This is a genomic window from Desulfoferrobacter suflitae, assembly GCF_022603395.1.
GTDB lineage: Bacteria > Desulfobacterota > Syntrophobacteria > Syntrophobacterales > Syntrophobacteraceae > Desulfoferrobacter > Desulfoferrobacter suflitae.
In genome coordinates, this window is record NZ_JAIBKA010000017.1 from 1 (window position 1) to 52,335 (window position 52,335).

The 52,335-nt window shown below is 52.6% G+C and carries 51 protein-coding genes and 1 pseudogene; 33 read left to right on the forward strand and 19 right to left on the reverse strand.

The genetic code is table 11. From position 1 onward, the window contains the following. Window positions 1-284: 284 nt before the first annotated feature. The 11 genes from K1V27_RS20975 to K1V27_RS21025 form a co-directional block, all read right to left on the reverse strand. Window positions 285-1,109 carry a GTPase gene (locus tag K1V27_RS20975; RefSeq protein ID WP_258932207.1) on the reverse strand — a complete coding sequence of 275 codons (825 nt, stop codon included), beginning with the start codon at window positions 1,107-1,109 and terminating at the stop codon, window positions 285-287. Between the two features lie 784 nt (window positions 1,110-1,893). Then, a complete protein-coding gene (alaS, locus tag K1V27_RS20980) occupies window positions 1,894-4,554 on the reverse strand; it encodes an alanine--tRNA ligase (RefSeq protein WP_258932208.1) in 2,661 nt (886 codons plus the stop codon). A 36-nt stretch (window positions 4,555-4,590) separates the two neighbouring features. Continuing rightward, entirely contained in the window at window positions 4,591-5,625 is a 1,035-nt protein-coding gene (gene recA / locus K1V27_RS20985) for a recombinase RecA (RefSeq protein WP_258932209.1), read from the reverse strand. A gap of 428 nt (window positions 5,626-6,053) precedes the next feature. Continuing rightward, window positions 6,054-6,305 carry a helix-turn-helix domain-containing protein gene (locus tag K1V27_RS20990; protein WP_258932210.1) on the reverse strand — a complete coding sequence of 84 codons (252 nt, stop codon included), beginning with the start codon at window positions 6,303-6,305 and terminating at the stop codon, window positions 6,054-6,056. Next, window positions 6,302-8,638 (reverse strand): HRDC domain-containing protein, encoded by a 2,337-nt coding sequence (locus K1V27_RS20995; RefSeq protein ID WP_258932211.1) that lies wholly within the window; start codon window positions 8,636-8,638, stop codon window positions 6,302-6,304. Before K1V27_RS20995 ends, K1V27_RS20990 begins: the two co-directional genes overlap by 4 nt. 953 nt (window positions 8,639-9,591) lie before the next feature. Continuing rightward, window positions 9,592-10,581 carry a hypothetical protein gene (locus K1V27_RS21000; RefSeq protein ID WP_258932212.1) on the reverse strand — a complete coding sequence of 330 codons (990 nt, stop codon included), beginning with the start codon at window positions 10,579-10,581 and terminating at the stop codon, window positions 9,592-9,594. Next, window positions 10,578-11,627, reverse strand: a complete 1,050-nt coding sequence (locus K1V27_RS21005) for a tetratricopeptide repeat protein (RefSeq protein WP_258932213.1) — start codon at window positions 11,625-11,627, stop codon at window positions 10,578-10,580. The genes K1V27_RS21000 and K1V27_RS21005 overlap by 4 nt, the downstream gene beginning before the upstream one ends. An 85-nt stretch (window positions 11,628-11,712) precedes the next feature. After that, complete coding sequence (locus K1V27_RS21010) at window positions 11,713-12,531, reverse strand: hypothetical protein (RefSeq protein WP_258932214.1); 819 nt, start codon at window positions 12,529-12,531, stop codon at window positions 11,713-11,715. Then, complete coding sequence (locus tag K1V27_RS21015; protein ID WP_258932215.1) at window positions 12,503-13,123, reverse strand: glycogen-binding domain-containing protein; 621 nt, start codon at window positions 13,121-13,123, stop codon at window positions 12,503-12,505. The genes K1V27_RS21010 and K1V27_RS21015 overlap by 29 nt, the downstream gene beginning before the upstream one ends. Continuing rightward, window positions 13,107-13,673 carry an RNA polymerase sigma factor gene (locus K1V27_RS21020; protein ID WP_258932217.1) on the reverse strand — a complete coding sequence of 189 codons (567 nt, stop codon included), beginning with the start codon at window positions 13,671-13,673 and terminating at the stop codon, window positions 13,107-13,109. The genes K1V27_RS21015 and K1V27_RS21020 overlap by 17 nt, the downstream gene beginning before the upstream one ends. A 309-nt stretch (window positions 13,674-13,982) precedes the next feature. Then, the gene (locus K1V27_RS21025; RefSeq protein ID WP_258932219.1) at window positions 13,983-15,128 is read right to left on the reverse strand and encodes an IS701 family transposase; all 1,146 of its coding nucleotides are present in this window, start codon (window positions 15,126-15,128) and stop codon (window positions 13,983-13,985) included. Window positions 15,129-16,598: 1,470 nt separating this feature from the next. Here K1V27_RS21025 and K1V27_RS21030 point away from each other — a divergent pair. From K1V27_RS21030 to K1V27_RS21065, 8 genes are all read left to right on the forward strand, one after another. After that, window positions 16,599-16,955 carry an SHOCT domain-containing protein gene (locus tag K1V27_RS21030; RefSeq protein WP_258932220.1) on the forward strand — a complete coding sequence of 119 codons (357 nt, stop codon included), beginning with the start codon at window positions 16,599-16,601 and terminating at the stop codon, window positions 16,953-16,955. Between the two features lie 104 nt (window positions 16,956-17,059). After that, window positions 17,060-17,368 (forward strand): hypothetical protein, encoded by a 309-nt coding sequence (locus K1V27_RS21035; RefSeq protein WP_258932221.1) that lies wholly within the window; start codon window positions 17,060-17,062, stop codon window positions 17,366-17,368. 175 nt (window positions 17,369-17,543) lie between these two features. Continuing rightward, complete coding sequence (locus tag K1V27_RS21040; protein ID WP_258932222.1) at window positions 17,544-19,463, forward strand: bifunctional serine/threonine-protein kinase/formylglycine-generating enzyme family protein; 1,920 nt, start codon at window positions 17,544-17,546, stop codon at window positions 19,461-19,463. A 160-nt stretch (window positions 19,464-19,623) separates the two neighbouring features. Further along, window positions 19,624-19,893 carry a hypothetical protein gene (locus tag K1V27_RS21045; protein ID WP_258932223.1) on the forward strand — a complete coding sequence of 90 codons (270 nt, stop codon included), beginning with the start codon at window positions 19,624-19,626 and terminating at the stop codon, window positions 19,891-19,893. A gap of 147 nt (window positions 19,894-20,040) precedes the next feature. Beyond that, complete coding sequence (locus K1V27_RS21050) at window positions 20,041-22,398, forward strand: heavy metal translocating P-type ATPase (RefSeq protein ID WP_258932224.1); 2,358 nt, start codon at window positions 20,041-20,043, stop codon at window positions 22,396-22,398. A 349-nt stretch (window positions 22,399-22,747) separates the two neighbouring features. Further along, window positions 22,748-23,911 carry a lytic transglycosylase domain-containing protein gene (locus K1V27_RS21055; RefSeq protein WP_258932225.1) on the forward strand — a complete coding sequence of 388 codons (1,164 nt, stop codon included), beginning with the start codon at window positions 22,748-22,750 and terminating at the stop codon, window positions 23,909-23,911. Window positions 23,912-23,965: 54 nt separating this feature from the next. Beyond that, window positions 23,966-25,153 (forward strand): thioredoxin domain-containing protein, encoded by a 1,188-nt coding sequence (locus K1V27_RS21060; RefSeq protein ID WP_258932226.1) that lies wholly within the window; start codon window positions 23,966-23,968, stop codon window positions 25,151-25,153. Continuing rightward, on the forward strand, window positions 25,140-25,451 hold the full coding sequence (locus K1V27_RS21065; RefSeq protein WP_258932227.1) for a DsbA family protein: 312 nt from the start codon (window positions 25,140-25,142) through the stop codon (window positions 25,449-25,451). The genes K1V27_RS21060 and K1V27_RS21065 overlap by 14 nt, the downstream gene beginning before the upstream one ends. Here the strand turns inward: K1V27_RS21065 and K1V27_RS21070 are convergent. Beyond that, window positions 25,448-25,789 (reverse strand): YnfA family protein, encoded by a 342-nt coding sequence (locus K1V27_RS21070; RefSeq protein WP_258932228.1) that lies wholly within the window; start codon window positions 25,787-25,789, stop codon window positions 25,448-25,450. The two genes, K1V27_RS21065 and K1V27_RS21070, sit on opposite strands and share 4 nt — an antisense overlap. A 394-nt stretch (window positions 25,790-26,183) precedes the next feature. On the opposite strand from K1V27_RS21070, the gene K1V27_RS21075 reads away from it, so the two are divergent. The 6 genes from K1V27_RS21075 (at window position 26,184) to merA (ending at window position 29,524) form a co-directional block, all read left to right on the forward strand. Next, entirely contained in the window at window positions 26,184-26,621 is a 438-nt protein-coding gene (locus K1V27_RS21075; protein WP_258932229.1) for a heavy metal-responsive transcriptional regulator, read from the forward strand. A 2-nt stretch (window positions 26,622-26,623) separates the two neighbouring features. After that, a complete protein-coding gene (locus K1V27_RS21080; RefSeq protein WP_258932230.1) occupies window positions 26,624-26,890 on the forward strand; it encodes a thioredoxin family protein in 267 nt (88 codons plus the stop codon). Between the two features lie 386 nt (window positions 26,891-27,276). After that, complete coding sequence (locus tag K1V27_RS21085; RefSeq protein ID WP_258932231.1) at window positions 27,277-27,498, forward strand: MerR family DNA-binding transcriptional regulator; 222 nt, start codon at window positions 27,277-27,279, stop codon at window positions 27,496-27,498. Beyond that, window positions 27,488-27,682 carry a MerR family DNA-binding protein gene (locus K1V27_RS21090; RefSeq protein ID WP_258932232.1) on the forward strand — a complete coding sequence of 65 codons (195 nt, stop codon included), beginning with the start codon at window positions 27,488-27,490 and terminating at the stop codon, window positions 27,680-27,682. Before K1V27_RS21085 ends, K1V27_RS21090 begins: the two co-directional genes overlap by 11 nt. Before the next feature lie 21 nt (window positions 27,683-27,703). Continuing rightward, window positions 27,704-28,072, forward strand: a complete 369-nt coding sequence (locus K1V27_RS21095) for a MerC domain-containing protein (protein ID WP_258932233.1) — start codon at window positions 27,704-27,706, stop codon at window positions 28,070-28,072. Window positions 28,073-28,090: 18 nt separating this feature from the next. After that, entirely contained in the window at window positions 28,091-29,524 is a 1,434-nt protein-coding gene (gene merA, locus K1V27_RS21100; protein ID WP_258932234.1) for a mercury(II) reductase, read from the forward strand. Between the two features lie 230 nt (window positions 29,525-29,754). Here merA and K1V27_RS21105 read toward each other — a convergent pair whose 3' ends face one another. Next, the gene (locus K1V27_RS21105; protein ID WP_258932235.1) at window positions 29,755-30,126 is read right to left on the reverse strand and encodes a response regulator; all 372 of its coding nucleotides are present in this window, start codon (window positions 30,124-30,126) and stop codon (window positions 29,755-29,757) included. After that, window positions 30,086-31,870, reverse strand: coding sequence for an ATP-binding protein (locus K1V27_RS21110; RefSeq protein ID WP_258932236.1), 1,785 nt, complete (start codon window positions 31,868-31,870; stop codon window positions 30,086-30,088). The genes K1V27_RS21105 and K1V27_RS21110 overlap by 41 nt, the downstream gene beginning before the upstream one ends. Before the next feature lie 398 nt (window positions 31,871-32,268). Between K1V27_RS21110 and K1V27_RS21115 the strand changes: the two genes are divergently transcribed. From K1V27_RS21115 to K1V27_RS21160, 10 genes are all read left to right on the forward strand, one after another. Next, window positions 32,269-32,613, forward strand: a complete 345-nt coding sequence (locus K1V27_RS21115; RefSeq protein ID WP_258932237.1) for a hypothetical protein — start codon at window positions 32,269-32,271, stop codon at window positions 32,611-32,613. A gap of 181 nt (window positions 32,614-32,794) precedes the next feature. Next, complete coding sequence (locus tag K1V27_RS21120) at window positions 32,795-33,223, forward strand: hypothetical protein (RefSeq protein WP_258932239.1); 429 nt, start codon at window positions 32,795-32,797, stop codon at window positions 33,221-33,223. A 156-nt stretch (window positions 33,224-33,379) separates the two neighbouring features. After that, window positions 33,380-33,733: an SHOCT domain-containing protein gene (locus K1V27_RS21125; RefSeq protein WP_258932240.1), complete on the forward strand. Its 354-nt coding sequence runs from the start codon at window positions 33,380-33,382 to the stop codon at window positions 33,731-33,733. Between the two features lie 67 nt (window positions 33,734-33,800). After that, window positions 33,801-34,235: a hypothetical protein gene (locus K1V27_RS21130; protein WP_258932241.1), complete on the forward strand. Its 435-nt coding sequence runs from the start codon at window positions 33,801-33,803 to the stop codon at window positions 34,233-34,235. Window positions 34,236-34,770: 535 nt separating this feature from the next. Next, window positions 34,771-36,759 (forward strand): bifunctional serine/threonine-protein kinase/formylglycine-generating enzyme family protein, encoded by a 1,989-nt coding sequence (locus tag K1V27_RS21135; protein WP_258932242.1) that lies wholly within the window; start codon window positions 34,771-34,773, stop codon window positions 36,757-36,759. 58 nt (window positions 36,760-36,817) lie between these two features. Then, window positions 36,818-37,123 carry a hypothetical protein gene (locus tag K1V27_RS21140; RefSeq protein WP_258932244.1) on the forward strand — a complete coding sequence of 102 codons (306 nt, stop codon included), beginning with the start codon at window positions 36,818-36,820 and terminating at the stop codon, window positions 37,121-37,123. Window positions 37,124-37,145: 22 nt separating this feature from the next. Then, window positions 37,146-37,880, forward strand: coding sequence for a PP2C family protein-serine/threonine phosphatase (locus K1V27_RS21145; protein WP_258932245.1), 735 nt, complete (start codon window positions 37,146-37,148; stop codon window positions 37,878-37,880). A 315-nt stretch (window positions 37,881-38,195) separates the two neighbouring features. Then, window positions 38,196-38,591: a hypothetical protein gene (locus tag K1V27_RS21150; RefSeq protein WP_258932246.1), complete on the forward strand. Its 396-nt coding sequence runs from the start codon at window positions 38,196-38,198 to the stop codon at window positions 38,589-38,591. Beyond that, a complete protein-coding gene (locus K1V27_RS21155; protein WP_258932247.1) occupies window positions 38,588-39,745 on the forward strand; it encodes an ABC transporter permease in 1,158 nt (385 codons plus the stop codon). Before K1V27_RS21150 ends, K1V27_RS21155 begins: the two co-directional genes overlap by 4 nt. After that, on the forward strand, window positions 39,738-40,412 hold the full coding sequence (locus tag K1V27_RS21160; protein ID WP_258932248.1) for an ABC transporter ATP-binding protein: 675 nt from the start codon (window positions 39,738-39,740) through the stop codon (window positions 40,410-40,412). The genes K1V27_RS21155 and K1V27_RS21160 overlap by 8 nt, the downstream gene beginning before the upstream one ends. Window positions 40,413-40,440: 28 nt before the next feature. Here the strand turns inward: K1V27_RS21160 and K1V27_RS21165 are convergent, their stop codons facing one another. From K1V27_RS21165 to K1V27_RS21180, 4 genes are all read right to left on the reverse strand, one after another. Continuing rightward, window positions 40,441-41,403: a universal stress protein gene (locus K1V27_RS21165; RefSeq protein ID WP_258932249.1), complete on the reverse strand. Its 963-nt coding sequence runs from the start codon at window positions 41,401-41,403 to the stop codon at window positions 40,441-40,443. Window positions 41,404-41,584: 181 nt separating this feature from the next. Further along, a complete protein-coding gene (locus K1V27_RS21170) occupies window positions 41,585-42,067 on the reverse strand; it encodes an ATP-binding protein (protein ID WP_258932251.1) in 483 nt (160 codons plus the stop codon). Between the two features lie 35 nt (window positions 42,068-42,102). Further along, a complete protein-coding gene (locus K1V27_RS21175; RefSeq protein ID WP_258932252.1) occupies window positions 42,103-42,279 on the reverse strand; it encodes a hypothetical protein in 177 nt (58 codons plus the stop codon). Window positions 42,280-42,771: 492 nt separating this feature from the next. Next, on the reverse strand, window positions 42,772-44,070 hold the full coding sequence (locus K1V27_RS21180) for a hypothetical protein (RefSeq protein ID WP_258932253.1): 1,299 nt from the start codon (window positions 44,068-44,070) through the stop codon (window positions 42,772-42,774). A 69-nt stretch (window positions 44,071-44,139) separates the two neighbouring features. On the opposite strand from K1V27_RS21180, the gene K1V27_RS21185 reads away from it, so the two are divergent. From K1V27_RS21185 to K1V27_RS21220, 9 genes and pseudogenes are all read left to right on the forward strand, one after another. Further along, the gene (locus K1V27_RS21185; protein ID WP_258932173.1) at window positions 44,140-44,535 is read left to right on the forward strand and encodes a hypothetical protein; all 396 of its coding nucleotides are present in this window, start codon (window positions 44,140-44,142) and stop codon (window positions 44,533-44,535) included. Then, window positions 44,532-44,867: an IS66 family insertion sequence element accessory protein TnpB gene (gene tnpB, locus K1V27_RS21190; protein WP_258932172.1), complete on the forward strand. Its 336-nt coding sequence runs from the start codon at window positions 44,532-44,534 to the stop codon at window positions 44,865-44,867. The genes K1V27_RS21185 and tnpB overlap by 4 nt, the downstream gene beginning before the upstream one ends. Before the next feature lie 51 nt (window positions 44,868-44,918). Next, window positions 44,919-45,806 (forward strand): DUF4338 domain-containing protein, encoded by an 888-nt coding sequence (locus tag K1V27_RS21195; protein WP_258932171.1) that lies wholly within the window; start codon window positions 44,919-44,921, stop codon window positions 45,804-45,806. Beyond that, entirely contained in the window at window positions 45,782-47,350 is a 1,569-nt protein-coding gene (gene tnpC / locus K1V27_RS21200) for an IS66 family transposase (protein WP_258932170.1), read from the forward strand. The genes K1V27_RS21195 and tnpC overlap by 25 nt, the downstream gene beginning before the upstream one ends. 318 nt (window positions 47,351-47,668) lie before the next feature. Then, on the forward strand, window positions 47,669-48,298 hold the full coding sequence (locus tag K1V27_RS21205; RefSeq protein ID WP_258932254.1) for an AAA family ATPase: 630 nt from the start codon (window positions 47,669-47,671) through the stop codon (window positions 48,296-48,298). Beyond that, window positions 48,285-48,548, forward strand: a pseudogene (locus K1V27_RS23055) (CHC2 zinc finger domain-containing protein); the annotation flags it as partial. The gene K1V27_RS21205 and the pseudogene K1V27_RS23055, both read left to right, overlap by 14 nt. A 198-nt stretch (window positions 48,549-48,746) precedes the next feature. Continuing rightward, a complete protein-coding gene (locus K1V27_RS21210) occupies window positions 48,747-49,229 on the forward strand; it encodes a toprim domain-containing protein (RefSeq protein ID WP_258932255.1) in 483 nt (160 codons plus the stop codon). A gap of 69 nt (window positions 49,230-49,298) precedes the next feature. Next, the gene (locus tag K1V27_RS21215) at window positions 49,299-49,685 is read left to right on the forward strand and encodes a hypothetical protein (protein ID WP_258932256.1); all 387 of its coding nucleotides are present in this window, start codon (window positions 49,299-49,301) and stop codon (window positions 49,683-49,685) included. Between the two features lie 11 nt (window positions 49,686-49,696). Further along, a complete protein-coding gene (locus tag K1V27_RS21220) occupies window positions 49,697-49,984 on the forward strand; it encodes a CHC2 zinc finger domain-containing protein (protein WP_258927472.1) in 288 nt (95 codons plus the stop codon). 625 nt (window positions 49,985-50,609) lie between these two features. Here the strand turns inward: K1V27_RS21220 and K1V27_RS21225 are convergent. Beyond that, window positions 50,610-51,896 (reverse strand): multiheme c-type cytochrome, encoded by a 1,287-nt coding sequence (locus K1V27_RS21225; RefSeq protein WP_258932257.1) that lies wholly within the window; start codon window positions 51,894-51,896, stop codon window positions 50,610-50,612. Window positions 51,897-52,335: the final 439 nt, after the last annotated feature.

Genomic DNA, 52,335 nt, shown 5'->3' on the forward strand with positions numbered 1-52,335 from the left:
CCCCGGCTTTTCTTATTCGCAATCCCCCCCGGCCGGTTTCTCCCGCAAACCTCCACCAACCCGGCGCAACAGCCTCACGCACAACAGACATCCAACCCCTCACGACGACGCTCCGGCCGCCCCTGCCCGGCCCGATCCCAGCCGCCGGATGGTGAGCCATATGACGATCATGCTCTTTCCAAACATCGATCTCTCAATTCAGGTTGGGTTGCCTCACGCGGTTCGCGTGACGAACCCCAGCCTACTTGGAAGCCAGAACCTTTTTTCAAACACTATGCACGCTGTCAAAGGTGAATTTCCACCACATCCCCATCATGTAAAACGTAGTCGCGGTGCACCATTTGTCCATCATGAACCCCTTGGCCCCACACTTTGGCATATTTTAAATGGGCCGCGAAGTCCTTGTGAATTTTGGCTGCAAGATTTTCCAATGTACTTTGTTGAGGGAGAACAAAAGGGACGCCCCGGTCTGAGGATTTGCTGCCGGGTGCCTTGGTATAAATGCGGATGATGTCGGACAGCTCATAGATTTTTCGGGGTAGGGCCGGCAGGTTTCGACCGGTGGAGGCTGAGAGGCCTATGGCCGGCAGGGTGATTTCAGATAATTCCAAAAATACCGCAAAATCTTCTTCATCGTCAGCTGTGTCCATCTTATTGACTACGATTAAGAGTTTCTTAAAGAATGGGGTTTTCGTGAGGCCATCAGGCACGGGGCTGCCCTCGGCATATATCCTCAGTTCCTGCAGAATTGCAAGGGAGTCGTCCAGTTGTTGCAATGTTCCGCAATGGAGATCGACAACAACCATCAACATGTCTGCGCGCCGCAGCAGATCAATCATCCAGGAATCGACAAAATCTTTGCTGATCGGCGGGGTGTCCACCAGCTGAAACTGAATATTTTCAAAGACCATCATCCCAGGTGTTGGCTTCCATGTAGAATGAGGGAAATCTGCGATTTCCGGCTGAGCATTGGTGAGCGATGCAACCAGTGAAGATTTGCCCACATTGGGAGCCCCAACCAAAACCACCTGGCCCGCCCCTTCCCTCTCGACTGAATATTCACTCTCGCGCTTGGATGTGCCTTTTTTTGTTGGGATTGAGCTTTGCATTTAGCGATACGGCGACGCAGGTCGGCTCGCAGCTTGTCTGTGCCCTTGTGCTTGGGCATGATGGTGAGCATTTCTTCGAGTGCATCAAGCTTTTCTTCCGGGGTCCTTGCTTCCCGGTACCGTTTCTCCGCCTCATAGTAAGGAGGGGGAAGGTTGGCCGGCATATGCTTTTCTCCTGTCAGATTGCATGATGTGGCGGTCCAGCTGTATAATCGACCCAGTAGAGTTGCGTTAGTGATTTGCTTCACACGTAATTCTCACTGAGGGGAGTTGTCAGCAGACAGCAAATCCTTTAAGTAATAGCTCCGGTGTCCGGCGCATCTGTGTCAACGCAGAGGCCTAAATTGAGTTCTTTGTTGAGCAAAACCACGATCATCAATTGGGCAAACGCCGGAAGCTGGAGGGTCAGCATCACCCGCTCGCCCACTGGATGCCTGCCGCTGTGGCGGTATTGCGGCGGCATGCCAAGGGGGTTATGGGACGGATCGCTAAGTTTAGGAACCAGTAAAATAATCTATCTAATAAGGAGAAACCCTGTGGAATGTCCCCACTGTAACGAACAGCTGAGCATGATTCGAGCCTGAGGTCAGATATATTGGCGCTGCCGGGGATGCGGCGCATGCTTCCCGCTTTCCGAGCTCCCTGAACTGCTCACGGATGAACTGGAAGACGTACTTTCTGCTTGCAGGATAGATCGACTGTGAGAGCAATCAATAACTTGGGACGAGCAAGCTTTTCCTGGCCATCATCAGTCAGAGTCGACCGATGGGCAGGGGAAGCTTCGTCACTGGAGCTTTTCCCTCAAGAGTTTTCCAGCCAGACCGAGAGCGTGCTCCAATTTTTCGGGCTGGTTTCCTCCAGCTTGAGCCATGTCCGGGCGGCCCCCTCCAGAACCTCCCACTGCCCCTGCTATTTCTTTAATTAAATCACCGGCGTGAACGCGCGTTGTTAGGTCAGCGGAGACTCCAACCAGCAAAAACACTTTTCCATCATGGGCAGCCCCCAACACGACCACACCGCTAGACACCCTTTCTTTGAATCGATCATTGATTTCTCGCAGTACCTTGGGGTTATCGGCCTCCACTTGAGTCACCAGGATCTTTACTCCGTTAACATCTTTGGCGTCTGCAAGCAGGTCCGAAGATCGCTGACTCGTCAGCGAAGCCTTTAACGATTCAAGTTCTTTTTCCAGGTGTCTCTGGTAGGTGATCAGTTTTTCCACCCGTTCCGCAACATCACCTGGACTGGTTTTCAGAAGAGCGGCCGTCTGGCGCAGGATGTCTTGTTGGGTCTCCAGGTATTTCAGGGCTTGACGTCCTGCGAGTGCCTCTATTCGCCTGACCCCGGCAGCAATTCCGGTTTCCTGCAGGATCACAAACACTCCGATATCACCCGTTCTGTGCGTGTGCGTTCCTCCACAGAGCTCGCGGCTGAAACCGGGAATTTCCACCATTCGAACCCGATCTCCATATTTTTCCTCGAACAGAGCCATGGCTCCAGTCCTGAGTGCTTCTTCGAGATCCATCACCCTGACCTGCAGGTCGTCATTTCTGCGGATAGCTTCATTCACCAGCCGCTCGATTTCGCGCAATTCATCATTGTTGAGTGCCGTGAAGTGGGTGAAGTCAAATCTCAATCGATCCGGTCCTACCAGGGAGCCTGCTTGTTTTACGTGATCGCCCAAAATCTTGCGGAGCACGGCGTGCAGGATATGAGTGGCCGTATGGTGGAGCTCGGTGTCTCTTCGCAAGCCGGCATCGACTCTCAGCTGAGCACTCTCTCCAACTCGAACTGTTCCCTCCTCCACTTGGCCGATATGAACAATCAGATCGCCGGGTAGCCGCAAAGTATTGGTGACGGCAATTCTGCCGGAATCCGTTAGGATTTCACCTCGATCGCCCACCTGCCCTCCCGCTTCTCCATAAAACGGTGTACGTTCGGTGATTATTTCCACAACATTTCCACTCTTGGCCTCTTGCAGACTCTCCCCTTCCTGAATGATGGCAACAATTGGCGCATGGGCTTGCAGGGTTTCGTATCCCAAAAATTCAGTCGAAACACCTCTTGCCGAAAGTTGCCGATGAGCTTCCGAGATCTCTCGTTCACCGCTGCCTTTCCAATGCAACCGGGACTGCTCTCTTTGTTTTTCCATGAGCCGTTCGAAGCCGGCCTCATCGGCCTGGAAAGAAAGCCCTCGCGCCAGGTCGGTCACAATGTCTATGGGGAAGCCGTAGGTGTCATAGAGCTTAAAAATCAGTTCGCCGGGGATGATGGAAGCCTTTTCATCCTGCAGCCTTCTGATTTCGCTCTGCAGAAGACGCAATCCGTGGTCCAGAGTCTCGTTGAAACGTTCTTCCTCGGCCACAATCACGCGGGAGATGTAATTCTTGTTTTCCAGGAGCTCCGGATAAGCATCGTGCATCGATTGCATCACGGCAACGGCCGTATCATGTAAAAATGGCTCATCCAGTCCGAGGAATCTGCCATGCCGGAGTGCTCTTCGGATGACCCGCCGCAGCACATAACCTCTTCCTTCGTTGCTGGGCAGAATTCCATCGCCTATGAGAAAGGAGGCCGCCCGGCTATGATCCGCGATAACCTTGACCGAGACGTCTTTTTCACCGTCGGTTCCATAATGGTAGCCGGTGAGTTCAGCGATCCGTGACATCATCGGGGCAAACAGGTCCGTATCGTAATTTGACGGAACTTTTTGGATAACGGCAGCAATTCGTTCCAAACCCATGCCGGTATCAATGCTGGGCTTGGGAAGCTTTTCAAGAGTTCCGTCATCCCTGCGGTTGAATTGCATGAACACAAGGTTCCAGAGCTCCAGATAGCGGTCACAATCACAACCGGGTCGGCAATCCGCCGCTCCGCAGCCGACCCCTGCGCCCTGATCGATAATGATTTCTGAACATGGACCACAGGGTCCGGTATCGCCCATTGCCCAGAAATTGTCTTTGGTCGGAAACGTCAGGATGCGCTCTTGCGGCAGGTATTTGGCCCAATACTTCCTGGCCTCTTCGTCCGGGCCCAGATTCATTTGCCCATCGCCCTCATGAATGGTTGCATACAGCTTGTCCTTTGGAAGTCCCATTTCCTCAGTTAGAAAAACCCAGGCGAATTCCACCGCATGTTCTTTAAAATAGTCGCCAAACGAGAAATTCCCAAGCATTTCAAAAAAGGTATGATGTCTGGCGGTGCGCCCAACGTTTTCCAGGTCATTGTGCTTGCCGCCGGCCCGCATGCATTTTTGACTGGTGGTCGCTCGCGAGTATGGCCGCCGGTCTTCTCCCAGAAAGCACCTTTTAAACTGAACCATGCCCGCATTGGTAAAAAGCAAGGTCGGATCGTCGTGAGGAATGAGCGACGAGCTCTTGACTATAGAGTGGTCTCTTTGTCGAAAAAATTCCAGAAATGCCTTCCGAATTTCGCTGGCTTTCATGAAGGGAGTCTCCTTGTTGGGTCTGCAACGCTCTGCCTACTCTGCAGTTACTGCTTCTGCCGCATTTTCGAGTATACTCGGGTCGTGAATTTGGCGTACTTTCTCTTCGATCTCCGCAAGCAGCTCGGGATGGTCGCGCAGGAAGTTCTTTACGTTTTCGCGACCCTGCCCCAGCCTCTCACCGTTATAGGAATACCAGGTTCCCGCCTTATCGATGACGTTTGCCAACACTGCAAGATCCAGCACATCGCCTTCGCGGGAAATCCCGCGACCGTATATGATGTCAAATTCGACTTCCTTAAAAGGCGGTGCAATCTTGTTCTTGACGATTTTGACGCGGGTGCGATTGCCTATGATATCCTGACCTTCCTTGATGGGTCCGATTCTTCGAATGTCCAGTCGCATAGTCGCGTAAAATTTTAGCGCATTGCCCCCGGTGGTGGTTTCCGGCGATCCGTATAACGTACCGATCTTCATTCGGATCTGATTGATGAAGATGACGCATGTCTTGGATTTGCTGATAGCTGAAACCAGCTTACGCAACGCCTGGCTCATCAGTCTCGCCTGGAGACCGACATGGGGATCTCCCATCTCTCCTTCGATTTCTGCCTTGGGGACCAAGGCTGCCACCGAGTCGATCACGATCACATCTATGGCATTACTGCGCACCAAAATTTCCGCGATTTCAAGTGCTTGTTCGCCATAATCGGGCTGACTGACCAGTAAATCTTCTACTTTGACGCCCAGTTTGCGCGCATAGTGAATATCCAGGGCATGCTCGGCATCGATGAAGCTGGCCAGACCTCCCAGCTTCTGCGCTTGTGCGAGAATGTGCAAGGCGAGAGTGGTTTTTCCCGAGGATTCCGGCCCGAAAATTTCGACAATGCGACCACGTGCCACGCCTCCGATTCCCAGTGCCAAATCGAGTGACAGGCAGCCGGTCGAAATGACTGGCACCTTAGCATCTTGGGAGCCCTCACCCAAACGCATTATGGAACCTTTTCCACAAAGGCGTTCAATCTGTGACATGGCCATATCAATGGCCCTTTGGCGATCATCTGTTGACCCCATGAATCGGGTCCTCCTCTGTTGCAAAAAGTGGTCTTACTTTTTGACGCTTCATGTACTCTGCCCGAAATTAGGCAATCCCTGCCGCACGGATGAGCAAGCGCCATTCGGCCAAAAGACCCAATCCAGGTGGCAGGAAGAACCCTCTGGATGCGCGTCGCCCTGGCGGTATTTCCTCGGCATAATGCTCACTTATAAACCGAATCGCTCAATTCAGGTATTCACGAACCGACGATAGGACTGTAAATAGGTTTATACAATACAAGTTCAGTGAGGTCAAAAGCTTACCCGCTAACGTCCTTCCGGCGCAATTCCGTCATGTCCACGGGGGGTTGGAAACTCCCCAAAACTCAGCATTCCGGCGTTCGCCTTAATCATGTACTAACGAAGTTTGATGCATTTTGCGATCGTTACCAGAGGATTCACAGGTTTTATTTCTGCGCCTGGTGTTTGCGGTGGGCCAGCACGAGCCTGATTTCGCCATAGGAATAGCCGTCTCCCAGGGCGTGCTTGATTTGGCTGAGAGAATTGGCGGTACCCAACTGCTTTTCGATGACGCGTTGCTTTTCGGCGGTCAACACTTTGCTGATATCCAATTGACCCCTTTCCACAAAAAAACACAGATGCCCTTCGATGGTGGATAGGGCCAGGCCCCTTTCCTGTGCGATGTGATCGATCGTCATGCCTTTGTTGAACAGGTCGAAGCTGATTTGTTTGCTGTCCGAAACCGCTGGATTTTGTCTGTCCGCGAATCTTGCTTCGATCCCGACCCGGGCGTTGCCGGGGTCACCCGCTGGATGCCGTGTTTATTGCGGTAGGCCGCCGTCAGCGAAATCAGTTCCTGGCCGTACTTGGCGATGGTTTTTTTCCCGATCCCCTTGATTGCTCCGAGGTCGGCTGTGTTGTTGGGCAAAAAATCTGCGATTTGAATCAGTACCCGTTGATGCACTATGTGAAAGGGAGCGACCCCTTCCTCTCTCGCCTTGCGCGTTCGCCAGTTCTTGAGGTCTTGGAAAAGCTCGGGATGCTCGATGCCTTTCGCAGTATAGTCCTGAGAAGTCCGACGTTTGCTTGGCTTACCAGCCATGACATCCATTGCGGCAGTGGCTACGGCGCGCAGATAACCTGCCGGAGAAAAACCGTTCTCACAGGCTCTTATGCCCGCCAACTTGACAGCAATTTCGTTTTGTAGATCCTCTATGGCATTCTTCACTTTCCTGAGGAGTTCGCGGTTGTCCGTTTCCACGGGTAGGTTTCCCGCCAAGTCTTCGAACAGCAGTTTAAACTGCTCCTGAAACCAGGCCGAAGCCTTGACGATCCGTTCCAATACGTAGGCATCCGTTTCCGGCAGGGTGCCTTCAGGAAAACTGGCGTGCAGCTGGCGTTTGAATTTTTCACCCACAGCCAGGATTGTCTGTTCGCAAGTCTGCCGCAATCGGGCGATATCGACGGGACCGCCCATGCGGACCACACGGGTATGACTCAGCAATAGTCCGGTCAGTCGGTTGAGACGGCTTTGCAGCCGCTCAAAATCAAAACAATCTAATAACAACCGCTGCTGATAATTTATTTTGGCCGCCGACAAACAACTTTCGGATGGTGGGTTTTGACCGGTTTGGGAATCAAAGTGGAGGATGGCTTCATCGGTTTGCACGCCATGGGTTGGGACAGGGGTGGTCAGCACCAGGCCGTCAAGAGTGCGGCAGCGGCTCAAAGCCACATACACCTGGCCGTGGGCGAAGGCGGCCTGGACGTCGATTACGGCCTTGTCGAAGGTCAGTCCCTGACTCTTGTGAATGGTAATGGCCCACGCCAGCTTGAGTGGATACTGTTTGAATGTGCCGATGACCTCTTCTTCAATCGCCTTACTTTCGGGATTCACGGCATATTTGATATTTTTCCATTCTACCGGTTCAACCTCGATGTCATCATTATCTTCCGGGCATACGACAAGGATTGTTGATCCTGAGATCTTCTTTATTCTGCCTATTTTCCCGTTGAAATAGCGTTTTCTGATGGAAAGATCGTTGCGCAGAAACATCACCTGCGCACCCTCCTTGAGCCGCAGGGTGGCTGGGGCTGGATAGTTATATTCGGGGAAATCGCCCGCAATCTCCGCGTTGAAACACCTCTCTGTTTTCTGCAAGGCGCGCAGCCGGCTGCGGTTGATGCCGTCGGCCGTGGCGTTGTGGGTAGTCAGGGTGATGTAGCCCTGATCTTCCTTCGGCATAAAGTTGGGAATGTACCGCCGGTTCAGGTCAGCGACGGCGGATCTATCCAGGCGGTTTTCGCGCACGCAATTCAGGACTCGGATGAAGCCCTCGTCCGTCTGCCGATAAACATGCTTCAGTTCAATGGTGATCAGCTCTACCCGGGAGAGGGCATGACTGCTGAAAAAATAGGGTGATTCATAATATCGCGCCAGCAGTTGCCACTCTTGCCGCGCGGCCACCGGGGAAAGTTGATGCAGGTCTCCGATCATCAGCAGCTGCAGCCCCCCGAAAGGCCGGTTGTCGCGGCGCTGACGCCGCAAGACGGCATCCACTGCATCAAGCACGTCGGCCCGCACCATGCTCACTTCGTCAATCATCAGCAAATCGAGTCCCTGAATAATGCGCTTTTTTTCCTTACTGAAGCGGTGCAGACGTCCTCGATTGGCCTCGTGTTCTTCACTGCCGGGGATGAAGGGGCCGAAGGGCAGTTGGAAAAAAGAATGGAGTGTTACGCCGCCGGCGTTGATGGCTGCTACCCCGGTTGGGGCGGTCACGATCAAAGCCTTAGCGCAGCTCTTTTTGATGCTGTGCAAAAAGGTGGTCTTTCCGGTTCCCGCCTTGCCGGTCAAAAAAATGTGGCAGTCGGTATGATGAACATAGTCGTTGGCGAGTCGCAATTCATGGTTCATGGTATCACTGGTGCATCTTCCTTGCCCGCTGCCCCTGTCAGCGAGGGCGGTTATGGCGCACGTCAGTCCGAAACCTGCTATGCTGATTGAATCACTCTGATAATTCTTTAACATTCACATTAACTCATTCTACTGTGTTTTCCTACGTTTTTTCAATTGCTGAACGGTCCCCAAAATGGCCCTTCCATGCGACTCAATTCTCGGGCAAGCTCTGAGACGAACACAGATAGGAGCCAATTGCTGGGACTTGCATAGACGTGCTTCGGCGAATGCCATTGCTGTAATGAACCCAAAAAGGTGAGCCCCATGCTGACTCCGGGGACTTCGGCTTTGGATCATGAGAAGCTTTTTGCTACAATGAGCGCCGGTGAAAATCGGCGGAAGGAGATGTTTTGATGGAAGAAGCGGAGAATGAGTATGGTGATCTCACATGGTGCTTGGCAATAAATAAATAAAAAAGGGGCTTGCCGATTTCAGCAAACCCCTTGCCTTTTCTGGTGCGCCCAGGAGGATTCGAACCTCCGACCTACGGATTCGTAGTAGGTGCGTCACCAAAAGCAGTAGGGAAGGAAAAGTAGGAAATAGTAACATTTGTTTAAGTAAATCAAGCAATTATTAGCTTCGCCACTTTCGCTGATTTTCACTATTTATACCCTGTCCTACTCATTCTTTGGTGTACTTTTGGTCATTTTTGGCAAAATTTTGGCAAAACACTTTTGTCTGTAAGCTATTAAAACAACAACGAATTTTCTGTGGGTAAATTCCAGTGGTGCTAATGCCTTTGGCCACAGAAGTGAATCTGCTGGGGTCCTTATCTGACATTGGCTCCTCCTGGTAGCTGGATTTGCCCTTGATTGCTTGCACTATGTGCAAGACCTAGTTCGGTAAAAACCTTTTTCGACACACTCTAACACTGCTAGCGTCAGCCGGGTGAAGCGCAAGGGAGGTTGCGCCAATAATCACTGTATCTATGCGGAACCGGTAGAATTATCCCCCCAACCCCAATGGGCCGGGGAATTCAGAATACTTATATTCCGCAAGAGGCGGTAGAGCAATGCAAGCAAACCCTAGTGATGACCGCCGCCGCCCGAACCTCCCCCACCACCGGAGCCCCCACCTCCACCTGAACCACCGCTTCCGCCACCGGAGCCACCTCCGCCGCCATGCCCCCCACTGTTGTCGCCACCTGAAGCTCCGCCATGATCGCCGCCGCTGCCTGAATGATCACTGCCGGAGGAGCCCTCGTGGCCGCTTGAGCTCCCGCTCATCTGACCGGAAGAATGGCTCCCGTAGTCTTCGCTGTGCATGGCCGGGCCCGTTCTTGAGTCATCCTGGTGCCCGCGGTCTTGCCCCATGTGGCCGGACGAAGTGTCATGAGCCATCCCTGCCGCGTGACCCAGACCGACTGCTGCATGAGTATCAGTGCTTGCGGCCATTTTCACGCCCGGCATATGCGAGACTCCAAATTTGAAATCGCGGTCGGTCAGCCGATCATGGGTTTGATTAATATTCCGCTCATGAGATCGATCACGGTCGTGGCTGCGGGTGGACAATCCGGTGGCTGAATGATCTCGGTCCCGGGATTGGCTCCCCTGTCGACTGCCATGATCCGCGCCTAGCGCATTGGGATGCATGCCAAGTTCGTCGGCGATTTCATCCCATTCCATGTGAGCGTCGCGCATTGCTTCAATGTCTTTGGCTGAAACCGAAGTTGCGGCCGCCACGGCCTGCACCAGGCCATGTTCCGTTTGTTCCCGGTTCTTTTCATTAATCCCCGTTGCGTGCGACTGCCGGGCCATTTGATCCGTTTTCACCGCCTTTTCGTTGAGCGCTAGGCTTTCCACAGCCGCTTCCATTTGCATCTGGCGGCCCTCATAAGCCTTTTCTGCCAGTTCCTGAGCGCGCACTGCTTCTTTTGGGCTTGAAAAGAAAGACTTTGTCTGTTCAGCGCCGCGCGGCACACTTTGTTGAGCCCAACATGGTCCAAACGCCAGCTGGAAGCTCCCCGCAAAACAAATGATCAATGCCAAGCATTGTTTTCTTGATGGTGTCCTCATTGTTTTCTCCCTCTGTTTCTAAGCGACCCAGGCGAAACCTGAGTGATGAAGTTAACTTCAGCTTTTTCCCTGAATGCTCTGCTTCCGACCTTGATACGTTCGCCTGTTCCAAACCAGCTCAAAAGCAGGCGATCCGCTTGTACCCTCGGAAAACGGTCGAGCAAGGTTTGATAAATCCGAAATGCGCGTTTTCGGGCCAGCTCCTTGCGGCCATCCACATATACGACCACATGAATTGTTAGATTTTGGTTGTTGCTGAGCATTGAGCCGACAACATCCAGCGATGGAAGACTCGATGACTGGAGTTGGGCTGTTCCAGGCTCAAACTGGATGGTGCGAAGTGTTACCTTACGGAGTCCCAGAATCATATTTCGATAGGTAAAATCTCCCGCCGAGTTCAGCCGCTTCGTTGCTTCAATGGCGCGCCGTCCATCCGGATAACGATTGAGGTAGTTGATCCAGGCGAGGCGTGCTTCATCGGTTCGCTTCAGACTATGGAGTGCCAGGGCACAATAAAAAAGGGCTTCTGGATCAGTCGGGTCGATTGTCAATACCTGTTCATATTGCGCCAGTGCTGCCGACCAGTCGGCTTGATCACTGAAGTGGTGACCAAGATACAGGCGAGCGGATTTGTAACCGGGGTTAACGGTCAGAGCTTGTTCGTATTGGCGCCTTTCTGCAGAAAAATCAAACAGCGCCCAGTGGCAGACTCCCAACCAGAAGTGGGCTTCGGCATCCTGTGGGTTGAGTTCAACTGCCCTAGTGAGGTAGGAAACCGCCTGCTCCGGTTTTCCCATAGCCAGGTAGTAGCGCCCCATCCAATAAGCGGCGGATGCATCCTGCGGGTTTCTGTGCAAAACCGAGCCGAGGTCTCGAATGCCTTCGGCGTATCGCTCTTCTTGCATATAACGCTCCGCATTGCGGCCCACCCACCAATCATCATAAGATCGCTGGAGAGTGGCGCAGCCGGCCAGCAAAAAACCAAGACTTGCCAACAGAACCAACAGTCTTCTGGGACACAACAGTCTCCACACACATCCAGTCATTCTTCAGATACTCCTTTTCTAAACAATACGACCGAGTCTGTGAGTCGGTCACAACCATCTTCTGAAATTCTTTTTCTAACCTTACTCATTTCAGTTCTCGCCGGGTGAAGCCCATTTGATCAAGGAACTCCCTGAGAGAGCCGTTGTTTTTCAGGGTGGCCGCAGTCGCTTGAGCAATCTCTTTATCGCTGAGACCTCGCTTGCGACAGGCAACAACCGCCCGCGGCAGGTAGATCCACTGATCGTCAAATGAACGGTTCCGGAGCCCTGCTTCAAAGATCAAGTTGAGTGCAGCCGGCTCAAAATTGATCTGGGCAAGGTAGGCCCGGGTCTGCAAAACCAGCAGTATTCGTTCGAGGGGCGTGCCTTTGTGAATCATTACAGCGTGTTCCAGTTCTTTCGGTGCGATGCCTTTGTTGAGCAGACTGGCAAAAGCAGTGATCATATCAGTTTCACCCTTGGATAGATCGTGACATCTCTTGGATAAAAGCGAGTGTACGAACCCATACTGTTGGATCATTCGGTCGAGAGCGGCCTCGATCTTCGAAGCCGGTTCCCGTTTGGCCAGCCCCTCTTCCAATTTTTCGACCAGAGGAATCACCGGAAGATTCCGCCGGCAGGCAGCCAGCAAAGGCGACAGCAGAGTCGGCACATCATCCGGGGAAATCGTTCCGTCCACTATGGCTGCCAGCATTCGGCTGACGGCATCCGGGGGAACACCGCAGCGTCCCAGTGTTAGCATGGCTTCGTGAATGCCTGGGCTTACAGTTGGGGAATCCGCTTCGATGGCAGTCTTCGGATCACTCTGAGCACGGGCGCCGGTAAATCCGGCCATCGTCAGAACCGAAGCGATGACCAGCAAAGCGAAAACTGTATTAAAGGGATCGCGTCTCGATGATTTCATAGTCTTCCGGCAGAAGCAGAACAGTGTTGCGGTTGCCGAATCCGTCCTGTTCGACAAAAGGAACTGCGGGATCGGGAATCTTCTTCGATCCATCCACAATGAAAACATATTCATGAGTTCCGGCGCGAAGTTTAGTTTGGCACACCCACGCCTTGCGCTCAGAGGAATAGCTCATTTCATAGCCTTTGGGATTCCATTGGTTGAATGAGCCGATAATGGCCGCCGATTGGATCCGTGCCTCCGGGTCCGGCAAAACGAAAGTAACCGGCACTTCTTTTGCGGTGTTCTCACGAGCAATCTCCTGCCGATATTGTATATCGCGGGCCGGCCAGAGAGCGACCAGGAGCACGATTGCTGCGGTGGTGCCAAGGGCGGCTCGAAGTGGGCTGAAAGTCACACACCTGGGTGCCAGGGCCTGGAATCTCAGCCTGCGCCACCAGGAGATCCGCTTGGGTTGCAGATTGGAAAGAATCCTGTCTCTCATGGGGTATGGAGGGGCTTGTTCGGGCAAATTGTAAAGAGCCTGGATCAATTCCCGCTCGTCAAAATCGTCAGACATCCGTTCAAATGAGTTTTTAGTCTCTTTTTCCATGGGCACCCTCCCGCATGATCTCTCGCAGCATGGCAAGACCCCGGTGAACGCGCATTTTGGCGCCGCTTACCGACATCCCCAATGCCTGTGCGATCTCCTTCATAGAAAGATCCCTTTGATATCTTAAAACCAGTGCTTCCCGGTATTCGAGGGGAAGCAACGTTAGCACTTGAAGTATTCTGGCTCCATCGATTCGATCCTGGATTTCCTTCCGTATATCAGATCCGGCATCGTTTCCGGTGTTCGCCTGGCAGTCCTCCAGTGGGGTTTCTCTGGCTGCTTTTTGCCGCCGCAGGTAGTCTCTAGCCTTGTTCAATCCAATAGCGTACAGCCAAGAAAAGAAACGGCGCCGCGGGTCGAATTGATCCAGCTTTTCATAGGCTTGCATGAAAGTCTCCTGAGCAAGATCGGCGGAGGTTTCCGTGCACCCGGTCATACGCAAGAATAGACTGTAGATCGGCCGCTCATAGGTGGATATCAGAATGCCAAAGGCCTGCGGGTTCCCATCAAGTATTTCGAGAATGATTTTGTGTTCAGTCGTCTGATCCATGCCTACGGCCTGCGTTCACTCGTGCCCCCTGAGGAAAAGGGGAATCCGCTCACTACACAATACGAACAAGCTGCCCAGGAGGTCACAAACTTTTTCAACAAATCACGTTGCTTCAATACGTGAACCTTCCTCAGCTCGACTTTGGCCAAATCAAGCTACCTCCGATACGTTATCCAACAGCTGGTTGATGAAGTCGGAAACAAATTCAGTGGACTGGGGTTGCGACAATGAGTCGACGCAATACCGTGCAGCCCAGAGTCTACGCCGGACGAAGGCGATGACGTCGGAGAAGATCGCTTGCTCTTTTCGCTACCACGCGGTCTGTGCCACGGGAAGCTGTCCGTCCCTCACCGTGTGTAGAGCCAGTAGCGTTACCAATGAGAACAACCCGAAGAGACAGGGGGTGGTGCGCTCGATAGCACGGTCGGACCATTGTCGTTGGGTTTCCACGCCAAGGTGAGCACGCAACTCTTCGAACGTAACCTCTATGTTCCATCGGGGTACGAACCATTCGATGATCTGTTGCGCAGTTGCGTCCAGGTCGGTGCAGAGCAGGGGCGTGTCCTCGAGCTCGCCACGGGGGTCTCGTACGACTACCCAGCGGATGGCAACGGGGGGCTTTCCAGGAGTGTACCACAGACTGGTACCAGAGAAGGCGAAGAGTTCCCGTGTGGTTCCGGTGTTCCAACGCACCGACAGATTTTCCCAGATTGTTGAGGGATCGACAAGGCGTTCTTTCAGGGAAGGTTGACGTTTCCCCTTCAGAGGCTTGCGGCCGCGTTTGCCAGGAATGGGTGCCGGGGGAGGATCGTAGAGTGCGGCGTTCCACCGAAAGCGTGCGCCCAGAGTAGCGGGATTGGGAAGCGAACGGCAAGACTGAATCAACTCGACGGCGGCGTATGCACCGTCGCCCGTAACAACCAGGGTGCGATTGGGAAACCAGCGCCGTATGAGCCGTAGCGCGAAGCAGACACGGTCGATGACGCTTTTGTAGCGCTTGCCCAGTTTTTGGCATGTCTTCTGTGACGGCGCCTGGACCGTGTAGAAGGGTAACGCCCAAGGGCGGCGAGACCAGGGAACAGGAACAAGAAGCATCATGGCGACCCAACGCAGACCGTAGCATTGAACGACTTTGTTGCGGGAAGAGCGCACAGCATCGCGAAACACCCCTTTTGTCTTGATCTTGTCGCCGTTGCGCCGTTCGATGGTCTCGTCCACAAGCACCTGCAACGGTGCTTCCGCCGGCAAGAAGGCAACCAATAGTCCAAGCAAGACCTTTGCAGCAAACCAGGTACACCACACGGCCCGATTGAGGACCCGATGGTAGTTGGTGAAGCGATATTCCTGCGCGAGACCCACAGCACGCAGGGCTGATGTAACGGTTCGTTTTCCACGCGCGAGGATGGCTCCGGTGAGCAGTGAACGGTGAGCGGTGAACAGTAGTTCGTTTTCCACGCGCGAGGATGGCTCCCAGCAATAACAGCCGGGCATGATGCCAAACAGGGCGAGTGAACAGAGGAACGAAAGCCAGCAGGACATTTTCGATCGGGACGGGCAAGGTAAGCATACGGACCCTCATGGTGTTGGCGGTTGAATCCACCAATACCGTAGGGGATTTGTAAGTGCCTGTCCAGCATAAAGAATTCGTTCATTACCCCCTCAAGCCATTTTTCGAGGGGTTAGCAACGCCTGCGCCATTGTAATCCGCAAATGGCCAAAGTCGAGCTGAGCATTGATGTCAAAATTCAAGCCATGTTTTTGGAGTGAGTTCCCATCAATCAAGGGTAGAGGCTTGGTGAGTCGGCCACAACCATATACCTGCAGCAATCTTGACTGTATGTCGTTGTCGTCATCGAAACCAGATAATAAGCAGCGACTCAGTGAAATGGCAGGTTCAAAATGACGTGCGGGAAATGTTATCCGGCACCGAGGTGATTAGCTGTTGCAACTATCTTTCAACAGATTGAAAAATACTTTCACGGGCTAAACTTGTAGGACCGAAATGGCGAATATCATTATTCCAAAGCTAGTCATTCTCATCTGTTTTGTATTCATTTCGCCTTCCTGCTCGACTCATTTGGGCTCTGTGCCGGCAAGAATTGGGATCAGCCCTCATTAGTAGCCGTAATGGCCGCAGCCAGAGTAATGCCCGTACCCTCCATAAGAAGAGCAATAATTAGGCCCATAATTTCTATATGGTTCGTAATTTCCTGAGTAGCCATGGCCAGCATAGTGACCGCAACCGGCAAGAAGGGCCAACAAAGCGATTAGAACTAAAATTTTTTTGAACATGATCGAACCTCCTATCATTTTTTCTTAATCTTGACAGCCGGGTCTATCCTTTCGAGATAAATTCCAGGTCAAGAGCGACGACTTCAACTTGCTAACACTGGAGTCGCCTTTAACCTTTTGTCAATTTTTATAGCAAGCTATGTGCCAATATTCTCGCTTTCTATGTAAGCAATTAAATTTACAATATTATTATGGAATAGCATGACCGCAGGGAAAAACAGAATGATTGTTGCCAGCTTCAATCTGTATAAATTTTATCCACCATTGCGTTCCAGGAAGCATGAATCGGATAATTCTTCTCCAGATTGATTTGTCGGCCAGGGATAATTAGCTGGGAAATAGCAAAATGCTAACCTACGAGATGCGAAGAGGAGTTCCACTTCAATATCTTAGAGTTCTTCCGAAACATAACTCTTTCCAGGTTGCTTCAATGCATCCAGGCGTCTTGCAGGCCCATGAGAAGCTTTTAATTTAGGGATATTCGCGGGATGCTGGCATATCCCATGCAGGAAACATTCGAGAAACGAAAAGAACAAAACGTTAGGCGATGTTGAACTCATAGGCATAGCGAAACAATCGAATGAGAAAGCAACCTGGAGCGATACAATTAACTTGCTGGAAAGGAGATAGAAAATGTTAGGGGGTGCTGAGAAATCCATTTTGACTGCATGGGCTATAGCCCTACTTCTGGTTCTTGCACAGGCAAAAGTAGGTTTTGCTCAAGTTGGTTTTTGCCCATTTTGGGGTTCCGGCTTTGGAATGATGGGAGGCACTTGGGGCTGGAATGGGGGGATATTCATGCTGCTCTTCTGGATCGTGATCATAGCCGCGGGTATATTTTTCGTTCGCTGGTTGATCAGTGTCGGTAAAGGTGACGGTACAATTTCTCTCCCAAACCGGAATTCTCCTTTGGATATTTTGAAAAGGCGTTATGCCATGGGAGAAATCAACAAGGAACAATATGAATCCATGCGACAAGACGTCCAGTAGACCTGAGTGGTAATTTCACGTTGAAGCTCATCTATCCTATGAATTTGCGGAGTCACCCGGTCTGCAGAAGTGTAAATGAAAATGGTCGTTAGAGGAGATCTAAAATGATAGATAGCAAAAAGAGGACTACCACAGACATAGACACTGCAGCCAATTTAGAAGATGATGAGTCGTTTGTGCCCAGTGCCGAGGGCATGAGCACCGCCACGGCGCGGCTTGTCATCGACAAAGGTCTGAGGAAGAAGATCTTGCAGGACTACGATCTGGTAGCAGTGGAAAACAAGGGACGCTACTGCGCCGCCAAGGCATTCAGCAAGGATGGAGAGTGGTTGTATGAATTGTTGATTGATAAACAGACCGGTGGTATCCAGGTGGCGAGCCAGAGGGAAGTGAAAGGTGAGAAGGACCGTTGATCGTGTGCTACGCAACAGCAGCAAGAGTGCCTAAACTAGATCCCGCAGACACTCCACTAGAAATTTGATATTTTCCATGGCGCCATCCTGGGTGAGCCAGCCACAGGGATGTGTAGTAAACAGCGTTAAGTGCTGGTATTAGCTACCTAATAATGAAACAAAAGGATGTCCTTCGTTGACGAGTAAAAGCGAAAGCAAAACATTTACGATTGGAACGGTGATCAACGACAAATGGGTCATCCTCGAATTCATCGGCAGAGGCGGCATGGGTGAAGTTTATCGGGCTCACCAGCTCAACCTGAAACGTGATGTCGCTATTAAAGTCATCTCAAAAGAATGGGTGCGATCTCTGGAAGGCAACACCATCGAAGCCTCTGCTTGTTTGGAAAGATTCCGCCGGGAAGTCGAGGTGATGGCCCAGATCCGCCATCCTAACGTCATCCAGATTTTCGACCACGGCTTTGTCCAAGTGCCCAAAGCCGACGGCGAAACCTCTGTCGAATACATGGTGATGGAGTACATTCCCGGCTCGACGTTACGTTCCACTATGTCCGATGAAGGGTTTTACCCGGAAGAAGATCGCACCAGAGAATGGTTAAAGGACTATTTTATGCCCGTGCTCGAAGGCGTCCATGCACTGCACGAGGCGGGCATTGTGCACCGCGATTTGAAGCCGGAAAACATACTGCTTGACAGAGGTAGGCCCAAAATCGCCGATTTCGGCCTGGCCCGATCCTGCCAGCTCAGGTCGATGACTCAGTCTTTCGATGTCAAGGGCACGCCTCCGTACATGTCGCCCGAGCATTTCATGGATCTCAAAAGAACGGATGAACGAGCGGATATTTATGCTCTAGGAAAAATTATTTATGAAGCCATAGCGGGGAAAATGGGACCGGACACGATACCCTTCAAAAGCGCGCGACTGCCGGAAGCCGATTCCCCATTTTTCAGGGAGCTGGACCTGATCCTCCAACAAGCCACGGCAGAAGAAAAGACCGAACGATTTTCCTCAATTGAAGAGTTCCGGGAAGCAATGGCCGCAGCTCTGGTGAGGTCACGACAGAAACCTTCGATAGCCCGGCAAACCTTTGAGGGCAAGAAACTGCGATGGAAAGCGACGACCATTATCGCTGTCCTCCTGGTGTTGATCGGTTTGGTAGCACTCTATCTGCACGAAAGACCGCATATCGATTCCCCGCAAAAGACGTCGGCACCCGGTTCTGTGCAGAAGCTCGAAAATGGACAAGAACCCGGTGAACCTCCACCCTTGCAGTCCACAGGTCCTCCGCCCGCAAGACTGCAGGGGAAAGACTACGACATTATGCGTCTGGTGCCCGGCGGAGAGATCACTCTGCCGCAGGATTTCGGCCCCGACGGCGGCAACAGCGTCAAAGTAAAGTCTTTTTATATGAACGAGACGCCTATCACCAATCAGCAGTATGTGGATTTCCTGAATAAAGTTGTATCAAGGGTTCGAGTGGAAAGCGATGTGGTCCGGAGCAATGATCAAATTTGGCTCATGCTCGGAGAAGTGACCAGAGGATATGAGCCCATTATCTTTCGCGACGGCCGATTTCAAGTCAAGAACGCCGCCCATTCCGCCTGCCCCATACTGCGAGTTACCGGCTACGGAGCTTTGGCTTATGTCGAGTTTTACGGACTCAGACTTCCGACGGCCAGAGAATGGCTGTTTGCCGTGACGAAAGGTAAATTGCAGTCGGACAGTTCTTCCCCGACTCCCTCTGAATCCTCTCAGGGTATGATGGGTGAAATGCAGGGGCATATGCAACCGACGTCACCCTCAGCGCCAGGAACAGAGTCCGACATGCCGCTGATGACCCCGGTGATCATGTTTGAGCCGAATGCCTTCGGCGTCCGCCAGCTGAACAAAAACATCGGAGAATGGGGCACTAAATTCAATCAAAGTGCCGATCCAAAGAAGCTACCTCAAACTGCCTATGTGGTCATGGGCGGACCCGCCCGAAGCGCCGGAGCTACCGGTGGCGGGCCATCGGTGGTTCAGCGAAATCCCTGGGAGGCATTTGAGGAAGTGGGGTTTCGCTGCGTACGCGACGCTCCGGAGAATCCAAATTAGTGGCCGTTAGCCGTGTTGTCGTATAAGCCGCTTATTTGCCTTCAATGCAGAGGGGGCGCGTCCACATAATGTTCACTCCCTTTTCAACAAAAGCCTTGACCTGGAAGCGAAGATTAATTATTAAAAGACTACCATTTTGATAGGGAATTGAGAGTTCCTCATGAAAAAGAAATTGCCGCTTATTGTTATATTATTAATACTTGGCATCGGGTTGCTGCACGTGGTCTCTGCACCAGCGGGAGATCATGGGTTTAGTTACCCGGAAGGTCTGCATTGTTTCAGCCCCTGCCACGCATTCATCCACACCGATATTGAGCCTTACGGTTTTTTCGGTTCTTTTTTGATCGGTTGGTTGCTACAGAAGAAGACTGATCCTCATCTCGATAATTATTTTCTCGCCCTCTTCAAACCCCCGAGATGCTCTCCCTGAATTGATTCATTTCTTCTGATAATTATTCTTATATCATGAATCGGCACCGGGAGTAAGGTTTCTCCAGAGTATGCCAGGTTTGCCGGTTCAGCATCATCAAATTTGCCGCCGGTAGTTTTCCCGGTCCATGAGATAAGGAGGACCACAATGGAAAGCGAACTACGAACAACGACTTGGGAAGGGAGGGTTGCAGGGTTGGATTGTGCCGACTGCGCCGCCACCCTTGCAAAAGATATTGAGAAACTGGAAGGCGTGAAGTCCGCTTCTCTCAATTTTGCCGTTGCCAAACTGACCGTCGAATATGATCCAAAGCTCCTTGGGTTGGAGCGAATTGAGAAGGAACTGAAAAGGGCCGGTTATCGCCTGGAACAAATGGCTGAACGGCACCGCCTCGTCCTTCTAGCTGAAGATATGTGTTGCGCCGACGAAGCGTCCATCGTTGAAAAGCAACTACGGAAGCTCCCTGGCGTGGCTGATCTGCAATTCAATACGGTGGCCGGGGAAATCACAGTTGAATACGAATTGGGACGGCTAAACCCGGATCAAATCATGCATGCGGTTTCGGCAACCGGGGTGAAGGCAAAATTCAAAGGGCGGGATGAGCCGATCGAGTCCTTTTGGGAGACACGCAAACACGAAATTCTAACTGCAGTTTCCGCAATTCTTATTTTGACTGCTTTTATAGGCTCCAGGGCCGGCCTCGGGCACTCGGTGACAGATCCTTTGTATATCCTGGCCATCCTGGCCGGCGGGTATTTCATTGCCAAAAAAGGGCTCCTGGCACTGAGGACACTCAACCTCGATATGAACTTTTTGATGACCATCGCCGTTATCGGAGCGGCCGCTATCGAGGAATGGCTGGAAGCCTCCGCCATCGTTATTCTCTTTTCTCTGGCGAACATCCTGCAGAACTACACCATGAACCGGGCAAGGAACGCCATACGCTCTCTGATGGAGATTTCCCCGACGCAGGTGGTGGTCAGAAGAAACGGCGGCGAAGAGAAAGCGGCTATTGAAGAGGTTCAATTGGGTGAAACCATCATCGTTCGGCCAGGTGAAAGAATCGGTTTGGACGGTAGGGTCTTGCAAGGATCGTCCCATGTCAACCAGGCCCCCATTACCGGCGAATCCATGCCGGTGGAAAAGAATCCGGGCGATGTCGTGTTTGCGGGGACCGTCAACCAACAGGGCTCGCTTGAACTGGAGGTAACCCACGACTACAGGGATACCACCCTCGCCCGCATCATCCATATGGTGGAAGAGGCCCAGGCGCAAAGAGCCCCGTCGCAAAGTTTTGTCGATAAGTTTGCCGCAGTGTATACGCCTGCCGTGATAGCCGCTGCCTTACTGGTGGCGTTAGTGCCTCCAATTGCTTTCGGCCTGCCTTTTACCTCTTGGTTCTATCGGGCTCTGGTTCTATTGGTCATCTCCTGTCCCTGTGCCCTGGTGATCTCGACTCCGGTTTCCATCGTTTCCGGCCTTACCACTGCGGCGCGCCGCGGTGTGCTGATAAAGGGCGGAGCCTATCTGGAAGCGGCTGGTTCCCTCAAAGTGATGGCCTTTGATAAGACGGGCACTCTTACCCGCGGAATACCGAAGGTGACCCGGGTCATCCCCTTGAACGGTCACAGTGAACAAGAAGTCCTGCGCATCGCGGCGGCCGTCGAATCCCGCTCCGAACATCACCTTGCCGCTGCCATTGTCGAAGCGGCTCAATCGACGGGAATCGCGATTCCACCCACGGTTGAATTTCAGGCCATCGCCGGCAAAGGAGCACAAGCCCGAATCAATGGAAAGCTGCACACCATCGGAAGTCACCGCTTCCTGGAAGAGGCAGGCCTTTGCAATGGCCAGGCTTGCAGCGGAATGCTTCAGTTGGAAAATGAAAGGAAAACGGCTGTCATTGTGGCTGATGAAACGGGAGCCCTTGGAATTCTGGCCATTGCCGACGAAGTCCGCCCGGAGAGCGAGTCGGCTTTGCAGGAGCTCCGGTCGTCTGGAGTCGAAAAGATCGTAATGCTGACCGGTGATAACGAGGGAACGGCCCAGGCGATTGCAGAAAATCTCTCAATTGATGACTTCTACGCAGAACTATTGCCCGCAGACAAGGCGGCAATTGTGAGCCAATTGGTGCAGACACACGGCAAGGTGGCCATGGTGGGCGACGGGGTTAACGACGCTCCACCCATGGCCGCCGCCGACATCGGCATTGCCATGGGCGCCATCGGCACCGACACGGCCCTGGAGACCGCAGACATTGCCCTGATGACCGACGACCTTTCGCGATTGCCTTTCCTGATCCGGCTCAGCCGAAGGACGCTGCGAATCATCAAGCAAAACATCGCCTTTTCCCTTTTGGTCAAAGCGGTTTTTATCGGCCTGGCCATTCCCGGGCTGGCTACTTTGTGGATGGCTGTAGGAGCGGATATGGGCGCTTCCCTGTTGGTTATCTTCAATGGCTTGCGGCTGCTGGCTCAAAGGGATGTCGCTTCGGCGGCGTCCTGAAATGCTGAGCACTGCTAAGAAGCAGTATTAACCGAACCAAAGAAGGAGGGGGAAACCGTTGGTTGACGGCAACTTATGGCTGAAGAGGGTGAGGTGGTCTATTTCTGTTGTAATAACACTAAGAGTAAGAATTCTGAGGGGGACAAGAATTGCCATTTTGGGCTGTGCAACCTGTGTTCTCGCCACCGGTTGCGCCACCCCTTCGGCCTATCAGATTCCACCTGAAACAAACCTGTCGAGTCTCGATAAGGTTCTTTCTGTGTCGCATTTCGAGCCGCCCGAGCGAGCTGAATTGGATTTGCTGAAATCTTCCGGCAAAGCTGAGCTGATCATACCAGAGCATCGCGCTGTGAATGCATGGGTTGAGCGCTATACGGGAAAGCAGCGTCGCAGTTTTGAAGCGACTCTCGAACGAGCTCGCCATTACGTCGTTCCCATGCAGAGGATTTTCGTCGAGAAGGGACTGCCAGGGGACCTTGTTTTTTTGGCGCTGGTGGAAAGCGGTTTTTCTCCAACAGCACGTTCGCCTGCCAATGCGGTCGGCATGCACCAGTTCATTGCCGCAACCGGCAAGCGTTTCGGGCTGGAGCACACCAGATGGGTTGACGAGCGTCGTCATCCTCTGAAGTCGGCCCGAGCGGCAGCCGAATACCTTTCTTTCTTATACGACATGTTTAATTCCTGGCCGCTGGCCCTCGCCGCCTACAACTGTGGGGAAAACGCGGTGCAAGACGCCATCAAGCGGAGTGGACTGAAAACCTACTGGGAGTTGATCGAGAAGGGATATTTACCCAAGGAGACCCGCCAGTTCGTGCCCAAAATATTGGCCGCTGTTCGCATTTTGAGACGGCCCGACCGGTATGGGCTCGACTATGACCGTGGCCAGTGGAATCCCCTTTGTGAAACAGTATCAGTACCAAGTGGCTTGAGCCTCGCCTGGCTGAGCAAACGTGCGGGAATACCCTTGGCGGTGCTGAAAAAATGCAACCCCGAGCTGTGCACTGTGAAAACGCCGGCCGATCAGTCTCAATACGGGCTATGCGTGCCTACTGGAAAAGGAGAAATTGTCGCCGCACTGGCGGGATCCGGAGACACATCGAAAAAGCCGGCCATGATGGCCCACAAGGTCAACCCGGGTGACACCCTGTACGCCATTGCGAAAAGATACGGAATCTCCGTTGCGGCACTTGCCGCCGAAAATCGCATGAAGCCTTCACAACCGCTAAAGATAGGTCAACTGCTGACCGTCACAGCGAGAACGGCGATTATGGCAAAAAAAGATCGGCAAAATGGAACCTCTTCGACAAGAAATGAAATCAGCGCGCATTCGGCGCGAGTTTGCCGGTCCGGCTTTTATCAGGTGAGACCGAGCGATTCGCTTTGGACAATTGCCCAACGTTTTGGCGTTCCCTTAGAGCAGCTTCGCTCACACAATGGGATCTCGCGAGCTGAAACATTACGTTCCGGAGATAGTCTGCGTATTTGCGGCATCACTGCCTATTCAGGAAGTTAATGGGTGAAGCTCAGGCTATGGTTTGGTGCAAATTAGAAGGGACTATTTTCCATTATGATTAAAGTAATCAAACAACACAGCAAAATAGCTTTATTGATTTTGTCAGCCTCGGGTTTGGCCATTGCAGCACTATCCGGCCTTTCAGCGCATATCGACTGGCTTGCGAGCCTGTGCACACAAGGCGGGAGCGGGTGCAGGGAAACCGCCGGCTTCGCCATCCTGCGTCTGCCGCTATGGCTTTGGGGCGGGATCTTCTACCTAAGCATGCTCCTGATTATTTTACGAGCTCCGTCTTTCACATTTCTGTGGGCTGCCGCGGCATTCGGTCTTGAGTTCAACCTGCTGCGAATTATGTTCGCGATAGACGTTATTTGCCCCTTCTGCTTGGTGAACTTTGCCGTCGTACTTTTTCTTGTTGCAGCCTCTTTTGAAAGAAGCACCTTGTGGCAGAGCTTGAGCGTCAGCCTCGCCGTTTGTTTGATCTCCTACACGCTGCTCGTGCAACAAAATGAATCGCTATTGAGTGGTTATCAGGGGAATAAAACGGCGATCATTGCCAGGGTTAGAGATCAAAAGATCAGCAGTGCTGAATTGGAGTCTGCGACAGCCGCAAGGACCTATCCTTTGGAACGAGAAATCTATGAGCAAAAGAAAGAGCAGCTTGATCGGATGATCACCGGCATTCTGCTGCAACAGGAAGCAGACCGACAGAAGGTGCCGTTGGAAGAACTGATCAAACAGTTGGCCAAAGCTCGCACAGTGCAGATTAGCGAGAAAGAAATCGATGATTTTTATGCCCGCAATGAAGCACAATGGCGGACCTCGGGTGCACCTAAGGCGGAACTCAGGGCGCGTATAAGAAACTATCTAATGCGGCAAAAAACTTATGAAACCGTGGCAGATTACGCTCGATCCCTGGCCCCTGAGGAAGAAGTCGTCTCATACCTGCAGGAGCCGCCACCTCCTATGGCCGGATTAGATGTGGATGATGCTCCCGCACTGGGACCTCAAGATGCGCCGGTTACCGTCATCGAGTTTTCAGATTATCTTTGTCCGGCATGCCGCAAAATGCACGAGACGACCCGAGTAATCAAGGAGATGTACAAGGACCGGACCAGGTGGGTTTTTAAGGATTTTCCCCTGAGCCGACACAAGTGGTCGAAAAAGGCCGCCGAAGCCGCCCGATGCGCGGGGAGAACAAGGCAAATTTTGGGAATATCAAGATATTTTGTTTGCCGGTGAAACAGACCTCAACTCACTGCAGTTGAAGCTATATGCCAGGGATTTGGGACTGGATACGGAGCAATTTGGCGCATGTCTGGATACAGGAAGGTATGAACGGACTATTGAACGAAACCTGGAAGCGGCTAAGAAAGCCGGGGTCAATTCAACGCCAACGTTTGTCGTCAACGGCGTTCCCGTCATCGGGCCGCTTGAGGTGGCTCGATTCAAAGATCTTATTGACTTTGAGCTCGGCAGGCAAACAGATAAACTCGCTCGAGATTCCAGAAGCCGCGCAGGCTCGAACCTGACTAACTAACAGCTGCGGGGCCAATACATGATGATGGCAACACCTGCCAAAGCGACCAATCCTCCTATGATGTCAAACCTGTCGGGGGCTATTCGGTCGACTTTCCAGCCCCACAGGATGGAGAGCACGATGAAAATGCCGCCATAGGCGGCATAAACCCTTCCAAAATGGGCCGGCTGCAAAGTGGGGATAACCCCATAGAGTACCAGCACCATAGCCCCGGCAAGTCCGTAGCCTATTGGCTTTGCTTCCCGCAGCCACAGCCAGACCAGATAGCCGCCACCGATTTCACATAGCCCTGCCAGAATGAAATAGCAAAACGATTTGGCCGCTTCGACAATAGCCATCTATCACTCCAATCGAATTTAATTTGAGATTCTGTGATACTATGGGCAAGCCATCGGATTTGTAACACTTTAACAACTATTAAAGCTCATCTTTGAAGAACGGTTATTGCCTAGCGCCCACTCCCATGTGAAACCAATGGACCATGCCACCCAGGAGGGCCGAACCGCTGCTAGGGCAATCCAGGAATTCGCCATCATTATAACCTCGGCAACTTGCCGGCCGAATTGTTTAATTCACCTGGCGGCTTTAATTCAATACAATTACGGGTGGCCGCTGTGATCCCGACTGTGCGGCGGATCGGAGTAAGGATGCGCTCGACGGATCTTTTTTCACATGCAGGCCTTGACCTTATACTTGGGTAGAAGGTTTACCTTATGAGTGAAAGGACAGGCAATGATGCAAATCGGCGAACTTGCAAAGAGAGTGGGCGTCAGCACCCAGACGATTCGCTACTACGAGCGGATCGGGCTGTTAGGGAAAACGGCTCGAAGCCCATCCGGCTACAGGCTCTACAGCGAAGAAACGGAAAGGTTCCTGCGATTCCTCAAGAAGGCGCAGAAGCTGGGATTCACTCTCCGTGAGATCAAAGCCATCTGGGAAATCAGAGCCACCGGCAGGAAACCCTGTGGATACGTCAAGCAACAGGCGGAGAAGAAAGTTCTTGAGCTCACTCAGAAAATCAAGGAGTTCGAGGAACTTCGTCAAATTCTGATCGAGATCCAGAAGGATTGGGACACGCCGAAGCTCTCCCAGCCAGACGAAACCCGTTGTGTCTGTCCTCTCATCGAAGGTACCCAAATACTTCAACAAGATAAGCGCAAAGGAGGCTAACCATGGCAGAAAAACGAAAAGTCGAGGTCTTTATCGCAGGTTGTCCGGTATGCCAGGGAGTGGTGAACATGGTGAATGAGCTGGCATGCCCTCATTGCGATATCACCTTTTACAATCTCAACGAGAATGAGGGAGTAGAACAGGCCAAAGCCTACGGAGTCAGCTCGGTCCCTTCAGTGGCGGTTAATGGGGCGCTGCTCGAGTGCTGCAAGCACCGGCCCATCACCAAGGAAGATCTTCAAGCTGCCGGCATCGGCAGGCCGCTTTAGTCCCTCGGGGCCATTCGATTTCTAACCACCAATTTTCAGAACTCCGAGCTCCCGGTTGTGTGGCCACGGTCCGACCGGGGCTCGGAGCGGCGTTTTGGTAAGTTTCAGGATGCCAATAGCTGGAATTCCGGTCTTACAATAAATCGCTTTTCCGGTTTCAAATTCGAACAACTTGTCGTCATTGCAAGGAGCTCTTTGTTACACCGCCGCAGAGAGAATCCCTGCGGACCCCAACACACATAACCCACAGGCCAGGTTACCCGCAGTTCTTCCCCCTCGATCACCTCCAAAGCATCAGCCAAGAATGCCGGACTTTGATTTGTGGCACCCCCCTTGACTCCGTATCTTGGTACAGTGCTTACAATTCAACATGAAAGGTAGCTGATATGAAACAGCTGACTATAGGCATAGTAGCCGAAAGAGCCAATGTTCACGCTGAGACCGTGCGCTGTTACGAACGCCGGGGACTCATTACGCAACCGGCCAAGAAAGAAGGCGGCTACCGGATCTATAGCGAGGACACCATTGCCCGCGTGCGCTTTATCAAGCGCTCAGGAGCTTGGATTCACCCTGAAGGAAATCTCGGAGCTGCTTTCTTTGCGGGTTGAGCCCGGAGCCACCTGCGGCGATGTGCAGGCGCGCGCCTTAGCAAAAATTGACGAGATCGACCGGAAGATCCGAGCTCTGCAAAAAATCCGAACCGCCCTCGAACAACTGCTGCCGGCATGTCGGAGGAAAAACCCGATAAGTGAGTGCCCCATACTCGAGATGCTCGATTCCAAAGATCTGTGATAGCGCCAATGGAGGTGAATCATGAAAAACCTGCACCTGGAAAAATTCGGCCTGGCCGGTTCGCTTTTCGCCCTGATGTGCTGCCTCGGGTTTGGACCCTTGATTGCCATTGTTTCGGCGGTCGGTGCGGGCTTCATCATAAACGATGCGATTCTTGCCCCGCTTCTGTTTTTCTTTCTGCTGCTCGGGGCCGTGGGACTTGTGATCACCCGGCGAAGGCACCGCCGTTGGAGCCCGCTGGCAGTGCACCTGGCTAGCGCGACGGCAGTGGTGATCTTCACTTTCGTTCTCTATGTTCCTGCAATGATCTGGATTGGAGTCCTGGGGCTTTTGGCCGCAATTTTTTTGGATTTCATGTTGGGAGAGCGGGCTGTGCGGCCCGGTCCGTAACCCTATTGGAGGTGAATCATGAATCGGTTCGATTGTGATCTCTTGATACTTGGCGCTGGTTCGACCGCATTTGCCGCGGCACTGCGAGCCCAGGAACTGGGGAAAACGGCCATTATGGTTGAGCAGCGCACGATTGGGGGCACTTGCGCCAACCGAGGGTGTCTGCCATCAAAAAACCTGATCGGGGCGGCTGCGGTGATGCACGAAATGCGCCACTCTCGGTACCCCGGCCTGAATCCGTTGGGTATGGATTTCGATTTTAAAGAGCTCATTGGGCAGAAAGATCAGCTCGTTCAGGAATACCGCAAAAAGAAATACCAGAGTCTGGTGGGGGATAAAATACGTACGGAAACGGGCCACGCGGAATTCATTGACGCCCACACCGTGCAGGTCAAAGATAAGCTGCTGAGTGGCCGAAAGATTTTGATCGCCACGGGAGCGCGTTCTTTCATCCCCCCAATTGAGGGTATCGAGCAGGCGCCTTTTTTGACCAGTGATCTTCTTGGTAGCGGCGAATCGATGGAACTGACCGAATTCCCGGATTCGCTTCTGATCATTGGCGGTGGATATATCGCACTGGAGCTGGGGCAAATGTTCCAGCGTTTTGGCACAGCAGTTACGATACTGGAACGCAGCAGCCAGTTGTTGGTCTCCGGCTACGAGCCCGAAGTAGGAAAAGCCATCGCCCGCATACTGACTGACGAATCTATCCGCATTGTAACGAATGCAACCGCCATGCAGGTGGAAAAAACCGCAACCGGGGTCACGGTTGTTGCTTCGATAGCAGGAGACGAGGAGCGTTTTTCAGCTGAGCGCCTGCTCATTGCGACCGGGCGAAGACCGAATACGGATCGAATCGGCATCGACCGCGCGGGAGTTCTGCTCGACGAACACGGAGCCGTAAAAGTGAATGAGCGTCTACAAACCAACATAGCCAACATTTTTGCGGCGGGAGACGTGATCGGCCGTGAGGCCGGCAGCCAGATGGCCACTCCGGTGGGCAGCCAGGACGGGGGCATTGCCGCGCACAACGCGCTTGCAGGCAAAGAGCTCAAATCCGTCGATCACCGCGTCATTCCGCGCGTCATCTTTACCGACCCGCAGATCGCAATGGCTGGCATGACCGAAGAGCAAGCGGAGGCTGCAGGACATCGATGCTGGTGCAACACCCTGCCCATGGCTCTGGTGCCGCACGCCAGGGCGCTGCGCGACAGCCGGGGCATCATCAAGATGGTCGCCGATGCGGAAAGTAACGAAGTCCTCGGAGTTAGCATGGTCGGTAGAAATGCCGGGGAAGTCATCCATGAAGCGGCAATGGGGATACGCTTCCATGCAAAACTGGATGATTTCATCGACCTTCTTCATGTGTTCCCTACCATGGCCGAGGCGTTGAAAATTGTTGCCATATCACGTTTCAAGAATCCGGAAAGGCTTTCCTGCTGCGCCCAATGATAGAAAAGTAGAATGGCGGTGCGAGTAAATTGAAAAGGGCGATTCTTGACTGACTCGGGTGGAAAGAGACGATCGGGATTGTGCATAGTTGGTTTTGAATCTCAGAAAGTACTATGGCACTGGTCGGTGTTTCGATCTTATTGCACTGGCCGCATACCTGAAGCGCCCCAACGGCCTCAAAAGATCTGTCATAGCAGCCGTTAGGCTGCTTCACTTCAACCGTCTCCTCTTTATTTCAAAACCCGCTCCATGACCGTCTTTAAGGCTTTGAAATCGAGCGGCTTGGTCAAGTAGTCGGAAGCTCCCGCTTCTAACGCCTCCGCTGCCGAAGTAACAGATGAATAGGCCGTCATGATGACCACTGGAAGTTTCGGTTTGAATTGTTTGACTCGCCTAGTGGCTTCTATTCCATCCATTACCGGCATTCGTACATCCATAAGGATAAGGTCAACGGGATGGGTGCGCACGTATTCAACAGCTTTTTGTCCATCGCCTACCTGCATCGACTGGTAGCTCCAATCTTCCAGGAAAGTGGCGAGCATCAAGCAGTGTGCAGAATCATCATCCACGACCAGCACCAGCGGCGGTTTCTTTTCCGTCATGTTGGTTCACTCCTTTCTGCTCAAATCGAGAGAGAGTCCGGGAGCTTGGGTCTTCCGAGAGGGGCAGACGAACTGTGAAAGTGGTTCCTTGGCCCGCGAGGCTCTCCACTTCAATGGTTCCTCGATGGGCTTCCACCAATTTGTGTACATTGGCCAGTCCCAATCCAACTCCCCGCGGCTTGGTGGTGAAATAGGGATCGAAAAGATGCGGGAGGTGCTCTGCCGCTATGCCTGTTCCGGAGTCGCTTATCTGGAAAATGACTTCATTTGAGCGCATAAACGAATTGATCTTGAGTGCACCCCCGGTTTCCATGGCCTGCAGGGCATTCAAGTATAGATTCAGGAGGACCTGTGCAAACCTGTCGGCATCCAGCTCCACCTGCAGGTCTTCGGGATCGATTTGCCACTGGATGCTTACTCCCTGGTCCCCGGCCTGCTTCTCCACCAGTTGCAGGCTATGGCGGATCAACTCGCGGCAGCTGAATGTCTCTTTGTTAAGCTCGGTTGGTCGGGAAAATTCCAAAAGATCCGTGATAACGCGGTCGAGCCGGTCGACCTCCTTTTCCATAACCGCAGCGAGGCCGCTGCTTCGCTCATCCTCTTTGCACCTGGTGGCAAGAATGATGGCAAATCCCTTGATGGAGCTCAAAGGATTTCGAATCTCGTGGGCAACGCCGGCTGCGAGCTGCCCCAATGCGGCAAGCCGCTCACTGCGTCGGAGCTGATCCTCCAACTGCTTGAGTCGGGTCAAGTCGCTGAAAAGAAAGACATGCCCGGAAGTCTGCCTTTCCTCATCACGAATGATGGCGGCATTGACCAGCAGCGGTGTGGACCGAGAATCGTTTGCCGAATATTCAACTTCCTCTTCCAATATGGCGCCTTCACTCTCCAGCCGCTTTGCCATACGAAGAAAACAGGGGAACTGGTCAATGCGGCCGGTTATGGCTGAGGAGTGAAGAATTTGCTGAGCCGCTTGATTGACCCTTTGAATGTCGCCTGCTTTGTCCGTAACCAGAAGACCCACCGGCAGCTGACCCGCCAATGTTGAAGTGAATCGTTCCATTTCGTGCAAAGATCCACGTGCCGAACGATAGTTTTGCATCCAGACAAGAGATATGATTCCCGCAGCGCCAGCCAGAAACATCACGAGAAAAAGGACATAGGTCTGCTGCATGTCCTGGCGAAGTGCTGCTTCAAAAGGAGAGGGATCTAACCCAACGATGGCGAACATGTTATCATTTACAGGTGCACCGGGTGCCAGCCTGCAGGACATGTTCCCCTGGCCTCTTTTTTTCTGTCTATACCAAGGGCTGTATGCGCGGATCACTTCAAAAGACTTTTCTCTTCCTCTGATATAGCGCTGGAGGATCTGTCCCGGTTGTGGAGCGACAAACGGCAAAATGCTGCCCACCCGATCGGCACGGCTGTCGGCGATCACCTGCCCTGCCGAGTTGACGATCGCCACATAAAGCACATCCGGCTGCTGAGCGGTCTCTTCCATCAGCACCTGGACCTGCCTTTGGCCCCATCCCATGCCCATCATTCCGGTGCGACTACTGGCCTCCAATGAATCGACAAGAATGTTCGCCTCCGAAAGCAGCGCCCGCTCCATGAATACCTTTTCTCTATGGATGTTCTTGGAGGCCAGAAAAATCAGAATGGCTGCTAGAATGCAGACCGAGCCAATGATCATCCAGGGCGAAAACCATACCCAAGGTTTTTGCTTGTAAAAACGAAGCTCCATAGTGAATCTCTCCTGAATACTCAATAACCATTTGATGTAACATTATTTAGCATAGTTTATGCCACGAGTGAAACTGGCAAGCAAAGTCGATACCTGTCCGCCTTGTGCGGCAAAAAGTGCGTAAATTTTATCCACCAGGAAGACCATTTATTGAAAAACTGGATAATTATTATCCAGTATAGTCGATCCATAAAATGCACGAACGAATGCCATTAGCCGTCGTTGAGACAATAACAATGTGATTTAAGTATCTTACAATAACAACGAGAGAGATTGGCACGGCTTATGCTTCATCTTAACGGCAAGTCCGTGTACAAATGGAGATGAAGGACCAGGAACCTACCTTCCGTATTGGTGCACAAGTGACACCGGAAGAATTTTAGAAAGGAGAAAGAAAAATGACAAAGACACTTTTCATCGTAACCGCAATTGCCATCCTTATGGCCGTGGGTCTTGGGCTTGGTTACGCTCAGACCGTCGCTCAGGGGTATGCCCAGGGTGGCTGGTACTGCCCATGGCACAATCAGGCGATGGGCCAGGGATATGCCCAGCAAAATACCGGTGGATGGTATTGCCCCTGGATGGGCGGTGGTTATCAGCAAGGTCAAGCCCGCGGCACAGGATATGGCATGATGGGCCATGGAGGCTGCATGGGCTACGGCCGGGGATATCGTGGCTGGGGACCGGGTTCGCCGTATGGTTCAGGCTACGATAACTCAGCAACACAAAACCAGATTCCTTGAGCAACGAACAGGGAGCAAGGAGCACAGAGCTAAAAAACCACATTTTCATCCAGTATTTGTGAATGATTAGCAGTGGCAGTTTGTATGAACCGGCAAATGATAAAAATTCAGAGAGTGAGGATAGAAGGCTGCAGCAAAACGTGTGTGCCCTTAATAATCCTGCAGAATAAAGGAGTAAATTATGAAAAAGACAACATTGGTTGTATCGATTTTTGTGCTGGCAATGGTGCTTGCCATCCCCGCTGTATATGCGCAGCAGCAGGGCGGCTGGACCTGCCCGTGGATGGCGCAAGGATACCAGGGCGGCCAGGGAGGCTGGTATTGTCCCTGGATGGGAGGAGGCATGGGCTACGGAAGGACGCCAAGCAGACAAGGACAAACCCAACAACAATACGCACCCGGTCAAACCCCTGGCAAACCATTAACCCAGGAACAGGCCAAGACGCTGGTTGAAAATTACGTGAAGAACACGAACAATCCCAACCTGAAGTTGGGTGCTTTTTCTGATAGGGGAGACGTGTTCGAAGCGGATATTGTCACCAAAGATGGTTCTTTGGCAGATAAGATTCAGGTGGACAAAAACACCGGCTGGTTTCGGTCCGCTTACTGATGCGTGTCGGACTCTTGTACTTGAACCTTAAAAGGACGAATAAGCCGGACGTCAAACCCCGGCTTATTCGCTCATTGATATGCGAACGATTTTAGCAATGAGGCCCTGTTCAGCCGTTTTGTTGATTGGAAGAAATGAAGGGGGAAGAAGAAAATCATGAAGTACTATAAATGGCTGTGGATAGTGACTCCAATGGCGGTTTTATCCCTGGTTTTTGCCTACGGTGAAGCCTTGTCGCAAACGCCCTCATGTCCATTTTGGGGGATGGGACCAGGAATGATGGGCGGCACATGGGGCTGGATTGGAGGTATTTTTATGATTCTTTTTTGGGTCCTGGTCCTGGTCGCATTGGTGCTTTTCATCCGCTGGCTGGCCGGCTCGGGTAGGATGAGCAGCGGCGCGCAACCTCCCGCTGCATTCGAGTCGCCTCTGGAAATTCTGAAAAAGCGTTACGCCAGCGGAGAAATCAACCAGGAGCAGTACCAATCCATGAAAAACGATCTTCAATAATGGAGCGCGATAAGAAAAAAAGAGCATTCTCCCGAGTTTTCAGGATGCTCAATGAAAGGAGAAGACTGTGAGAAAAGGTATCCTTGTGGTTCTAACGATGCTTTTGATGGTGGGAACGGGCATGGCGACGGCACAGACCAAGAGCGGAGAAGAACAAGCCGCACAACAGCTGCAGGCAGCGACGGAGCAGAGTGCGACGAGTGAGAACAAAGTGGAGCAGGGCGCAAAAGATGAAGGGAAGAAGGACCAGGAGAAGATGATGTGTCCCTGCATGAAAATGATGATGAAGCAGGGTCGGATGTGCTGTGGGGCCATGAAGGAAATGCAGCAAAGCATGGGGCAGATGGGAAGCATGATGATGCAGAACAATATGCTGATGATGCAGCAAATGCTTCAGCAACAGCAAGGACAAATCGATGACTTGCGCCGGCGCCTGGACGCCCTCGATAAGCAGGAAGAAAAGAAAGGTGAAGAAAAAGAGGGGAAGCGTTGGAAAGAGTAGGAACTCTTTCCGTATCTCCTGGTATGAGCGCTTCTCCTGCAGCGAATGACCGGGTACGGCATTTTCTCAGGCGACGCACGTAGCCGCCCCGGTCGTCATTCCCGTGCAAGCGGGAATCCATGCGCCTGGGAGCAGGCGCAAACAGAGGGGTGCAAGTCTCCTTCCTGGAGATGCCCATTCCTCGCGCTGCGCGGGCATGACGGGCGTTTGCTGAAGAAATCGCTCAGATTGGATACCCGTCAATATGGCTGGTGTCTCGCATTGCTTTGAATACTGTTTTTTAATGTCGGCAGGTGTTGCGGTGATATATGGGGTTGGATACATTTTATCCACCAAGACGCTTCCGGACGGGCAACTGTGAGTTTTTTTGCCCAGGATAATGGAGTGTGGTGAGGAAGGCGCAGACTTCTAGTGCTTACTTACGTAGTCGGTCAGTAATACCGCAGCATAAATGACGCTTCGCACATTTTGTGCTTATATTTCACATCGACAACGAGCGAACCAATGATTAAGGGCACATATACCGGATGAAAACATGAACCTGCCATTAGAATCAGTGGAAGATACAAAGCTGAAGGGGACTTCGGACACCATGGGCAATGCCTCGGACAAGACCTTTAAAATTGGTGCGGTGGTCAATGACAAGTGGGTGATCCTCGAGTTCATCGGCAGAGGCGGAATGGGCGAGGTTTACCGGGCGCATCAGCTGAACCTGAAGCGGGACATTGCCATCAAGGTCATCTCTCAGGAATATGTCCGGTCGCTCGATGGCGACACCGGGGAGATTGCCGGCAGCGTTGATCGGTTCCGCCGGGAGGTTGAGGTGATGGCTCAGGTTCGCCACCCGAACGTTCTCCAGATCTTCGACCATGACACCATATCGGTCGAACAGGCCGGGGAGGAAGTCCTCGTCGAATACATCGCCATGGAATACATCCCCGGGGGAACGCTGCGGTCCACCATGTCCGATGAGGGATTTGATCCTGAAGAGGACCGCATGAAAGAGTGGCTGTCCCGCTACTTTCAGCCCCTGCTCGACGGGGTCCGGGCGCTGCACGAAGCCGGCATTATCCATCGCGACCTTAAGCCCGAGAATGTTTTGCTGGACGGCAATACTCCTAAGATTGCCGACTTCGGCCTCGCTCGTTCCTGCCGGCTGAAGCCTTTGACCCAGTCTGTGGATGTGAGGGGAACTCCTCCTTACATGTCCATGGAACACTTTTTGGACCTGAAAAGAACAGACGAGCGAACCGATGTGTACGCTCTGGGGAAAATCCTCTACGAGGCGGTTTCCGGCAGAATCACGCATGACCAGATACCGTTCAAAAAGGCGAGCCTGCCGGATCCGGAAACACCATTCTTTCGGAAGTTGGACCGGATCATTCAGGAAGCCACCGCTGAAGACAGAAAAGAGCGGCTTCCCTCTGTTGCAGCCCTCAAGCAGGCAGTGAGAGAAGCTCTTGGGGAGACCGATCCTGTGCCGCCTCCAGGCGAAACCGCTGCGGTTAAGACAGCCAGACAATGGAGGCCGCAGGTTCTCCTGGCAGCGGTGGTGTTGCTGGTTGGCGCAGCCATCGGGCTTGGCGTCTGGTATTTTCACGAGAGGCCGCACACCTCACAGCCTTCCCTAGATAGCCCGGCTCCCGTCCTGGAGCAGGGGCAGACGGTCGAGAAGCAGCCGGAGGTATTGCCGCCCGTGTTACGCGGGACTTCTCCGGCGCCCACATTGAGGTGGAAAGATCAGGATATCATGCATCTGATCCCCGCAGGCGAAGTGACTTTCCCTGAAGGGTATGGACCGCAGGCCGGAAGATCAGCAAAGGTGGGCGCTTTCTACCTGGATGAGACACAGGTGACCACCTACCAGTATGTGGAGTTTTTGAACAAGGTTCTTGCCAGGCTCAAGGTGGAAAACGGAATCGTCCGGGGGGACGGTCAAATCTGGCTGCTTCTTGGCGAAGTGAGCAAGGGATACGAACCCATCGTGTTTCGCGACGGCAAGTTTTCGGTAAAAAATGCGCCCTATGCCGCCAGTCCGGTGCTGCGGGTTACAGGATACGGAGCCTCGGCTTACGCACGCCACTTTGGGGGCCGGCTGCCCACCGAAGCGGAATGGCTTCGGGCAATGAGCGGAAACGCGGCGGTCGGAAAATCTGTCGGCAATGTTTCCGGATCTTATCAAAGTATGGGTCAATGGGCATGTCCAATGCCGGATCAAAGCTCATCTGCGGTCGCGGTTACTGAATCTCGCCGGTCATCCATCCCTTCCCCGGTCATCCTTGCCGAGCCGAATGCCTTCGGTATTCGGGGTCTGACCGGGAAAATCGGAGAATGGGGCGTGCGGGTTGTAACCGATCCGAACGAGCAAAACGGGGAACAAACAGAATATGTGGTTTTGGGCGGCCTCTCGGAACATGCGGGGGCTGGAGGCGACCTGCCGGAGGTCGTGCAGCGGTATCCCTGGGAAGCCTTTGAAGAGGTGGGATTTCGATTTGCGATGAGCGTTCCGAGACAGACTAAATAGTTCATTATCCCAATGCCACGCGATGTTTTGAAGGCCACACAAGATATGGAGGATGACTATGGATGATGAAAAGAAAAAAGCCCGAACAGAGGACGCTGGCGAGTCGCCGGAAGACGTCGGCTCCTTGCGGACCGACGAAGAAGGCATGAGCTCGGCTACCGCCAGACTCGTCATTGAGAAAAAGCTGCGAGCGAAAATAATGCAGGATTACGACCTGCTGGAGGTGGAGAACAAGGGCCGTTATTATGCTGCCAAGGCCTACAGTAAGGACGGAAGCTGGCTCAACGAATTGCTGATCGACAAGCAGAGCGGCGCCATCCAGGTGGTCAACCGGATGAAGAGGAGCGGTGCGAAGGAACAGTAGAAAAACGTTAAAGCATATGGATATGAACGAGGAAGTGAATCTCTTGAACTTGAACGCTTATAGTCTCACCCACCGAGGCATGGTCAGGAAGACCAACGAGGACCGTTCTCTCATCCAAAAATTTGCCGGTGGGGACGTGCTGCTGGCCGTGGCGGACGGTATGGGCGGGCATGCGGCAGGAGAGAGGGCGGCTCAGATTGCCGTGGAAAGCTTAAATCTCATCCGTCCGGAATCACCGGACATAGAAGATCAGCTCGTTGAACGACTGCTGGCTGCAAGACGAATGATACTCGATATAACCGCAAAAGACCCGGCCTTGCAGGGAATGGGAACAACCCTGACCGTTGCTCTGGTCGGGAACGGGACCGTACACTGGACCCACGTAGGGGACAGCAGGCTCTACCTTTTCCGGGAAAACGAACTGGTGCAGGTTACCGACGACCACACCTTTCCCGGTCATCTCGTGAAAGAAGGCGAAATAAGCCGGGAAGAAGCCAGAGCTCACCCCTTGCGAAGCATGCTTTTGAGCTGCATCGGCTGCGAGCAGTTTGAGATGGATACCGGTACCTTTGATATAGCCGCCGGTGACCTCCTGTTGCTTTCCACCGATGGGCTTCATGATGGGGTGCCCGAACAACATATCATATCCATTCTCAGGTCGAACACCGGCCTCAAACAAAAACTGGATGCCTTAATGGATGCGGCATTGGCCGCCGGCGGAAGAGACAACATCACCGTTGTGGCGGCCGAATTATGAAAGCTGATTCCTTTTTCTGCGACTGATGGCAGCATTTGTCTTTGCCTCTCATTGGTCCTATTCACTGTTGTCAGTCAAAAATAGGCGGTTGGCAGGGCGAGACGTCCAAATCCGCCCGCCAGGAAATTCGCCTTTGACAGGTTGTTTGTGCGCACCGGGCTACGGGCGCAAACAGTGCGGAATGAAATCTCATCGAATCCTGTCTGATAGAGGAAACCGTTATTAGATTGAAGCATTAAGATCCGAAGATGAGACGATCTTAAGGACCCGAACAATCGAAATGAACGACGAACACTTTATATGAAGGAGATAGAAATGAAAGTGAAAAGGCTTTCCACTCCCTGTTTTACCCTGATCCTTTTGCTGGCATCCATCCACCTGGGTGCATCGCTTGCTTCGGCAATTCCCGGTGCAGAGGGACTCGATGTCAATGCCATCGCATCGGACCCTTTTGCTTACAGCGGCGAGATCACCGTACGCGGCGGAGTGATGAGCGTCGATTCGGAGAAGAATCAATTTCAGATCATCGACTACCGTGAATATCGCGGCTGCGGGGTTGTGACCTGTGCGCTCAAGTGGATGACGGTGCTGTCAAACGAAAAGATTCCCGCAGTGAAAGACGTGGTGGAAGTGAAAGGCGTGATTGAGAAGAACGATTCGGGAAAGGGTGGTTTTGTCCTCAAGGCCGCCGAGATAAAGGTTAAAAAATGACTCGGTCAAAACTGGTCATCAAAAACATAACCCGCAAAAAGAGCAGATTTCTTTTTACGATCTTTGGGATCGCCGTAGGTATAGCGTCCCTGGTCACGCTGCTCTCTCTGGGAGCCGGGCTCGAGTCGGAGGTCCGCAGGCAATCAGAGCAACTAGGGGCCGAGCTGGTTGTCACTCCGAAAGGGTGGTGCGCCTACGAGCAGATTTCTGTTCTGACCGGAGAAACGCTGCCCGAAGCGATACCCAATGAGGATGTGGAAAAGGTTGCCGGCATCAAAGGCATTACTGCGATCCCCTATCTTGTTCAGCGCACAGCTCTAAGGAACCAGCCCGTCCCGGTAGTGGGAATCCTTTCCACTCAAATGATGAAATTCAAAAAGTGGGAGATCGATAAGGGGGAATATCTCTTGGATGGGGGAAGCGTGGTGACGGGCTTTGGCATTGCCAGGCAATTTGAGCTGAATGTGGGTGATGCGCTGACCATCCGAGGCGCCCCTTTCCGCTTGAGCGGCATCTTAAAGGAGAAAGGCAACCGGGATGACCTTGCCATCTACATGGATCTCGCAACCGCCCAGAGACTTTATCAGGTGGGAGATATGGTCTCGTTCATCGCGGTCAAAGTGGATGACATCACCCGGATTGACGGATACAGCCTGGAGATTCAGGAGCGGGCCAATGTGGCCGTAGTTTCGGATAAGCAGTTGGTGAGGTCGGTCCTGGCGATCGTGGGCTCAGTCCGAAATACTCTGCAATTGGTTGCGGCAGTTGCGATTTTGGCAGCGTGCTTCGGCATCATCAACACCATGGTGACCGCCATTCACGAGCGGAAAAGAGAGATTGGCATCCTGCAGGCGTTGGGTGCCGGCAGGGAAACGATCTTTTCCTTGTTCCTTTACGAGTCAGCCTTCTACGGATTCCTCGGAGGGGTCATCGGAATCGTTGGGGGGGTGATCTTTTCTTACGTCGCGGCGCCTTATATTACCCAAAATGAATTCACCGCTTTTCTTGGAAGTGCGCAAAGCGTAGAGGTTTTCAATCCCGATGTTGTCGGAAAAGCGATGTTATTTTCCCTGTTGGTTGCCTCGCTGTCCGGGATCTACCCTGCTTTTCAGGCTTCGAGACTCAGCCCTGTGGAGGCCATAAGTTATGAATGATCTGATCATCCGCACTGAAAAGCTCACTAAAATCTATGAGGACGGCTACCGGACGGTGGCCCTGCAGGATATCGATCTGACCATAGCGAGAGGGAGCCTTTCATGCATCATGGGACCTTCGGGCCATGGGAAAAGTACGCTCCTGCACCTCATTGGTGGACTCGATAGGCCTACCTCAGGTCGGGTTTACTTGGAGGATATGGATCTCACTTCGGTCGGTTCGAGTAAGCTGGCAGTTCTGCGCTGCCGCCGTATTGGTTTTGTCTTTCAGTTCTTCAACCTGTTGCCGGTGCTTACGGTACTTGAAAATGTCGAAGTCTCCATGATGCTGGCAGGGGTTCCACAAAAGGAGCAGCGTGAACGAGCAATAGAGATTTTGCGCCTTGTTGGCCTGGAGGAGAAATGTCATGTCAAACCTAATCAGCTTTCCGGAGGACAGCGGCAGAGGGTGGCCATAGCGAGGGCTATGGCGAACAATCCCGACATCCTGTTAATGGATGAGCCCACCGGAAATCTAGACAGCAAATCCGAGCAGGAACTGCTGACACACATCCACAAGGTTAACCAAAACGGGAAAACCATTGTGATTGTGACTCACTCTCAGATGGTAGCAGCCGTAGCTCAGCGCATTTTTCTCATAAGAGACGGAAGACTTGAGAATAGTTGAAGGAGATTGACTTGTAGGTCCAGCCTTATCAGCGCACGACCCATACGGCTGTCTCTCTGGCGGCCTGCAGGATTTTATTGCTCACCCTGCCGATAAAGAACTCTTCAGCCCTGGAAATGTTTCTCCTGCCGACAACGATGGTTCCATAATTCCCTTTTTTGGCCTCTTCGAGAATGGCGCCGGCTCGACTCGTTACTCCTGAAACCACCCTGGTCTTAATCCGGTCCGGCTTGCCTCCTTTCTGTTGCACTCTTTTGATGCTTTCATCAAGAAAGGACTGCGCTTCTGCTTCGGCCTTTGTCAATCCTTCCTTGGCTGCATAACCCCAGTCTTTTTGTTCCTGCCCAATCAAGGTCCATTCCTGTGCGCGCGTAAAGATGCCGTGTGGAACGATGGCATGAAAAAGAAGTATTTCCGGGTGGTCGCCGTCGAAAAGGCTGACAACGTAATCCAAAGCAGCTTCGGATCCTTCAGAACAGTCTGTGGCGACGAGGATTTTTCCAGGATCCGGGCGCTTTCCCGCGACCCATACGGGAACTTGCGAAAGGCGGCTGATGAGCTTGTTGGCAATGCTTCCAAAAATCATGTCCTGGAACGTACTCACCCCCCGGCGACCCACGACCAGCGCATTATAGCCTTTTTGTGCCTCCTGAATGATATCTTGCGCCACTCCAAGTTGTCTTCGATGGAGAACGAGCGATATAAAATCTTCTGCATATTTGCACTCTTTCAAAAATTGTTTCGCTCGTTCCATAAAATCCCGGGCATGCTTCGTCTCTTCCAACTCGTGCGCGTGCATATCAAGAACGGTGTCTTTGAACACTGGATTGGATTCGATATCCCAAAAGGCTTCAGGAATTCGCACTACGACACGAAAAAGTGTCACTTTTGTTTGTTCTGCCGGCAACATCCGCCCGACGCAACGAACGGCCTCAAAAGAGTGTTCGGAGCCATCCACGGCAATCAATATATTGTTTTGTTTTTGTTCCATTGTCTCACCTGAACTTAAGAATCGTTTCACAAATGAGCCAAACATGCACTTTGCGAAAGGCATCTTGCATCGACCATAACCTCTTTCATCCAAGGAGGACGCTCCCACATAACAAAATGACCGCATTGGTGTTTGTTACTCTCTGGACGAATTCAAACACCCGGAACCAGCAGGTCCATCTTCATGCGATCGGGATCATGAGCCTGAAGGTAACACGTTTTTCGGGATTGTCCACAATCTTAATATGCCCCTCATGGGCCTGGACGATCTTTTTCGAAATCGGCAGCCTGAGACCCGTTCCTTCTTTTTTGGTGGTAAAAAACGGATTGAAGATCTCCACCCTGTGGTCGAGCGGTATACCGCAGCCGCAATCGGCAATGTCGACCACCAGGGGGCTCCCGTCACGATAGGTTCCCACCGTCACCGTTTCACCTTCGGGTGAGGCTTTAACGGCATTCATGATGAGGTTGATCAGCACCCGGTCCATCCTCATGGTGTCTATGGCAATCAATGGCGTCTTCATGTCATGGGCCACGCCAGACATCGCCTTTCCCATCGCCGCAAGCGATTCGGCTTCCTGCAGACGCCTCTGTTCCAACCGCTCTCGACTCCTCAACACCCCCAGAATCACTGCCACAACATTGAAGAATAAGATTTCAATCAACTTATTGGGATCGTCTGAACCTGTGAATCTCTATATCAATATCCATAATAGCCACAGCCACCATAGTCACCGTAGCCTCCATGAGCACAGCTCTGGTAGGACGCATTGCCGCGATAGGGGCCATAATCCCTGTAATAGCCACGGCCTCCGTGGTGACCGCAAGCGGCCAGAGTCAGGGCCAGAGCAATCAGTATCAGAATATTTTTAATCATGGCGTTACCTCCTGTAAGCTTTCTTATTCATTAATTATTGGCTGTGCTTCTCGTATCATCTTCACTTCTCGTTGTTTCAGGATGTTTAGCAAAGCGAGTCTTAATACTACAACGGGACATCAATGAAAGAGCAACATTTGTGGGGCCCTTTCCAGCCCGCCCCAGAACGAAGTATCGTTGTAGTACTAAGCCTTGACCAAAAAATTGCGCATCATGCCCATGTCCTCATGAGCTTTCTCGGGATTGAATTCCGAGAGGCAGAGGGACTGCGGGCTGGGGGGTAGTCATGCTGGTTTTGGCGGGCAAAGTGGAGGCCATAGACTGCTCTTTGGGGAAAAATGGGGGTAAAGTGAAGGCTATTGGACGGCCGGAGAAGGTAATTTCCCCGGCGAAGGGCAAAGGCTTCGTGTGCGGTCCATAGGGGCTTTTGGACTGCATGAGGTTTTAACCGGTTATTTCAAGCAGGCTTTTTTTACAGTTGTTCCTGCAGTCTCATCCCGTGTCCAAATACTCCTCCCGGTAGATGATGGCAAATTTGTGCAATGTTTCGTTCAAAAGCTTTTCCTTGGAGCATGTTTTCAAAGCTTCCAGATAACCAACGACGGCATGCTCGACAATGTTGGCAAGGGTAAGGCGGATAAGTCCATAATCGGCATTTCTGCAGGATCTGTCGAGACGGTAGGCGTCGTTGAGGTAGTTGCAACGCTCGGTGGAGGAGCGCTGCTTCATGATTTCCCTGAAACGCTTGGTGTCGCGTGCAATGGGCGGGTAGAGTCTTGGGTCGGTGTCGGATCGAAGGTAGACCAGAGGAGCAATGGAACTCCCGGGTGCACAGTCGGCTCCCGCAGGACATGCATTCAAGTGGGTGACATAAATGGATTTGCCGTTTCTGTGCGTGTTTCTCTTGGCGGGACAGCAGTAGATATGAACCTTCCTGCTCGCATTGTATTGGTGATGGCGCATTCGGGCGCCTTGGGGACAGAGTGGTGTGCCGTCAGTGTCGAGTTTGATGCCGCGTTCGTCAAGGAGATGGGGAAAGACTTTCTTGCTGTTGTCTGAAAGAGGGATGACGGGGCTGACCTTCTTTTGGTCAAAATAGCGGTAATGGGCGTTGGAGTCGTGGTGGCCGTCACCGCAAAAGACGCCGATGTGCATGTTGAGGCCGTTTTCCCGGGCAGCCTTGAGGAATCGGTCAAAGGCTTTGAGGGAGAGGGTGTAGTCGCTCTCATCGCCGCCTGGCATAATGGTGAGCAAGGGCAGATCGTGTCCGTTCTGGTGAACAACGAGATGGTAGTAACGGTCGCCAAAAAGAAAGCAGTCGCGGTGGGCATCATAGCACCACTTGGCAGTGGGCGAGGTATAATAGCGATCGTGCTGGCAGCGATAGATCCCTTGCGAGCGGCAGGAACAGGTGGGTTTTCCCGCGGCTGATGCAGCCGTCCTTAAGATCGAGCCATCGCCTGAGACGATAAGATGGTTGAGGTCAGCCAAGAGGCCCTGGTCAATGGAGGGCATGATGCCAACGCGGATGAGCAGATCTTCAAGGATTTTGGGAAACTCATCGTCTCTTGGCTTTTCGGCGCTACAGAGGAGTTCACCCACCAGTTTTTCCGACTGCGAGCGGTAGAGGTCTAGATTTTCCTTTCTGCTCTCCTTTTCAACGCGAAGATTTCTCCGGTGCAGTCCGCAAACGTAATCGGTTCTTCTGATCCGGTGCTCACACGGTTTTCGATAAGGTCCGTTGATGAGGCGCTTGAGGAAATCGTAGTATGTACCGTGTGCTTTCGGCAAGCCTGCATGAACTCCCCAGCCCGAGGTGCTATGATCGGCTGAACCCTTAGCAAGGAAGGAGAACAGCCGATGAAGCAAGAGCGGCACCTACCGGAAGAACCGCAAGATTTGCAGACAGTATGTGACGCCTTTGAACAGTGGCGTCGCTCACGACAGAAGCGGGATCGTATCCCCGAGGAGCTTTGGCGGGCGGCGGTCGATCTCTCCGCCTCATATCCCACCTTGCGAATTGCGAGGACGCTTCGGCTCAACTACACTCAGCTCAAGGAACGTATTCATGAACGAGTGGGCAAAAGCATGGCTTCACAATTTGTCGAGGTGAAGGTGCCCTCTTTATTTTCCGTATCCCCATGCGTTATGGAACTGCGCTCTCCTTCTGGCTTTGAGCTGAAAATCGAGACGGATGCCGCTCTTCAGTCTGAGCTCGTGCATCTCATAAGCTGCTTTGTGAGCCATAGCCGATGATCCAGATCAGCCCTCAGATGCGAATACTTGCCTGCACAAGGCCTGTTGATTTTCGCAAAGGCATTGACGGACTTTCGCGCATCTGCCGCCAAGTGCTCGATGCTGATCCATTCTCCGGAACCGTCTTTGTCTTTTTCAACCGCCGCAGGACTACCATCAAAGTCCTTTGCTACGACGGTCAGGGGTTCTGGCTTTGTCAAAAGAGGCTATCGAGCGGGCGGTTCCAGGTTTGGCCTGACAGGAGTCAGATGGATGCCCACGAGCTTCAGAACCTCATCTGGAACTTCCCTACTCCCCAAGGGGTGGTGAAGTTTTTCAGAAAATTGCAGTAGATTCGCATTTTCATCTTGCGTTCCAGGTCTCCGCGTGGTAGATGTCCTCACGTGGAAACGATACTAATCTACAGAGCCAAGACAGTGACCGAGGAGGACGTCGCCTTCATCCGCTCTCTGATAGCGGATCATCCAGGCGACAGCCGCCGCAAGCTCTCCCGCAGGCTGTGCCGAGCATGGAACTGGGTGCAACGCAACGGAGAGCTTCGTGACATGGTATGCCGCTCACTCATGCTCGAACTTGACAGGGCGGGCCATATCGAACTCCCACCCAAGAAATTCACTCCGCACAACCCACTGGCTGTTCGTAAAAGGCCAGAACCGTGCGAGATCGATCAAACCCCTATAAGTGGCCGCTTGTCGCGACTACCGCAGTTCGAGTTTCAGCAGGTACGAAGGGGGCCGCTGGAGAGACTCTTCAACAGTCTCGTTGAGCACTACCATTACCTGGGCTACTGCCAGCCGGTGGGCGAGCATCTCAAGTACCTGGTGATGGCTTGCGAGCGGCCCATCGCCTGTTTCAGTTGGTCATCGCCGCCTCGCCATATTGGCTCACGAGACCGTGTCATCGGCTGGACAGCCAGGCAACGTCGTGACAATCTCTACTTTTTGGCCTACAACAGCCGCTTTCTCATATTGCCATGGGTTTCGGTACCCCATCTCGCGTCCCATCTGCTGTCGAAAGTGGTGCGAAGGATCTCTTCGGACTGGCAGCAGGTTTACGGACACCCCCTTTATTTTCTCGAGACTTTCGTGGACACCGAGCGTTTCCGAGGCACCTGCTACCAGGCTGCCAATTGGATCTATCTCGGTCTGACAACGGGACGGGGCAAAAATGACCATACCATGAAACCCAACCGCTCTCTAAAAGCTGTATGGGGATATCCGCTCACCAGGCGTTTTCGAGAAAAGCTATGTCAACAAAGCTTCCCTCAATAGAACTCGATCCGGAAAAGCTTGACGCTTTTCTCAAGAGGGCTGAGCAGTGCCTCAGTCCGCAAGATTTTTCCCTTCTGGCTTCCCTGGTTTGTGCCCTTTCAAACCTTCGAGACCTTCTCCAGAGTAAATCCAGATCCATCGTGCGCCTTCTCCGCATGATCTTCGGGGTCAAAACGGAGACCTCCAAACGGGTACTGAAGGAGAGCGCAAACAAAGATGCCGGTGTCGAGCGGCAAGCTCGCAAAAAGGGGCACGGTCGAAATAGTGCACAAGACTATACCGGCGCAAACAAAGTCGCTGTGGCTCATGATTCTTTGGAGCACGGTGACCGTTGCCCCGAATGTGAGAAAGGCCGGGTCTATCGAGTCGACCCCGGAGTCCTTTTGAACTTCTTTGCCGCGGCTCCCATTCAGGCCATCCTCTACCTGCTCGAAAAATTCCGCTGCAATCTCTGTGGCGAGATTTTCACTGCCGAAAAGCCCCCTGAGGCGAGCGAGAAAAAATATGACGAGACAGTCGGCGCCATGGTTGCACTGGCACGCTATGGCTTCGGACTGCCCTTTCATCGGCTCGAAAAGCTGCAGGCCGGCTGCGGTATTCCTCTTGCCGCATCCACCCAGTGGGAGATCGTTAATGAACACGCCGCCACCCTCAAACCTGTCTTCGATCACCTGACCCACGAGGCAGCACAGGCGGAAAGAATCTATCAGGACGACACCCACATGAAGGTCCTCGCTCTTAACGCCAAGAAAAAGGAACGGGAGGAAACCGACGGTAGAACCGGCACGTTCACAACAGGACTGGTTTGTGAATCGGAAGACAGAACCATTGCCTGCTTTGTTACCGGCACGCAACACGCCGGCGAAAACTTAAGGGACCTCCTCCTGCAAAGGATCGAGGAGCTTTCTCTTCCCATCCAGATGTGCGACGCTCTGTCTCGCAACATGTCGGCGGACCTCCTGACCATGCTGTGCAACTGCATGAGCCACGCTCGCAGGAACTTCGTCGGGGTGCTCGATGCCTTTCCCGAAGAGTGCCGATTCGTCATAGAGAACCTGGCCAAAGTCTACCACCATGATGCCCTGGCCAAAGAGCGCAATATGTCGCCAGAAGAGAGACTGCAATTCCATCAAAAGCAAAGCGGCCCCGTGATGGATGAGCTAAAAAGCTGGATGGAGACACAACTCGATGACAAAAAGATCGAGCCCAACTCAGGCCTGGGAAACGCCATCCAATACATGCTCAAGCGCTGGGAGCAATTCACTCTCTTCCTCAGGGTTCCCGGTGCTCCCCTTGACAATAATATCTGTGAAAGAGCCCTTAAGATGGCCATTCGACACCGCCGCAACTCCCTTTTCTACAAGACTCAGCGGGGAGCTTGGGTGGGAGACCTCTTCATGAGCCTCATCCACACCTGTCATCTGACGGGGGTAAACGCCTTCCACTATCTCACAACTCTTTTGCGGAATGCATCCGAGCTTGCACGGAATCCCAGTCGATGGATGCCGTGGAATTATGAGGCGGCACTTTCAAGCCCTCCGTAGTCACGGCTCCTCGGAACACTCGCTATCTACATCAGTTCCCTGCACCCTTGTCGGTAGGCAGCCGGAAAATTCAACGCCGAGCGACAACCCAAGCTTGCCCATTACCCGGGCTCATGGGTATCGTTTTGCCGCACCGTGGGGCCACACCACGCCACCCTCCCTCTGAGTCTCGGCTTCTGGGCACGACCAGCCTCATGCCCATACCAAATCACGCCAAAATCGCTGCGCCGCTCCCTATGAAAAAAAATCGCCTGCGCAGGCTTGCCGAAAGCACACCAACTTCTCGCACACCGACTCGGCCACCTTCAGGACGTCACGGTGGGTGTCATGGAACGGCCACAAAGCTCCGTTGCGGATTTTTACCGCGAGCTTGGCGCCATCTTCGGCGTGAATCTTTCGCCCGCCAATCGATACGGGGGCTTCAAGGCCCTGAGAGAAAGGTGGCACAGCCACATCAAGACCACCCTATTCAGGCCTGTCCTCCTCATCGACGAGGCTCAGGAGATGGTATCTTCCTGTCTTAACGAAGTAAGACTTCTATCCAGCACTCACTTCGACTCCCAGTGCATCCTAACCACCGTGCTTTGTGGCGACATGAGACTTCCCGAACGCTTCCGCTCAGACGAGCTGGTTTCCCTCGGCACCCGCATGCGCTTGCGCCTGGCCCTCGAGCCTCTCTGCAAAGAGTACCTTCTCGACTATCTCCACCACGCCCTCGATCAGGCAGCGGCTCCGCACCTTATGACCGAGCCCCTCATGGAAGCTCTTGCCGATCATTGCCTGGGAAACCTCCGTATGCTCAATCAGATCGCTGCCGACCTCCTGGATGCGGCCGGTCAAAAAGAGCTTCCCGTTCTGGATGACAAGCTCTACATCGAGACTTTCGCTAGGGCTTCCCGCCCCGTTAAGACACGATCTTCAAAGGGGGTAAGAAATGAATCAGTATAGCTTTCACCTTCTGAAAGAACGCGTCTCCATTGAACGGGTGCTTGCCGCACATGGGCTGCTATCCAGACTTTCACGCAAAAACGACCGACTCACCGGACCCTGCCCACTCCACGGCGGCGACAACCCCACTGCATTCCGGGTCCACCTCCAAAAGGGCCTTTGGCGTTGTTTCACGGCCTGTGGTGGCGGGGATACCGTTGATCTCGTGCGACGCATCCACGGATGCTCCCACGCCCAAGCAGCCCGCCATTTATCTCGTCTGGCCGAGGATTCCCCCGCCAAACCCGCAAGCCTTGCCCCCATCTCGCACGGCAGATCTTCTTTCTTCAGGCCCTTCACTCGCTCCCTCTCTCTTAATCCAAGGACCCCTTTCCTCCAAGATATCAAAAGAATCTCCGTTCATACCGCTTTGCACTTTGAGGCAGGCACCACACAGAGCTCGCCTTTCTTGAAAAATACCGTGGCCGTGCGCCTCCATGACATGGTCGGCAATCCCCTCGGCTATTGTGGCCGTCTACTCCTTCCCGACCACATAAATCGTTTCGGAAAATGGCGATTCCCCAAATACTTCCCCAAAGCCCACGTACTTTATAATGCTCACCGCGCACGCCAGTTTCGCGGTTGGGGAATAATTGTCGTCGAATGCCCATGGGCTGCCATGCGCATCTCCCAGGCAGGCTTCCCCAACACCGTTGCTCTCCTCGGCACTCAACTCTTTGAAGACCAGATTGCCTGGCTCTCTAGAGCCCCAACGGTCCTTCTCATGCTCGATGCCGACCCTCCCGGACGTGAAGCCTCTCTCCGTATAGCCACGCTGCTCAAACCATTCACTACCGTTTATACGCATCACCTTGAACAAGGGATAGAACCCGAAGACTTATCTGATCAAGCTCTAAACCGAATTATCGCGAATTATCCTGTTTCCTTTTGAACCAGTACCCTACCAAAGGTCAAATATATGTGTCTCCTTCACCATCCTCGCGATTCTCCATCACTTAATGTGCAAATACCACCATCATGTAGCGAGATTCTGCTCACCGATACTCCCGTAAAGATCGTCCTCAGCGGTCAGGAGCCCCTCGCCAAGCTCCTTGCCCGTGCCTCTCTTAGCGATCTTGTCAACCGAATCACCGTCCGATGTCACCTCGGCGCCTTAACCTCGGACCAGACCACCTCCTATATCGACTCCAGGATGCGTTTCGCGGGGAGCAACGAGAAGGTCTTCGAGCCCGAAGCCAAATCCCTCATCCATGACTATGCCAGCGGCATCCCAAGGCAGATTAATAACATCGCTACCGCCTGCCTCCTCAATGCCGCCGCCCAAAATCTCAACAAGATCAACGAAGCCCTGGTCACCGACACCATGGCCGAATTCCGCCTTCCCTAGGAGAAGACATCATGACAAAGCTCTATTCCAAGCAAAAACTCCGGATACTGCGTAATCAGATCCCCATCTCCCGGCTCATCTCTGATTTTCTGCGCATCCCCTGCAAAGTATCAGACGGGTATTTTCGCTTTCTATGCCCCCTGTGCTCTGAGTTTCAAACCGCCACCAACCCCAAAACCAACCTGGCCCGGTGCTTCCGGTGCCAGAAAAACTTCAATCCCATCGACATGGTCATGGCCGTCAAATGCTGCAACTTCCGTGAGGCTGTTGAAATGATCGACGGCTTACAAGACTGCTAAAATACTCACGTCTTCCCTCACAAGCTCCCACCAACTTGTGGGGGAGGACATCTTCATCTAAACTGGGACTCTCAGAGTCAAATATTGTGAGACTTAGCATCGAAGCTTTGATGACTAGATTTGCCAGGAGTCGAGGCTACCGAGAGCTACTGTCTCCGACCTGCCCAGACTGAGGTTTTGGTTAGCCTGCTTACGATCAAAACCGGTTCATCCCCAAACTGCATGGCCTGAGGAAGTATGTCACCGTTATCGGGAACTCCTTAGGCTGTTCTGTCCTCTGCAGAGTAGCCTATACTCAACACACCGACTCGCGATCCTAGACTTTAAAGATACTAAGCCAACCAAATGGTGAACAGTCTCTTGCCCGTCCCTTCTGCAACAAGATTACCTATGCTTTTAATGTAAGCGAACAAGCGATCCGGGTAAAGGCTTGCACCTCGCAAATAGCGTTGCTGTTTTTAATCTCAGAGTCTTGAACTCAATGACAGGGCTCGAAAGAGCGCATCCTGATTTGAGGCTACAGAAAAATTGTACCGGAAAAGTTGAAGCCAGGGAGTAAGCAGAGATCGCACCCTGGCTCCCAATCGACGAAAAGATGTTACCGTGCAGTTTACTTCTCCCGCTACTAATTCTTACTCTCGATTTTGGCATTTTCTCGCATCAGTGCAGCCAACGCTCTAATCTCCGTCAAATCTCTTTGCATCTCGCTCCAACCATACCAAAAGGCATAATCCGGGTTGGAATGAAAAGATCCCTGAAAAGTCCTCATGCGGTGTTCCAGGAACATAATAAAGAGCTTTTGTTCGATAACCGTTGGAGCGTCATGGAACGTCAATAGGTCCGGGTAGGCATATGGATACTCTTTGGGTTTTTGCAAGATGCCGTCTTTGTATAAATCGGCGACGATTTGAATCCCTTGCGCCATTAGACGATCCGCTTCTTTGATCATCAGGTCCCCTTTTTCCAGTTCGGCCTTGGCAAAATTTGCCGAATGACACTGTTCGCAGACTCGAAGCATTTTATTACGCTGCTCTTCCCAATCTTCCTGGGTAAGTCGGGCGACCTTGGCCCCTTTGACTACATCGAGCCGTGCGGTGGGCTCTCCTTTGGGGTCCAAGACCCCAAGCGCCGTCAGAACTGCAGCCCGGTCCGCCGCCCATTGTTTGTCTTCCGGCATCGGCAGTCGAACCGCCAGAAATCCCCAAGCGGTCATAACACCATGATCACCGTTTTGCATATGACAGGTCTGACAGGTAGGCGCGGCGACATTTTCAGGTAACACTCCACTTTGTTTCAGAAGAAAGCGAACGCCATGCTTCGAAGATGAGTACATTTCCCATTGGGCATGATCGAACCCCATGTGGCAAGTCTGGCATGCCTGCGGAGATTGGGCTTCCTTGATGGAAAACAAATGACGTGTATGGCAGGTATCACAAGAAGAAACCCCAAATCCGGATTCTTGCTTGACCAACTCCTTCACTTCAGCTTCGCTCTTTATGCCGAACCTGTGACACGCACCGCAACCTTTTAACCCTTCTATCATGGCCATTGGCTGAAAATGCAGCGAGGGCATTGCGTTCATCGCTGCCCAGGCCAGCGAATGTTTTCCACCTTTGAATTGTTTGACTTGTTCGGGATGGCAGGCGGCACAGGTTTCTGGCAAAACAAGGCCGGCTTCGGCAATGTCTTCCTTCGAGACGTGCTTATCACCGTGGCAGGCAACACACCCCACATCGCTTTGGCTATGCACGCTCAGTTGCCAATCGGTGACAATACTTGGAGTGGCCTCCTTGTGACATTCTACGCAAAGGCTCGTCTGTGGCTGGTTGCCGGATTGCTGAGCGAAAACGGTTGAAACTCCCAAAATTCCCATCGCGATCAGGATTGCAGTATTAGCCAATGATCGAGCCATCTCTTCCTCCTTTTGAAAGACTATTGCCGAAGGTCAAGTACTCGGTACTTGTAACGAAAGCCGAAATCATCCTCAATCAAAGTTTGCTAAATTTCTTTGGTCAATTCGGGTCAATTTGGGTAAGCGAAATACAGAAATTGACCCTCATTGCACTTATCCTGCCCGTTATGTCCTTAAATGTCAAAAAAACCGGTAATTAAGATGATAGAATGCTTGTCTGATGGTATGTTAAGTGATTTGGACGCAGAACTCATTGCATACTGGATCAAGGAAATGAGAGGAATTACAAGGACTTTGAGGAAGTGGCAACATAATCAAACTCGCAACATAAGTTGAGGACAAACTGGCCAACTGAATGGTTGTATACTGTGTTCACAAGTCAAAAATGGAGAAATCGGGATCATGAACCGAAGCCCTATCCTTTTATTCTAGAGAAGCG

Excerpts from the sequence above, each read along its gene's own strand:
- K1V27_RS21075 (WP_258932229.1), top strand. The coding sequence starts at position 26,184 with ATGATGCAAATCGGCGAACTTGCAAAGAGAGTGGGCGTCAGCACCCAG.
- K1V27_RS21155 (WP_258932247.1), top strand. The coding sequence starts at position 38,588 with ATGACTCGGTCAAAACTGGTCATCAAAAACATAACCCGCAAAAAGAGC.
- K1V27_RS21110 (WP_258932236.1), bottom strand. The coding sequence starts at position 31,870 with ATGGAGCTTCGTTTTTACAAGCAAAAACCTTGGGTATGGTTTTCGCCC.
- K1V27_RS21135 (WP_258932242.1), top strand. The coding sequence starts at position 34,771 with ATGAACCTGCCATTAGAATCAGTGGAAGATACAAAGCTGAAGGGGACT.
- K1V27_RS21150 (WP_258932246.1), top strand. The coding sequence starts at position 38,196 with ATGAAAGTGAAAAGGCTTTCCACTCCCTGTTTTACCCTGATCCTTTTG.
- alaS (WP_258932208.1), bottom strand. The coding sequence starts at position 4,554 with ATGAAAGCCAGCGAAATTCGGAAGGCATTTCTGGAATTTTTTCGACAA.
- K1V27_RS21175 (WP_258932252.1), bottom strand. The coding sequence starts at position 42,279 with ATGATTAAAAATATTCTGATACTGATTGCTCTGGCCCTGACTCTGGCC.
- K1V27_RS21030 (WP_258932220.1), top strand. The coding sequence starts at position 16,599 with ATGTTAGGGGGTGCTGAGAAATCCATTTTGACTGCATGGGCTATAGCC.
- K1V27_RS21050 (WP_258932224.1), top strand. The coding sequence starts at position 20,041 with ATGGAAAGCGAACTACGAACAACGACTTGGGAAGGGAGGGTTGCAGGG.
- K1V27_RS21020 (WP_258932217.1), bottom strand. The coding sequence starts at position 13,673 with ATGGATCAGACGACTGAACACAAAATCATTCTCGAAATACTTGATGGG.
- tnpB (WP_258932172.1), top strand. The coding sequence starts at position 44,532 with ATGATCCAGATCAGCCCTCAGATGCGAATACTTGCCTGCACAAGGCCT.
- K1V27_RS21010 (WP_258932214.1), bottom strand. The coding sequence starts at position 12,531 with ATGAAATCATCGAGACGCGATCCCTTTAATACAGTTTTCGCTTTGCTG.
- K1V27_RS21005 (WP_258932213.1), bottom strand. The coding sequence starts at position 11,627 with ATGACTGGATGTGTGTGGAGACTGTTGTGTCCCAGAAGACTGTTGGTT.
- K1V27_RS21070 (WP_258932228.1), bottom strand. The coding sequence starts at position 25,789 with ATGGCTATTGTCGAAGCGGCCAAATCGTTTTGCTATTTCATTCTGGCA.
- K1V27_RS21035 (WP_258932221.1), top strand. The coding sequence starts at position 17,060 with ATGATAGATAGCAAAAAGAGGACTACCACAGACATAGACACTGCAGCC.
- K1V27_RS21080 (WP_258932230.1), top strand. The coding sequence starts at position 26,624 with ATGGCAGAAAAACGAAAAGTCGAGGTCTTTATCGCAGGTTGTCCGGTA.
- K1V27_RS21160 (WP_258932248.1), top strand. The coding sequence starts at position 39,738 with ATGAATGATCTGATCATCCGCACTGAAAAGCTCACTAAAATCTATGAG.
- K1V27_RS20995 (WP_258932211.1), bottom strand. The coding sequence starts at position 8,638 with ATGTTAAAGAATTATCAGAGTGATTCAATCAGCATAGCAGGTTTCGGA.
- K1V27_RS21225 (WP_258932257.1), bottom strand. The coding sequence starts at position 51,896 with ATGGCTCGATCATTGGCTAATACTGCAATCCTGATCGCGATGGGAATT.
- K1V27_RS21085 (WP_258932231.1), top strand. The coding sequence starts at position 27,277 with ATGAAACAGCTGACTATAGGCATAGTAGCCGAAAGAGCCAATGTTCAC.
- K1V27_RS21105 (WP_258932235.1), bottom strand. The coding sequence starts at position 30,126 with ATGACGGAAAAGAAACCGCCGCTGGTGCTGGTCGTGGATGATGATTCT.
- tnpC (WP_258932170.1), top strand. The coding sequence starts at position 45,782 with ATGTCAACAAAGCTTCCCTCAATAGAACTCGATCCGGAAAAGCTTGAC.
- K1V27_RS21115 (WP_258932237.1), top strand. The coding sequence starts at position 32,269 with ATGACAAAGACACTTTTCATCGTAACCGCAATTGCCATCCTTATGGCC.
- K1V27_RS20990 (WP_258932210.1), bottom strand. The coding sequence starts at position 6,305 with ATGACGATCGATCACATCGCACAGGAAAGGGGCCTGGCCCTATCCACC.
- recA (WP_258932209.1), bottom strand. The coding sequence starts at position 5,625 with ATGGGGTCAACAGATGATCGCCAAAGGGCCATTGATATGGCCATGTCA.
- K1V27_RS21220 (WP_258927472.1), top strand. The coding sequence starts at position 49,697 with ATGACAAAGCTCTATTCCAAGCAAAAACTCCGGATACTGCGTAATCAG.
- K1V27_RS21140 (WP_258932244.1), top strand. The coding sequence starts at position 36,818 with ATGGATGATGAAAAGAAAAAAGCCCGAACAGAGGACGCTGGCGAGTCG.
- K1V27_RS21165 (WP_258932249.1), bottom strand. The coding sequence starts at position 41,403 with ATGGAACAAAAACAAAACAATATATTGATTGCCGTGGATGGCTCCGAA.
- K1V27_RS21045 (WP_258932223.1), top strand. The coding sequence starts at position 19,624 with ATGAAAAAGAAATTGCCGCTTATTGTTATATTATTAATACTTGGCATC.
- K1V27_RS20975 (WP_258932207.1), bottom strand. The coding sequence starts at position 1,109 with ATGCAAAGCTCAATCCCAACAAAAAAAGGCACATCCAAGCGCGAGAGT.
- K1V27_RS21015 (WP_258932215.1), bottom strand. The coding sequence starts at position 13,123 with ATGGAAAAAGAGACTAAAAACTCATTTGAACGGATGTCTGACGATTTT.
- K1V27_RS21145 (WP_258932245.1), top strand. The coding sequence starts at position 37,146 with ATGAACGAGGAAGTGAATCTCTTGAACTTGAACGCTTATAGTCTCACC.
- merA (WP_258932234.1), top strand. The coding sequence starts at position 28,091 with ATGAATCGGTTCGATTGTGATCTCTTGATACTTGGCGCTGGTTCGACC.
- K1V27_RS21095 (WP_258932233.1), top strand. The coding sequence starts at position 27,704 with ATGAAAAACCTGCACCTGGAAAAATTCGGCCTGGCCGGTTCGCTTTTC.
- K1V27_RS21120 (WP_258932239.1), top strand. The coding sequence starts at position 32,795 with ATGAAAAAGACAACATTGGTTGTATCGATTTTTGTGCTGGCAATGGTG.
- K1V27_RS21000 (WP_258932212.1), bottom strand. The coding sequence starts at position 10,581 with ATGAGGACACCATCAAGAAAACAATGCTTGGCATTGATCATTTGTTTT.
- K1V27_RS21060 (WP_258932226.1), top strand. The coding sequence starts at position 23,966 with ATGATTAAAGTAATCAAACAACACAGCAAAATAGCTTTATTGATTTTG.
- K1V27_RS21185 (WP_258932173.1), top strand. The coding sequence starts at position 44,140 with ATGAAGCAAGAGCGGCACCTACCGGAAGAACCGCAAGATTTGCAGACA.
- K1V27_RS21125 (WP_258932240.1), top strand. The coding sequence starts at position 33,380 with ATGAAGTACTATAAATGGCTGTGGATAGTGACTCCAATGGCGGTTTTA.